The sequence below is a fragment of the Mucilaginibacter sp. genome (assembly GCF_041088075.1).
Lineage (GTDB): Bacteria > Bacteroidota > Bacteroidia > Sphingobacteriales > Sphingobacteriaceae > Mucilaginibacter_A.
This window is the reverse complement of the sequence record NZ_JBGCVY010000023.1, coordinates 1-57,671: the sequence shown is the minus strand read 5'-3', so window position 1 is coordinate 57,671 and position 57,671 is coordinate 1. Positions and strand designations below refer to the sequence as shown.

Genomic DNA, 57,671 nt, shown 5'->3' with positions numbered 1-57,671 from the left:
TAGCTTCCCCGGTAAAACTACCATTGGTGCCCGGGTCTGTTCCAAAAATATCTGCACGCATTTCGCCTAAAGTCTGGAAGGCAGAATTATTTGTCCTGAACTGTGCATGCACACCAGCAACAAAGGCATCAAATTGGTCTGCCGTTTGCCAGAAATTAGCATCTGATACACTGCTGACCGGTGCCAGGTCTAATTGCTTCCTGCATGAACTGGTCAATATCAGGATACATAATCCCGATAAAACTAAACTGATATATTTTTTCATGTAAATGCTTAATTTAATAGTTAAAAAGATGCCTGGATACCAAATACAAAGCTTTTTGGTGTTGGGTAAGTTCCCTGATAAATTCCGTTAATTAATCCTGTACTTTGGTCAATCGGGGCTTCTGGCGTTGGGCCACTGAATTTTTTTAGATAAAACAAATTCTCGCCGCTGGCATAGATCCTGGCACCTGACAGGAATTTGGTTTTGCTTAGCAGATTTTTTGGAAAATCATAAGACAAGGTAATTTCCCGGCAGGCCAGGTAATTGCCGCTTTCATAAAAATTAGAGTTATTACCGTTTAAAACAGCGGATCCGTTATTCCCTCGTGTATAATTTTGTTTGGAGCCCACTACCTGATCGGCATAATACACTTTTGGTATATTGGTAACGGTATTGGCAGGGGACCATGCCTGTTTAATCTGGTCAATATAATTAAAGGTTCCCTGATAGTTACCTAAAGTACGGGCCACCAAATCATTATAAATGGTATTACCGGTATTGTACTGGAAGCGGGTGTATAAAGAGAGGGCTTTGTAGGCAACATTGATATTGAAACCGCCCTGCCATCTCGGGTTGATATTGCCTAAGTAAACCTGGTCCCTGGAGTCAATGGTATCGTTTTTATCCACATCCTGCCAGTTTACATCGCCTGGCGTAATATGGCCGCCTTTTCCTGCTGCCAAGTTAGGTCCGGTAATCCCTGCCACATTATCAACCCGGTTGCCCGCTACTGCTGCCACATCTGCCGCATCTTTAAAAATAGACACTTGTTTATAGCCGTAGATATGGCCGGGCTCCTGGCCTTCCTGCAGGCCGCCTACCCAGATCACCTGTCCCGATTTAGGATCATAAACCTGCAGGCCGCCTTGCCTGTTATTTATGTTTCCGTTATAAGGCAGTTTTAAAACTTTGTTCCTTACATAAGATGCCGTTACACCTGCGCTTAAACGAAAGCCTTTAGGGTTATTGATGATATTGCCGTTCAGTGTAAATTCAACCCCTCGGTTTTGTAAAGTACCTAAGTTGGTTTTTAAGGTAGAAAAACCGGTATAACTTGGTAAAGACAGGTTGGTTAACAGGTCGCTGGTGATGCGGTTGTAATAATCAAAAATCAAACTGATCCTGTCTTTCAAAAACCCAATATCAGCACCAACATCGGTAGTCCTGCTTTTTTCCCAAACCAAATTATTGTTGGTTAAACCGGTATTTAAGAAAGTGCCTAAACTATTATACAATGTTTGAGAAGCATAAACGCCTTGTACATCATAATTGCCCAAACCAGCAATATTACCGTTTGTACCATAGCTTATGCGTGGTTTCAAGGTCGAAACAACTTTACTGATACCAGAATTTTCAAAGAAACCCTCTCTCACCACATCCCATCCGGCAGATATGCCCGGGAAGAAACCAAGCCTTTTCTGAAACGCCAGTTGAGATACGCCGTCTTCCCTTAATACAAAATTGAAAAGGTATTTCCGGTCATAATCGTACCCTACCCTGGTAAAAGAAGATATGATGCGGTTTTCTGACTGCGAACTGGTATTTACACCCGCATTAAATGTTGTTGATGCATTTGCTGTTGGAATTGCATCTATTGGTGCATTAATGCCATCAACCTGAATGGTTAATGCCTTCTGATCGTAGTATTCTGCGCCAAGTAACGCATTGATATGATGCTTCCCAAAATCTTTGGTATAGTTTAAAATTGCATCATACGTTTGCTGGAAGTTTCTGTTATACTGGCTGTACGATTCCCTGTTTGTATTAAATGTTGGTATTGCAGCAAAAAGCTGCGTATAAGTTTGTGTAGCCTGCTGAAAAGACTGGTTTACCGTTTGGTACAAATAGCCGCTGCCAGACACCCGTAAATATAAATCTGGGCGGATGTCCCATTTTATTGCCGCATTGGCTGCTATCCGGTCAACTTCATTGCTTCTTTTAAGCTTGTTCAGCCAATATAAAGGGTTACCATCAGTATTACTGTTGCCTGGGTTAGGTTGTGTTTGTGCAGCATCCAGCCAGGGGTTAAAGGTTGGCCATAAGGCTAAATTACGGTATAGTGTATTTATTTCTGAACCACTTGACACACCTAATTGGGATGAGGCGCTGAACGTAGCCCCGGACGATACTTCGATGTTCGGTTTTACTTTATAAGAGCCGTTCATTGTTCCCGAGTAACGGTTGTAATTGGAACCGATAATTACACCGTCCTCATTATAATAATTCAGGCTGCTGAAATACCTGCCTTTATCATTACCGCCGGTTGCGCTTAAATAATGGTCCTGCGTATGGGAGTTCCTGAACAATAAGTTTTGAATTTGCTGGCCATGGTCTTTAAAAATGATTTTATTCCCCGGATTTGCCGGGTCGTCGATATCCTGCCACCCCTGCTGCAAAAGCCCGATGTTTGATGGCGTTTCTGCACGGATATCAAAAGAAGCCGCGTTAGCAGCATCGGTCAACAAGCCGTAACCCCGGCTGGAGTTGATCTGTGCTAAAGTTCTGCTGGAATTGACGTTGCCCAGCCTGTTATAATAAATATAATCCGCTGCACTCAAGTAATGGTAATTATCCCTTTGCTTGTTGTAGCCTTCCGTAAATTTATAGGTGATCTGAGAAACGCCTGATTTGCCCTGCTTGGTAGTGATCAGGATAACGCCATTGTTTGCCCTTGCACCATAAATAGCCGTTGCAGCCGCATCCTTTAAAACATCTACAGAAGCAATATCTTCTGGCGGAATATCATTATATGCCCTGATCACACCATCAACCACCACCAATGGCGAAGTTGAACTGCTGATAGAAGCGCCGCCACGCAAAGTAATTAATGGTGTTGCGCCTGGCGCACCACTGTTATTAACCACCTGTACACCCGCAATAGTTCCCTGTAAAGCGCTGCCAATGTTTGCACGCGGTGCGGTGGCCAATACCTGGTTGTCCAGCTTTGCAACGGCACTGGTTACGGTACTGCGCGATTGCGTGCCGTAACCAACCACTACCACTTCGTTTAAAGTGTTGGAACTTTCTGCCAAAGCCACTTGAATAGTGGTGGAATTTCCTACCGTTACCTGTTTGGATACAAAACCGATCGAAGTAAAAAGCAACACGTCCCCTTTTGCGGCTTTGATTTTAAAGACACCATTTAAGTCTGTTTGTGTGCCCACGGTTGTCCCCTTTACCACCACAGAAACTGCCGGAAGGGTAATTTTGTCTTTTTCTGCGGTAACCGTTCCGGAAACAGTTCCGGTCTGGGCATGCAGAACGGTACAGAGCATTACCCCTATCACCGTTAGCAAGGGTTTAAAAAAAGTAAATTTAAGGTTCATAATATTATAGGTTATAATTTATTATGTCATACATAAAGCAATATTATTAAATTAAAATTATTAACTGCAAGTAATTAAGTTAATTTTTTTATGTTGATTATCAATTAGTTAAAATAACGCTTGCAAAATTTTATTAAAAATCCCGGAAAAAGGTTTTTAAATACGGATTACATGGAGATGGTAAATGCAAAAGCTATTTTAAATTATGGCCAACCTGCTTTAAATGCTTCTTTTATGGCATAAAAATCAGGGGCTTTTTTACAGGCACAACGGCATGGAAAAGTTAGGTGACACGCTGAAGAACCTAACGTCATAAATAAACAAACATTAAGGTTTCTAAATTTAGAAACTTTTTTTTATTTTTGGTGAAAATGATGTGAGTGAAGTATTTTGAAACAAGATTTTTAGAAAAAGCTAACGGATTTCTTGCCAAACTCGATAAAAAATTAGCACGCAAAGTATTTTACAACATTGATTTGGCAGAACAAACAAATGATCCCCAATTATTTAAAAAGCTAAAAAACGAAATCTGGGAATTTAGAAGTCAGTATTTTGGCAATCAAAACAGGCTTCTTGCTTTTTGGGACAAAACTGAACCTATTGAAACGTTGGTTTTGGCAATCTACGGGTTTGTGAAAAAAGACAATAAAGTCCCTCAAAAAGAAATTGATAAAGCCAAGCGAATCAGGGAAGAATATTTTAATAACAAAAAGAAAAAATAATTATGGCTAAGAAAGAAATGAAATCCTATTCGCTTGCCGAAATGAAAGACAGATACATCGGACAAGTTGGAACTCCCGATAGAGATGATTACGAGTATGAACTTCGGATGGACGTTTTGGGACGAATGATAAAAACAGCGCGACAAGAACGTAACCTGACCCAGGAACAGTTAGGCGAACTGATCGGTGTTCAAAAATCGCAAATCTCTAAATTAGAAAGTAGCGCAAACAGTGCAACTATTGATACAATTTTAAAAGTTTTCAAAGCTTTGAAAGCAGACATAAACTTTAACGTCAAGCTTGAAAACGAATATATTCAACTAACATAAAGAATGGCAATCGCCCAACATTGGTTTGGCAAAAAACTGGCTGGCGGATTAAACATCAATTTTTGTTTGCTATTTTGCTTCTGGTTTTTATTGCTGTTGTTTTTGGTTGATGAAAACGATGCCATGCTTCTTTTAGCACCTAAAAATTGGTGTTGCAGACTGAAGAAAAACGATGAGGTCCTAATGATTTTTAGGTGCTAAAAGAAGCATCAAAAACCACCGGTATCTACTCAATCTCCAGACAAACCAGCGCAATAAAATGAATCATAAATAAGGCTTATTTAATTTTACGCCAGAATTTACAATGCTTCTTTTATGCCTATAATTTTTATTTTCCAATAACGATACAAAAGCACATAAACCCCCTGTTTTTTTATGTGATAAAAGAAGCATGCTTAAACAGCAATAAGAATGCTTAATCGAACAAACGGGAAAAATGATTTTCAAGGTGGTTGCGCATTCCGTTCCGAAGCAATTCTGCAGAACCTTTTTCTATCAGTTCAACCAGCCCTTTATGAGAAACAAAATTCTTTAAGGCCAAATGCTTTTTAAGCAGCCCACTGTGATGGACATAATCAAAAACAGGCAACAACATTTTTTGGAAGTTTTTTAAGGTTTGGTTGCCGGTTATATCATATAATTTTCCGTGAAACTTGATCTCTTGTTCAATTTGGAACAAATAGTTCTGCGGTTTCTTCGGTTCTGATGCTACAATTGATTTTAATTCTGCAATGTCTTTAGGTGTTACACGTTGTATAATAAAGTCGGCCATTCCTATTTCCAACGAGAGGCGCATTTCAAATACTTCCTTCAGCGTACCCTCGTCCATGATCTGCGGTTTCAGGCTTTTTTGAAGAATGGAAGTAAGGTCAGGACTGGTGATGACAGAACCTTTGTGTTTTTTTGATTCGATTAAACCAATCATCCGCAGGCGCAAAAGTGCTTCGCGAATCACCGTTCGGCTAACGCCCATCGCTTCTGTAAGTTCAAGTTCTTTAGGAATAGAATCCCCTACTTTAAAATTTTTCTCGATAAAAAGTTCAATAAGGTTTTTCTCCACTTTATCTACAAGCGAACTGGTGTCAATATTTCTTAAGCTTTCTATCAGATCGTTATTTTTCATATACAAAACATACAACTTCAAATACTATATGATTATCATTGTTTTTTAAAAGAATTGTTATAAATAGTATAAACTATTACAGAATTTACAAAATAATAGATAATAAAATGAATTGAAGTAGTTTGCGTGTAAATAATACCAATCAGTTTTTACCCTTAAATCTAATGGCCTTAAGTAGTGGACTTGCCGCAAAAAACCGGAAAGGCTGCGATTTATCGCAGCTTTCCGGCAGGGTGGTCCCGACGAGAATCGAACCCATATCTAAAGTTTAGGAAACTTCTATTCTATCCGTTGAACTACGGGACCATTTATTATTTATCTTATCACGCTTCCGTTGGCAAACGCTTCCGATGGTGTTGCAAAACTAAGTTTTCCTTCGGGATTTTCGGCCATTAAAATCATCCCTTGTGATAAAATTCCTTTGATTTGGCGCGGCTCTAAGTTAACCAAAATGCTGACTTGTTTGCCGATGATCGCTTCCGGTTCAAAATATTCGGCAATTCCGGAAACGATCGTCCGCTGATCCAATCCGGTATCAATACTTAATTTAAGCAGCTTTTTTGTTTTGGCTACTTTTTCGGCAGCCAAAATCGTTCCGACACGGATATCCAACGCAGCAAACTGCTCGAATGTGATGTTTGGTTTCGCTTCAATTAAAGGCAGTTTTACCTGTTCGTTTTCCATTTTGGTGTTCAGTAATTTTTGGATTTGTGCTTCAATCTGCGCATCTTCTATCTTTTCAAAAAGCAGTTTTGCTTCACCTAAAACATGTCCTTCAGGCAATAGGTTTGCGTTTCCGGCTTTGTCCCAGTTTTGGGTTGATAGATTTAGCATGGTAAACAAAGCATCGGCACTGTTGGGCAAAAACGGCTGCGATAAAATGGCCAGGTTTGCTGCTAATTGCAAGCCAATATTTAAAACAGTTTGCACGCGTTCCGGATCGGTTTTGATGAGTTTCCACGGCTCTTCATCGGCGAGATATTTATTGCCCACGCGAGCCAGATTCATAAATTCTAACAAAGCTTCGCGGAAACGGTAATTCTCCAAAGCGTTGCCAATTTTATCCGGAAACTCTTTTAGCTGCTCGATCGCTTCCTGGTCTTGCTGCGACAAAGCACCAAGCGGCATCACTTTCCCGCCAAAATATTTGTGCGATAAAACAAGCACGCGGTTGATGAAATTGCCATAAATCGCAACCAGTTCGTTGTTGTTGCGCGCCTGAAAATCTTTCCAGGTAAAATCATTGTCTTTGGTTTCCGGCGCAGCCGAAGTCAACACATAACGCAGCACGTCCTGCTTCCCCGGAAAATCTTGTAAAAATTCTGGTAACCAAACCGCCCAATTGCGCGAAGTCGAGATTTTATCGCCTTCCAAATTCAAAAATTCGTTTGCCGGAACCTGATCTGCCAGGTGATATTCGCCGTGCGCCATCAACATCGCCGGAAAAATAATGCAATGGAAAACGATGTTGTCTTTCCCGATGAAATGCACCAGTTTGGTTTCTTCCGATTTCCAGTAATCTTCCCACGATGCTTCTTTTACCGGTATATTTTTGAGGTAGTATTCGGCTTTTTTTTCTTCGGAAAGATTAGCGTTGAGCAAATCTTTGGTTGCCGAAATATAACCGATCGGCGCATCAAACCAAACATAAAGCACTTTTCCGTCTGCGCCTTTTACCGGTACTTTTACGCCCCAGTCCAAATCGCGCGTCATGGCACGTGGCTGCAAACCGCCGTTCAGCCAGGATTTGCACTGCCCGTAAACCGTTGGCCGCCAAGCTTTCCGGCTTTCGATGTAACCTTCAATTTCGGGCTGCATTTTATCCAGCGGCAAAAACCAATTCGTCGTTTTGCGCAAAACCGGCGGCTGGCCGGACAAAGTAGAATGCGGGTTGATCAAATCCGTCGGGTTTAAAGAAGTGCCGCATTTTTCACACTGATCGCCATAAGCATTTTCGTTGCCGCAAACCGGACAAGTGCCTACAATGTAACGATCGGCCAGAAACTGCTGCGCGCTTTCATCAAAATATTGCTCGGTTAATTCTTCGGTAAAAATATTTTTATCGTACAGATTCCTGAAAAAACCCGCCGCCGTTTCGTGGTGTGTTTGCGAAGAAGTGCGGTGATATATGTTAAAAGAAATCCCAAAATCGCGGAAAGAATCGCCGATAATTTTATGATATTTATCCACCACTTCCTGCGGCGTAACGCCTTCTTTTCGCGCTTTTAGGGTGATCGGGACGCCATGCTCGTCAGATCCGCAAACAAAAATCACGTCTTTTTCTTTCAAGCGAAGGTAGCGTACATACGTATCGGCCGGAATATAAACGCCGGCCAAATGGCCAATGTGTACCGGGCCGTTGGTGTAAGGCAACGCGGCGGTTACGGTATATCTTTTTATCTGATGATCTTCCAAAGTATTTGCGGGGATATTTTTTAATTTGCAAAGATAAGCCAATTTGGCTGCCCTTAAAATTGCACACTCTGTTTTTATGAAGATTATCCAGCCACCATTCCTTAAAAAAGGAGATAAAGTTGCCCTCACTTGTCCGGCAAAAAAACTGCCGCACCCAATGACGGATGCGATTTCACTTTTAGAATCCTGGGGCTTGGAAGTTGTTTTGGGCGAAACGATAACGGCTTCTTACCACCAATTTGCCGGCAACGATGCTTTACGGGCTTCGGATTTAAGTCGATTTATAGCCGACACGAGCATCAAAGCCATTTTTGCGGCGCGCGGTGGTTACGGCACCATCCGGATTATTGACGAGGTTGATTTTATGCCGATAAAAGAAGCATCCAAATGGATCATCGGTTTTAGCGATATTACGGTTTTGCACACGCATGTTTTTTCGGTTTTCGGTTTGCAAAGTATCCACGGACAGATGCCGGTAACCATTCCGGACGGAACGGCAGCATCTCTGGAAACTTTGCGAAAAGCTTTGTTTGGAGAAGAATTGAGCTATCATTTCTCCGCAGAAAAACTAAACCGCCACGGCGAAGCACAAGGTATTTTAGTGGGCGGAAATTTATCTTTGTTGCTTGCGGTTTCCGGTTCTGTTTCTGATTTGGATTACGCCGAAAAAATTTTGTTTATAGAAGATGTTGGCGAATATTTGTACAACATTGACCGAATGATGCGGACATTAAAACGCGCCGGAAAATTGAAAAACCTGGCCGGGTTAATGGTTGGCAGCTTTACCGAACTGAAAGACAACGACATCCCGTTCGGACAAACAGCCGAAGAAATTGTTTTTGAAGCGGTTAAAGAATACAATTATCCGGTCTGCTTTAATTTTCCGGCCGGGCATATTGCTAATAACCAGGCTTTGATCTTCGGAAAAACACTAAATTTAGCTGTGCAAAAACAGCATACCACCGCAACCTATTTATAACATGGCAATTTTTGAGAACTTAGGGAAGTATAAAAATTTAGGCCTTTTGCTGATCCGCATTGGTTTAGGCATTATGTTTATTTATCATGGCGTGCCTAAATTAGCCGGCGAACCAGAACTTTGGGAGAAACTTGGCGGCGCGATGAAAGGCGTAGGCATTAGTTTTGCTCCTGCTTTTTGGGGCTTTATGGCTGCCGCTACCGAAACTTTTGGCGGTTTGCTGCTGATTATTGGCTTGGCGTTTCGCCCGGTTTGCATCCTTTTGGTTATTAATTTACTAATTGCTGCGCTGATGCATTTAGGAAAAGGCGACGGTTTGCAAGGCGCGGCGCACGCCATTGAGGATGCCATTATGTTTTTGGGCTTGCTGTTTATCGGCCCTGGCATTTACAGTGTGGATAAAAAATGAGTTGCAAATGGCTGCTTGCGGTGGTTTTTGGGTTGATCGGCTTAAAAGGGAGCAGTCAGAATATGCTGTTAAAAGGCGATTATGCTGAAGCGGTCAGCCTCAACGTAAACCAAAAGTACGTTTTTAAAACCCCAGCGGTTGGCTTTGGCCGGAAACAGGAATATCCCAAGAAAAAGAAAAACAATACCAGCTATTTGTTTGAAAAAGAGCGCAATACAAGCTGGTTTAGCTTAACGATTCCCGCCGATGGTTTTTTGACTTTTGAGATTGCGCCGCTTTCTGTGCAGGATGATTACGACTGGATGCTTTTTAAAGAGCAAACTTTTAATGCGACAGAAAGCACGATTGATTACAACCATCCGGTACGCACCAACAACAGCCGGAACGATTTTTCGGTGAGCGGGAAAACCGGTTTGAAAGATGGTTTTACCGAAAACTTTACTTCGCCCGGCCCGGGAAAAAGCTTTTCCAAACCGATTGAAGTGCACCAGGGCGAGGATTATATTTTGGTGGTTGATAATATTTATCCTGGCGGCAAAGGGTTTACGTTTACTTCCAAACTGCAAAAAGTATTGCCGTCGCAAATTCCGCCTTTGGTTGTTTCCGGAATTATTAGTGATAAAAGAAGCATGCAACCATTGCGCGCCACCATTACGGTGGAAGACACCTCCGGGAAAGTTGCGGCAATGGCAGTTTCAGATTCTTTGACCGGAAAATTCAGTTTAAAAATTCCTACGGGAAGCAATTATACCGTTGCCATTGATAAGCAAGGCTACGTTTTGCTCAATGATTTTTTGCCGGTAAAAACAGCATTGCAACCACAGAATTATCAACTGCAAAAACTGCAAACGGATGCACATATCACCTTTTACAACATCCGCTTTTTGCCGAACAGCGCCGTTATCCTCAACACGTCCGGCTCGGATTTAAACCGTTTGCTTCATTTTTTAGAGCAGGAAAAGGACTGGAAGATCCAAATCATCGGCCATACCAACGCCAATGTTTTTACCGACGAACGCTATTTGCAACGCCTGTCTGAAAGGCGCGCTTGGGCCATCAAAAACTTTTTGTTGAACCGTGGCATCGCCAGCGAACGGATGCGCTGTTTTGGTTTAGGCGGAAAACACCCGCTTTACGACAACAAAAAACCCGAAGAAGCCATAAGGAACCTTCGGGTTGAGATTGTGTTGGAAAGGTGAGTTAAGCAAAGCCTAACTTAAAAATTTAATATCCCGGATTTTGCTGCGCTTTCAACGTTGGGTTAGCTGTTATTTCCTATTTCTTGGGCCTGCCCTGTTCCTTCCGCTTTACAACATTAGCCTGCGTTTGCTTGTTTAATTATAAATCCTAAAATTTTTCTATGCTTCTTTTAGCACCTAAAAATTAGTGCTGCACCTGTTTCTGAAAAAAGCAAAACTCTAATACCAATTTTTAGGTGCTAAAAGAAGCATCAAAAACAAGTTTTCATAATTCGGCTAAGCCTGCCTTTTACACAAAAACATACTCAGGCCAAACATTAACCCTCCCCAAAAAATTATTTTCATTTATTTAGTACTATGTATTGCATATTACAATCTTAAACCTATATCTTTGCAATATGATATTGGAAAACACGCAAACCCAAATGAGGAAGGGCATACTGGAATACTGTATCCTCGCCATTATTTCCCGTGGGGAAATTTATGCCTCGGATATTATTGCCGAATTAAAAACCGCAAAACTGCTGGTGGTGGAAGGAACGCTGTACCCGCTGCTGACGCGGTTAAAAAACAACGGCCTGCTCAGTTACAACTGGGTCGAATCCACTTCCGGGCCACCACGAAAATATTACCAGCTCACAAATGAAGGCTCCGTCCTGCTTAAACAACTGGACGCAACCTGGCAAGAGCTTTCTTTCGCGGTAGAAGTATCCTTAAAAGCAAGAAACAATAACCGATAAACCATCAAACCTCATACCCCACACCATGAACAAAACAATTATCATCAATATAAACTGTATCATTTTTCATATCGAAGAAGATGCTTACGACATCCTGAAAAACTACATGACCGGCATTAAAAAGCATTTTGCCAGTTCGGACGACAGCTTAGAAATTACAACCGATATCGAAAACCGCATCGCCGAAATGTTCTCCGAACTTTTAAGGCGCGAAGGCAAACAGGTAATCGTTACCACAGACGTAACCGCGGTAATTTTACAAATGGGCACGATCGAAGATTTTTCGACCGGAGAACAAGAACCTGCTTTTACGCCCGGCGCAACAGACCAAACCAATGAACGCAGGTTGTTCCGCGACCCGGACGACCATTTGATTGGCGGCGTTGCAGCCGGTATGGCCAATTATTTTGGTATCGAAGCGCTTTGGGTACGCCTGATTTTTGTGGTTTCGCTTTTTGGTGCCGGCAGTGGTTTGCTGGTTTACATTATCCTTTGGGCCATTATCCCACGCGCCAACACCAGGGCAGAAAAAATGGCCATGAAAGGAGAACGTGCAGATTTACAAGGCTTTAAACGCAATTTTGATGAAGAGTTAAAAAACATTAAACAGTCTTTGTCCAACGCCAACCGCGAAGCCAAGCCTTTTGTTTACAAAATCAGGGATTTTATCGGCGAGTTTTTTTTGCTCTTGCAACGCTTTTTTAGGGGAAGCGGCAAAATCCTTTTAAAACTGATTGGTTTGGTTATCATCGTTGCATGTGCCTGTGCTTTAATTGGTTTACTGGTTTCCATCGTGGTTTTTTCTGCCAACCAATCCATGTTTGTGCATGGTTTTTCGCCTTTTAACATCGTTGACTACAAGTTTAGCAACATCTTATATGTGTGCGGTTTTCTGGTTTGCGCCATCCCATTGTTTGGTTTGATCCTTTTTACCATCCGTATCGTTTTTTCCAGGAATGTTTTGGGCAGGTCTATTGGTTTTATCCTGTTGATCGGCTGGATTGCCGCCGTAAGCACTTTGGCTTTTTATGCCACCAAAATAGCGGCCGATTTTAGGTACACGGCCAGTTTTAACCAGAACATGGATATTATGCAAACGCAAAGCCAGCATTATTTCCTCAAAATAAACACGGCCAAAATATTGACCAAAGAAGACAGCGCAACATTGGGCATCAAAAAAAATGATTTTGCCAACCGCATTATTGTAAACATGAACAATGAAAACGACAGCGACATCCAGCCAAACAATGTTTCTTTGTCTATTCAGAAAAGTGAAAATGAATTTCCTTCTCTGACAGAATCTTATCACGCAAAAGGCTCCAACTATCAGGAAGCTTTGCTGAATGCGCGCAACACGCAGTACAATTTTATGCAGGAAGATTCGGTCATTAAGTTCGACCGTAAATTAATACTGATAAAAAAAGCATCGTGGCGCGATCAAAAGATTAATTTAACGCTGAAGCTTCCTTTAAATTCCATCATTACCATTGATGAAAGTTTAGATATTATTTTGCGCGATGTGGATTTGTACAGTTGCTACAACCAGGACGACAAAAACTGGGGCAAACGCCTGGCCAAATTCAAGATGACGGAAACTGGCTTGGTTTGTTTAAAAGATTCTACCAAACACCAGGAAGAAGGGCAATAATTCCTGTCGCCTTGTCATTCCGATCTGAAGGGAGGAATCTTCTTCAAAGCAGGATTATGCCTTTTTGGTTTGAAGAAGATCCCTCCTAACATCGGGATGACAAAGCGCAGAAATGCAAAGCGCTATTTTCTAACTTTCTAACTTTCGGTCTTCCCAACTTCCTGACTTTTCGAATGCTTCTTTTATCGCCTAAAAAATATTTTTCAAAAGCTGTAACCAAACCGTTACTTCCTGCATCTTAACCACAAATACCGCGGATAAAATAAACACAACCCAGGTTCAAACGGCCACCAGAACCTGATTTTAATAAAACCCTGGTTTTTAAAATTTAAAAAAAGAAGGTTTCTTCTTACGGGGGATTGCTTTGCTAAAAAATTATTGACATGAACAAAACTTTAACTTTATCCATGCTTCTTTTATCACACCTTTTTTGGTTTGGGTTAAAAGCATCGGCACAAAACAAACCAGCCGGAACCATTGCCGGAATGGTGAAAGACAATCAGCAAAAACCGCTGGGCTACGCTACCATCAGTTTGCTGAAAGCCAAAGATTCTTCCTTGGTAAAAGGGGCATTGACCGATGACAACGGCGCTTACAAAATTACCGGCGCGGCAAATGGCAGCTATTTGGTTTCAGTAAGCATGATTGGCTATCAAAAGGTTTTTTCCAAACCTTTTGCCATCAGCGAAGGCAATGCTTCTTTTACGGTAGAAAAATTGGTATTGGAAGCCGGAGGCCAGCAATTGAAAGGCGTTTCTATCGTGGCGCAAAAGCCGCTGATCGAACATAAAATTGACCGGACGGTGCTGAATGTAGAAAACAGCGTGCTAGCTGCAGGCAATAACGCACTGGAAATTTTACAGAAAGCGCCCGGCGTTACTTTGGACAAAGACGACAACATCAGCCTGAAAGGCAAACAAGGCGTTACCGTGATGATTGACAATAAACTGACTTATCTTTCTTCGGCACAACTGGCTACTTTGCTGCGTTCTACGGATGGCAATTCGATCCAGTCTATCGAAATCATCACCAATCCTTCTGCCAAATACGATGCAGCCGGAAACTCGGGGATCATCAACATTAAAATGAAGAAAAACAAAAGTTCTGGCACCAACGGCAGCCTGATTTTGGGTGCCGGATATGGCGCTTATCCCAGGACCAGTGAATCCCTCACCCTAAACCACAAAGAAGGCAGGTTTAACTTTTTTGGTTCGTACAATCACGGCAACCGCGATTGGTATAACGAACTTGATATCGACCGTGTAGTTGGCAGCAGTAATAACACCACTTTTTTTAACCAGAAAACGTTTATTAAACAAATCAGTTATTCCAACAATTACCGTTTCGGAACGGATTACGATATTACCAAAAAACATACCATCGGATTTGTAGTAAATGGTTATTTTAATGGCGAAAATAATAACAACATCGCTAATACGCTGATTGGCGCACGTGAAGGCGTTACAGATTCGTTGCAAAAAACCTATTCAAACCTGCACCAAACGTATAAAAACTTCGCTTTTAACTTAAACGACCGCTTGCAATTGGATACTGCCGGGCAGGAACTGGCTATTGATTTGGATTATTCAAAATTCAACAACAACAACATTGCCCAATACAATACCGATTTCTTTTTGGCCGATGGCAATACCCAGCGTACGCCGTTATCGTTGCGCAATCAGGCACCGTCTGTCATCAACATCAAAACCGGCAAAGCAGATTATACCAAAAACATCAAGAAAATTGGCAAGCTGGAAGCCGGTATCAAACTAAGCGATGTACAAACAGATAATGATTTGCAGGCGCAAAAACTGGCTGGCAGCAGCGGTTATATCAACGATACAGCCCGCACCAACCGCTTTGTTTATACCGAAAAAATCAGCGCGGCTTATATCAATTTAAGCCATACTTTTAAAAAGCTTTCGGTACAAGTTGGTTTGCGTGCAGAAAATACGCACTCCAATGGAAACCTGGTTACCACAAACCAGGTGGTTGACCGGAATTATTTAAACTTTTTTCCAAGTCTGTTTTTGCAGGAAAGCATCAATGCCAAAAATGATGTCGGTTTTACTTACAGCCGCAGGATTGACCGGCCGAGTTATGATAACTTGAACCCGTTTGTTTATTATTTAGACCAATACACTTACAGCCAGGGCAACCCGTTTTTAAAGCCGCAGTACACGCAATCTTTCGAGCTGAATTATACTTACAATAAAGCCATTAACGTAAGTTTGAGCTACAGCCGAACCACGGATGTGATTACCGAAGTTATCAAAACGGTAAATAAAGCTTCGTTTGATACACAGTTAAACCTGCAAACCCAAAACGCTTACAGCCTTAACATCAATGCGCCTTTTACCTTTACCAAATGGTGGACGGGCAACTTAAACTTCAACGGTTTTTATCTGGGCTTTAAGTCTGATTCATTGCTTGGCAGCAGTTTAAGCAGAGGCAAGGCCGCTTTTCAGGCCAAAGTGTTGCAAACCTTCTTATTTGGCAAAGGCTTTAAAGCAGAACTTTCCGGTGATTATCAATCGCCGCTGGTTTATGGGGTGTTTAATATCAGGCCACAATATGCCATTGATGGCGGCTTGAGCAAATCCTTCGCCAATAAAAAAGCCAATGTTAAGCTTTCGGTAAGCGATATTTTTAATACGCGCACCAACAACCTCAGCAGCAATTACTCAAACACAAACATCTACATTTACCAAAAGCGCGACACGCGTGTGGCCTTGCTTACGCTGACCTACAACTTTGGCAACAGCAAACTGACACCAACCCGCCGCCACAACAGCGGTGCCGATGCCGAAAAAAACCGCGTAAAAAGCGGAGGCTAAATTTGAAGAAAAGGAAAAGAAACTTATAAATTTTAATGATGAAGAGTAATCGAACATGCAAATGCTTAGATGGACGGGTTTTAAGGGCCTGGTCATTAGGTATGAAACCTTGGTTAGGAACTGGATGGCGATGCACTGGATAGCCTTTTCTGTGTTTTTCCTTAGAAGAACAAAAAAAATAAAAGTTTAAACAACTTCAAAGAGTAGGGGCAATTTTACATCTAAAAAAAAATGAAAAAGATCAAACTTGATCCATCGGCATGGACAAACAAACCATTGCTAAACTGGACGAAAGACAGCTTCAAGAAATCTTAGGAGGAACTGTTGCTGATTTTGCAGCAACTTCTGGAGACTGTACCAATGGTAGTTCTAACTGTGGATTAACAGGCGGTTCAGGTGATTGCAACGCCGGAATCAGTAAATGCTAAATTCCATTTAAAGAATCGGGTATAGAAATCTGTACCTGATACTTATTTTAAAAGATTTAGTACGGTGTAACTTTTTTTATTGATAAATCTAATCTGCTTATATATGAATTTAGTGTTTAAAAGAGGAAGTATATTAAGCTTTCTTTTATTTTTCAGCATAATTTATCAAAGTGCAGCACAGGCTATTTCTGGTAGGGTAATAGAAACTGGGGGCAAGGGAATTGAAAATGCAAACATAACAGTTTTTAATGCTACAGATTCAAGTGCTGTAAAATATGGAGTAAGTGATAAAGAAGGTTATTTCGAGCTCACTAATTTAAGTAATGGCGTATTTATCATTAAAGTATCGTGCATAGGCCACCAAACTCAGTTATTAAATAATATTAAGTTTAACAGTGCTTCCGTTAAATTATCCGATATCATTCTTGGCGCACAGTTAAAAGAGTTACGTGGAGTCACTATTGTTCAAAAACCACCCGTTCTCCAACGAAAAGTTGACCGGTTAATATTTAACCTAAACAGCACCATAATGGCGAATGGTTCTTCCCTCTTTGAAGCTTTGCGCGTGGCACCTCTTTTAACGGTTTCCGACAACAGTGTTTCTATGGTGGGCAAAGGAAGTATGGGGGTTATGGTAAATGAGAAACTAATAAACTTAAGCGGAACAGACCTGACTAATTACCTGAAAACACTACGGTCTGAAAATGTGGAAAAAATCGAAATCATAACCGCCCCTCCGGCAAAATATGAGGCGCAGGGGAATGCTGGCTTGATTAACATTGTTTTAAAGAAAAACGAATCTTTAGGATGGCGTGGGTCATTAAGTTCGTCGTTTATGCAGCAAACCTACACCTCCTATAACAACAATCTGGCTCTTTTTTTTCGGTCAAAAAAAGTTAGCAGTTCTTTCACCTTTAACCAATCAAATAATCATGGCATTATTGTTGAATCAAACGATATAACCGGGCAGCCTAACCCAATCCTTAGCAATGGCCAACGTGTAACAACTACACCAAATCTGCAGGCCAGTTTAAGTATTGATTATGAGGTAAACAAACACAATAACATCGGCTTTATTTATAATATATCAGACAGCAAAGCCCACATTATTTCAAATAATAAGAGCAGCTTTAATACAAGTAATACTGTCGACTCGGTTTTGAACACTACAGCCGAAATTTCAAGACCCTTATTCACACAGACTTTAAATATATACCATGATTTAAAGATTGATTCCACCGGGAAGAAATTAAATAGTTCTGTAAATTTTTTTACGAACAAACCTGAAATAAGAAATAATTTTATTTCTGAATCCGAAAACACCTATGCTACAGTCCGAAATAATAGCTTTTCAAAATATAATATCTGGTCCATCCAATCAGATTTAACATTGCCTTATAAATGGGCAACAATAGAAACAGGTGTTAAATATGCCATTTTTAATAATAGTGCTGATGTGGAATACTTTAATTATGTTCACGAAAATTTTTTGTTAGATAACACGCGTAGTAACGAATTCAACTATACAGAAAATAACCTGGCCTCCTATTTCAGCATGGAATCTGAATTATCGAAAAAATGGACGGCCAAAGCAGGATTACGCTATGAGTATACTATGATGGATGGTTATTCTCCTACTTTAGACCAGCGTAATAAACGAAATTATGGCACCTTATTTCCCACAACCTATATTGTTTATAAAGCTAATGAGAATGATGTTTTTTCTTTAAATTATTCGAGGAGGATCAACCGCCCTGGCCTAAATTTCTTAAACCCTTTCGCATTTTATTCCAATATTTATAGTTATTCCATCGGAAATCCACTTCTGCTGCCTTCTTATAGTAACAATATGGAGCTCAGCTATCTATACAAAGGCATGTTCTCCTTTACTGTATCTACACAACACACTAGTGATCTATTTTCAGCAATTACAACGGTTAAAGGTCCCTCAGTGGTCTCAATGATAGAAAACTATTTATCTCAGGATAACCTGGGGGTCTATGCATCCTTTAACCGGGCATTATTTAAATGGTGGGACAATAGCAGCTCTGCCACTTTTTTCTTCGTATCCTCAAAATCTAAAATAAAAAACATTCCCACTCATAATGGAGCTTCTGCATCATTTAGTGTCAATAATAGTTTCAAGGCAACTCCCAAGTTGAGTTTTTATGTTAATTACCGTCAAACTCTTCCCTCAACCAATGGAAACGTTTACACATACAGCCAAAGTAATTTAACAACTGGAGCCAGACTAAGGTTACTCAGCAACAATTTGATAATAAGCTCATCCTTTTTTCTTGGTACAGTAAGCAAATATGATATATATTTTAGTGATTTTGTGCAGGCCATAAAAACGGACTATGATTATAAAACCTTCAATCTTGGTCTTACCTATTTATTCGGAAGATCGAAAGTCTCCGGAAACAACAAGAACATATCTTTTGATGAAAAAGGAAGAGTTCAAAAGTAACATGATTGAAGTTGTTTAAACTTTTTTCTGCCCCTCTTTTTTTAGGGTGATACTTCTTTTATCGCCTAAAAACCTTAACCGTTTGGTTTTTTTGATTGAATAAATGCAGGCAGGAACCAATTTTTACCTGGTAAAAGAAGCATGGCATTTTCTTTATGTACAAATTTAAACAGGGTGCTAAAAGTTTAAACAACTTCGTTTTTAATTATTGCACCATAAAAACAGCATTGGCAAAAAGCAGTTTGCCATTCTCCCAAAAGCTGCGGAACAATGGGTCGTCGGCCAGGTAAACCACCGCGCCGCGGCCCATATCCTGCACGCCAAGCAGCAACCCGTCCTGCAAATGTGCTTTCACTTTTTGTCCGGCAAAACCAGCCACGTAAGCGTTTTTTTGAATTGTGCCCACGTTCCAGCCATCTTCCAAAAACTGGTACAAATTATCATCCTGCTTTAAAGTGTAGTAATAATTGGGGAAACCGAAAGCCAGCGGATGCGTGTTGTCCAGATTGATTTTGTAAATAGCACCCGCAATATTTTCGCTGATGGAATTGCGTTCCCTACTGCCAAAGGCTTTGATTTGCTCGTAAGGTTTCTTTTTTGCGTTTGGTTTTGTATCGTCGTTGGCATCCGGTTTTTTGTCTTCTTTTAGTTTTAGGCCGAAGCTTTTTTTACCGGCAACTTTTGTAAGCGCGTTTTCCATCAAAATCAGTTTGCCGCCGCTGCTTACCCAGTTTTGCAAATCTTCTGCCAGAAAATCAGGATAGTTGCCATCGGGGAAAATCGCCACATCAAAATCGCCCCATTTTACACGGCCCAAATCGCGCTCGTTTACCAAATTTACCGGATAATGCAGTTCGTTTTCAAAATAAAACCAAACTTCGCCAAAAGCAGCAGCCGAAACACCTTCGCCGGTAACCAGCATCACTTTGGGTTTGGTGATGGCATGAACGGTAGAAAAACCTAAATCGTTGCCCTTCTCCACAAAACCAGAGCTTAAAGGCGTTAAATTTCGGTTGAAAGTTTTGGCTATGGATTGCACCGTTTCATCAAAAGTTTTTTCCAGTTCTTTGTTTCCCGCACGGGTAATGATAAGCGAACCGGGATCAAAACTTTTGCCGGCAGCCGTAAAAGCCTTTTCGGTAACGCGCACTTTTACGTTTTTCTGCATCAGCGCAGCCAGAAACTTTACGTCATCTGCCGATTTCCAATTGCATACATAAGCGTAACTGGCTTTGTTTTGATTATATGGCTCTGTTGTTTTCATCGAAGCCGACTGTGGACGCAATGCTTCTTTTATGCCATAAGTTTTGGTGCCGTAAACGTAAGGCAAACTCCAGGCGGTGATATCGTAGGTGTTAGAATCGGTCAAAAAAGTTTTTGGCTCCATCAGCACGTTCAACAAAACTGCTTTTGGCTGCGCCGAAGGGATTACCATATCGTTTGCTTCAACCTTAAATTTTTCTGTTTTCCCGCTGAAGTAATTGAAGCCACTTGCCGCACCTCCACCGCCAAAACCATATTGGATACTGTTTTTATCGAACAATTTTGCGAGTGCTTTCAGCTTGTCTGGGTTTTCATTTTTCACCACATAAGTTTTAAACTCGCCCGGCGGATTGCTTTTGGCACGGTCAAAAAACGCTTTAAACTCCGTCAGTAGTTTTTTGGTGTTTGCCGAAGCAACTTCCACCGTACTTAAGCTGGTGGTTAAGTGATGCGCAATACGGTCAGACAGTTTCAAGGTATCGCCTGCAGCCGTTCTGATGGCCAAACCAGCACCGATGCCGCCCTGCTCAAAAGTCATGCCGATGGAACCGCTATAAAGCGGGTAAGTATCGCCGTAAGATGGATACAGCAAATCGAACTCTTGTTTGGTAAAATACAGCCAGCCGTTTTGGTCGAAATATTTGGCGTTGTTTTTCCCGATGGTAGTTTGGAATTCGCGCTGCCAGGGCGTAATATTTTTATGAAAAGGCTCGGCAGCGGGCGCAAAATAATAAGGCGCGTTGTAGCCCTGCTCGTGGAAATCAACATGCACTTCTGGCAGCCATTTGTTGTACAAAGCCAGTTTTTCCTGCGATTCTTTTTGCGTTTGCCAGGCCCAGTCGCGGTTCATGTCAAAATCATAATGGTTGTAGCGGCCGCCCGGCCAGGGTTCGCGGTGTTCGCGCGCGGCCGGGTCGGCATCCGGCGGTGTGGCATGAATTGGGTTGTAAAAATTAACATAACGCTCGCGGCCATCCGGGTTTTGGCAAGGATCAATCACCACAACCGTATGTTGAAGCCAGTTTTTAGTTTTTGTGTTGGAAGGGTCAACCATTTCGTACAACATTTCCATCGCCGCTTCGCTGGAGCTGGGTTCGTTGCCGTGGATGTTATAATTTAGCCAAACAATGGCCGGAAAATCCGTACTTCCCTGACCGGAACCCAGTCCTGCCAACTTTAAATTATTCTGGCGGATGTCTTCCAAGCGGCCAATATTTTCTTCCGAAGCAATAAACGCAGCCAAAAGCGGCCGTCCTTCACTCGTGCTGCCGTACTGCACCAATTTTACATTTTTTGAAACCTGGGCGATGTACCTGAAATATTCGGCAATGCGGTAATGTTGCGTAAACCTATCGCCCAAAGCATAACCTAAAAATTCGGCCGGCGACTGGAGTTTTTGTGCTTGTAAAATTGCAGCCCAAAAAAGTATCGGTAAAAACAGTATCAGTTTTTTCATGGAAAGGGAAAATATTTCAAGAAGACTAAGCTATTGATTTTTGTGTAGGATTAGGATTTGTAAAGGGAAATTTGCAGAAAGGCTTATTTTAGAAAATCAGCTTAAACTAAAATAGCGGCAATCCTTATTTTAGTTTCCATAAGTAAACTTAAAAATTGTTAAGTTTACTTTTCGGGCTTAAAGTAAACTTAGAATGAATTAAAATTTTACTTTTAGCTTCTCCGGTTCCACTAAAACCGACCTACAATTTCACCAATCCAATCGTATTGTTATCGTATATTTTCGTATCATAGCGTATCAAAACTTTTAAGTTTATCGATTCTCCTTTTTAAATTACCTTCGGAATTAATAAAATTGCCATCATGACAACCGAAAACCTTTACCAAATCTTCCTGCAACATCCGCAAATCTCTACCGATACGCGTAAAATTGCTGCCGACAGTATTTTTTTCGCCTTAAAAGGGGCAAATTTTGATGCCAATACTTTTGCCGAAAAAGCACTGGAAATGGGTGCCGCATATGCCGTTATTGATGACGCCGCTTACTTTAAAAGCGACCGTTTTATTTTGGTTTATGATGTGCTTACCGCTTTGCAAGACCTTGCCCGTTATCACCGAAAACAATTAAACATTCCAGTGATTGGGCTGACTGGTTCTAACGGAAAAACGACCACGAAAGAGTTGATCAATTCGGTTTTGAGCCAGCAATTTAAAACTTATGCTACCAAAGGAAATTTGAATAACCACATCGGCGTTCCGCTTACGCTTTTGTCCATTTCACGTGAAGCAGAGGTTGCGATTATCGAAATGGGCGCCAACCACCAGCAGGAAATTGCATTTTTATGCAGCATTGCGCAGCCCACGCATGGTTTGATCACCAACATTGGCAAGGCGCATCTCGAAGGTTTTGGCGGACCCGAAGGCGTGCGGAAAGGAAAAGGCGAACTGTTTGATTTTTTGGAACAAACCAAAGGAACCGTTTTTGTAAACCACGACGATTTGATTTTGGAGGAAATGGCCTTTCACCGAAATTTTAAACACGTGGTTTATTATGGAAAAGATCAAACAAATTCGGTTTCAGGAGAAATACTGGAAAATGTGCCGCTGTTAAAAATCCGATGGTGGATTAATGATGAGCTTTCAGCAACACCAAAAAATAAAACGCAAACGCAGTTAACCGGAAGTTACAACTTCGATAATATTCTGGCTGCCATTTGTATCGGACATGAATTTAAACTTTCTGCGGAGCAAATTAATACAGGAATTGCTGGTTATCAGCCGGAAAACAGCCGCTCGCAAATTGTTCAAACCAAAACCAATACGCTGATTTGCGATTATTACAACGCCAACCCAAGCAGTATGGAAGTGGCCATCAAAAATTTGGAGGCCATTACTGCCGATAAAAAAGTATTGATCTTGGGCGATATGTTTGAACTGGGCGAGCACTCCTCCGCAGAACACGAACTCATCATCAAAAAAGCAAACGAAATTAAAGCCGATGAGCGGATTTTTATCGGTTCAGCTTTTTATCGGCACCATGCTTCTTTTACCGGTACTTTTTTTGAAACGACCGATGCTGCTTTTACCGCCCTAAAATCTTCGCCCATAACCAACGCAACCGTTTTGGTAAAAGGTTCGAGAAGTATGAAATTAGAAAGTTTACTGGAGCTTTTGTAGGAAGTTTTTGTTCCTTCTGCCCAATTGTCATGTTTTTACCCATGCTTCTTTTATCGGTATAAAATCCACCTTTCGGAATACTTTTTGAAATACAATTGTTAGTATTTAAAAAAGGAAACAACAAAATGGGTTTAGGATATTTATTGATGATTGCCATCGCGCTGCTGAGTTTTGGCGTGCAATGGCGTTTTAAAAGCAAGTTTAAACAGTATGCCGAGCTTCCGTTGCTATCTGGTTTATCCGGCAAAGAAGTGGCCGAACGAATGCTGCGCGATAACGGTATTGACGATGTAAAAGTAATTTCGGTGGATGGCCAATTGACCGACCATTACAATCCGGCCAATAAAACGGTTAATTTAAGCGCCGATGTTTACGAAAGCCGGAGCGTTGCTTCTGCGGCCATTGCCGCGCACGAATGCGGCCATGCCGTGCAACATGCCAAAGCTTATTCGTGGTTAACTTTCCGTTCGGCCATAGTTCCGATTGTGCAAACGGCTTCGACCATAACACAATGGACTTTGATGATCGGTATTATGCTGCTGGTTTTCAGCGGAAACCCGATAGTTTTAGGCGTTGGCGTTGTGGCTTTGGCTTTGGTTACCACTTTCAGTTTTATTACGTTGCCGGTCGAGTTTGATGCCAGCAACCGCGCTTTGGCCTGGCTGAACAACAATTATACGGTAATGCAAACCAGCGAAGAACACGCAGAAGCAAAAGATGCGTTGTGGTGGGCCGCCATGACTTACGTTGTTGCCGCTTTAAGCGCCCTGGCAACTTTGGTTTATTACGCTTCTTTTCTGTTTAATGGCAGAAGAAACTAAGTTAATTGCAAAAGCTTTTTAACAAGTATGGCCTCGATCAATGATCGAGGCCATACTGTTTTTATGCCGGTAAAAGAAGTATCTTAATTTAATTTATAAGGAGCAACCAATTGAAATTCCGGGATTTTAACATCAAAAGTATGGTTATCCAGCAAACGCAGCATTTGGTAATCGCCTTTCATGCTGCCCATTTCTGTTTTTAAATTACAGCCCGAAACGTATTCGTGCTGGTTGCCCGGTTCAATAACAGGTTGCAAACCAACCACGCCTTCGCCTTCCACTTCCCGGTGCGTACCGTTGGAATCAAAAATATTCCAATGGCGGCGCATCAATTGTACGGCGTAATCGGTCATATTTTCGATGGTAACTTTATAAGCAAACATGAAATGCTCGTTTGCCGGGTTAGAATATTCTTGTTGGTACAGTGTTTCTATGGAAACTTTCACACCGTCGGTAATTGTGTTCACCATAAAGCTTGTCAAATTTTAATGTGATAAAAGAAGCATTCTTCAACAATCACGCCATAACATAAACGTGTGCCGATTTGATTCCTTCCAGAATGTCATAAATTTCTTGCAAATTTTCCAAGGCGACCAATTTCATTCGGGTTTCTTTAAAATGCTCGATGCCTTTAAAGTAATTGGCATAATGGCGTCGCATTTCAAAAATCCCGGTTTTTGGCCCTTTCCAGGCAATTGATTTTTGCAGATGTGTTTTGCAAACTTCCACCCGTTCTTCTATCGTTGGTTTGGGCAAAAAGTTGCCTGTTTTGAGAAAGTTTTTTATTTCCCTGAAAATCCATGGGTTTCCGATCGAAGCGCGGCCAATCATCATGCCGTCCACACCAAACTCCTGTTTCCAAGCCAGTGCTTTTTCCGGCGAATCAATATCGCCATTTCCAAAAATCGGTATTTCGATGTTCGGGTTCTTTTTTACTTCGCTGATCAACCGCCAATCCGCCTCGCCTTTGTACATCTGCGCTCGCGTGCGGCCGTGGATGGTTAAGGCTTTGATGCCCACTTCCTGCAAACGCTCGGCAACGGTGTAGATATTTTTGGTATGATCGTCCCAGCCCAAACGCGTTTTTACAGTAACCGGCAAATGTGTCGCTTCTACCACGGCTTTCGTCATGGCTACCATTTTATCAATATCCTGCAACAAACTCGCGCCTGCACCTCTGCAAGCCACATTTTTAACCGGACAACCATAATTTATGTCAATCAAATCCGGGTTTGCTTTCGTTGCAATTTGTGTTGCTTCGCGCATCGTTTCGATACTGCTGCCAAAAATCTGGATGCCGATTGGCCGTTCATACTCAAAAATATCCAGCTTTTGCCTGCTTTTGGCTGCGTCACGGATCAATCCTTCCGAAGAAATAAATTCCGTGTACATCATATCCGCGCCGTTTTGCTTGCAAACGTAACGGAACGGCGGATCGCTCACATCTTCCATCGGTGCCAGCAACAACGGGAATTCTCCCAGATCAATATTTCCTATTTGAACAGACATGTTTATCTTTAAGCCCTGCAAATTTACGTAATTTATCAGCAGTTGATGGAAAAGCCTTATTACCAAATGTCGTACGCGTTGCAGTTTTTACTGCTGATTTTGCTTGCCGTGGCAGGTTTAGTTTTGGGCGGATTGATCTGCGGCGTAATCGTGGTAATTCTTTACGGCCCTTCTGCTTTTAGTGCGATGCTAAACATAAGTGCCAATATGCCTGAAAGCACGCTCAACAGTTTGAAGATTATGCAGATGGGTTCGTCCGTTTTTGGGTTTTTAATCCCAGCCATCTTTTTTGCGAAAGTAATTGTTCGTCAGCCTGTTCCTTATCTCAAAGCCAACTGGCGTTTCCCGCTGATACTTCTTTTACTGGTGTTTTTTATCATGCTGGTTTCTTCGCCGATGATGGAAATGCTCATCAACTTCAACCAAAAAATGGTTTTTCCGCAGTTTTTAAAAGGTTTGGAACGATGGATGCGCAACCTGGAAGACAACGCCGGCCAGCAAACCGAAATTTTATTGCAGATGAAAAGTTCGGCGAGCTTTATCGTTAACTTATTGATGATTGCCATTTTGCCGGCCGTTTCAGAAGAATTTATGTTCCGCGGATGCTTCCAGCAAATTTTTACCGGCTGGACAAAAAGTATGCACTGGGGCGTTTGGCTTTCGGCGGCCTTGTTCAGCGCCATCCATTTTCAGTTTTTCGGGTTTTTGCCGAGGATGATGCTGGGCGTTTTCTTTGGTTATTTTGCGGCCTGGAGCGGCAGTATCTGGCCGGGCGTTTTAGGCCATTTTTTAAACAACGGCACAGCTTTGGTAGTTAGCTATTTATACCAGTTGAAAATGATCAAAACCAACCCCGACGAGCAGCATTTATTTGAATGGAAAAGCTACGTTTTTAGCCTGCTCATCACGCTCGTGCTGTTTTTAGCCTATCAAAAATTGGCTGAACCCAAACGCAAAGATTTACAGGAAGCATAATGGAAGCAGACTGGGTTAAAATTTATACTTCCACCAATTTTTTTCAGGCCGAACTGGTTAAACAGCTTTTAACGCAGCACGAAATGGAAGTGGTGCTGATGAACAAGCAGGATTCGGCGCATAAAGTTTTCGGACAAATTGACGTTTACATCCATAAATCGTCTTTCAGCCAAGCGATAGAAATTTTGGTTTTAAACGATATCAACCCATGAATTTTAATGTGATAGCTTTGCTTCCGCTCTGTCATCCTGAACTTGTTTCAGGATCCCTCGTGAAAAGTTTTAACCTTTCTAATGAGATGCCGAACCAAGTTCTGCATGACAATAACCAACACATCAACCCATGAAAACCCGCGCCATAACTGGTTTCTTTTTTGTGGTGGTGATGCTGGCCGCTTTCTTTTTTGGCCCATACATTTTTGTGGGTTTCTTTTCGTTGCTGGCTTTACTTTCGCTGTTTGAATTTTATGGTTTGATAAAAACTACGGGCATTTTTCCGCAGCAAATTTTGGGCTTCATCCTCGGTTTGATGGTTTGCGCAGCCACAGCTTCCTTTTGGTTCGATACTTCTTTTACGAGGTATTTTTCAGCCTTCATTGTTCCAATTGGCGTAAGCATTTTTTTTGCCGAGTTGTACCGGAAATCAGAAAAACCTTTCCACCAGATTGCCTACACTTTTCTCGGCCTGATTTACACATTGCTGCCATTTGTATTTTTTATGGCGATGGCTTTTCTCCAAAAAAACTTCAACCCGCATTTTTCTTTAGGCTTCATCCTGTTACTGTGGACGAACGATACCTGTGCTTATTTAACGGGAAGAAAATTGGGCAAAACCAAACTCTTCGAACGCCATTCGCCCAAAAAAACCTGGGAAGGGTTTATCGGCGGCTTGCTTTTAACGGCTTTGGTTGCTTTCGTTATCAGTCGTTATTTTAAAGAAGTTTTTTGGTTGCATTGGATCGTTATTGGCCTGATCATTTCCGTTTTTGGTACAATGAGCGACCTGGTAGAAAGTATGCTTAAAAGAAGCATCAACGTAAAAGATTCGGGCAGTTTGTTGCCCGGCCACGGCGGTTTGCTGGACCGTTTCGACGGACTTTTAATGGCCGCTCCGTTAGTTTTTATTTACCTTTACCTTGTTTTGTAATTTACAACGCTATTTTTACGCATGACGATCCATAAAGAAGGCTACAATACCATCGCACTCAGTATCCTGTTCATTTTTGTGCTCAACGCACTCGTTCAATTTTATTTTCCCGATGCAAATACTTTTCATTGGGTGATTTACATTTTCTCGGCCATTCTTTTTCTGGTGGTGCTGCAATTCTTCAGGAACCCAAAAATCGCGGTTACGCAGGATGAAAAATTAGTGGTTTGCCCGGCGGATGGTAAAGTAGTGGTGATTGAAGAAGCACAGGAAACCGAATATTTGAAGGATAAACGCTTGCAGATTTCCATCTTCATGTCGCCCATCAATGTCCACGTTAACCGAAACCCGATTACTGGCGTGGTTAAATATTTTAAATATCACGCCGGGAAATACTTAGTGGCCTGGCATCCAAAATCATCCACCGATAACGAACGGACGACGGTTGTGGTAGAAACCCATCAGGGAATCCCGGTTTTGTTCAGGCAGATTGCCGGTGCCATGGCCCGACGTATTGTTTGGTACGTAAAAGAAGGCGACGAAGTGAAGCAAGGCGACCAGTTCGGTTTCATCAAATTTGGTTCGCGGGTAGATGTTTTTTTACCGCTGGGAACCAAAGTAAACGTAACCTTAGGCGAAACCGTAAAAGGCGGAAGAACGGTTTTGGCTGAGTTAGTAACGGATTAATGCTGTTCCATTGTCATCCAGGTTGATCTCTTTTTTATTTTGTGCCGATAAAAGAAGCATCAATAATTTAAAGAAGATCTCTCCCTATGGTCGAGATGACAAAGCGGCTCTTTTTCAGCGATAGAACGGTAACCACCATTAAGGTATGCGCCCAGGCGCGGTGGGCTGAATGCCGCCCGGAGGCGATCCGGCATTCTTGATTTTTGGTTCTTTTGATCAAGCAAAAGAACGCACAAAAGAAAAACGATTGAATGACGGAAATACAAATCCCAACACTAATTTTTACCTCATAAAAGAAGCCTTTCAGAAAAAATCTGAAAGGCTTCTTTTATTAACCAAATATCTTTAAAAAACTTAAACCCTTTTAGATTTAATACGTGCTGCTTTACCAGTCAGTTCGCGCAGGTAAAATAACTTTGCACGGCGTACTTTACCATGGCTGTTCACTTCTAATTTGTCGATGTTTGGAGAGTTAACCGGAAAAATCCGCTCAACACCAATACCGTTAGAAACTTTACGAACGGTAAATGTTTCATGTGCGCCTGTACTGTTGCGTTGGATAACAACGCCTTGGTAAAGCTGGATACGCTCTTTGGCGCCTTCCCTGATTTTGTAGTAAACACTAACAGTATCACCAGCTTTAAAGGAAGGCAACGTGCTTTTAACTATGTTTTGTTCTTCAACAAATTTTACTAAATCCATGATTTTAAGCTCTTAATAACGATTTTTATGCCCTAAAAATCGGATTGCAAGTATAGGAATTTAAAATTGATTTAAAAAGACGGATTTAAATTTTTCAACATTCCAATTTTTATGCACATAAAAACAGTATCAGGAAAGCAAATCAGGCCGGCGCTGCTTAGTTCGTTCCAAAGCTTGTTCGTGGCGCCATTTTTCTATTTCGCCGGCATTTCCGCTTAGCAAAACCGGCGGCACGGCTTGTCCGTTCCATTCTGCTGGCCGTGTGTACAAAGGCGCATCGAGCAATCCATCCTGAAAAGAATCCGACAAAGCCGAAGTTTCATCAGAAAGCACGCCCGGAATCAACCGCACCACCGCATCCACCAAAACGGCCGCCGGTAATTCGCCACCTGAAAGCACATAATCGCCCACAGAAATTTCGCGCGTAACAAACGTATCCCGGATGCGCTGATCAATCCCTTTGTAATGCCCGCACAAAATCAGGATGCTTCTTTTAAGGGATAAATTATTGGCAATTTGCTGGTTCAGCGTTTCCCCATCGGGCGACATAAAAATGATTTCGTCATATTCCCGCTCCGATTTTAACTGTTGTATACAATTGGCAAATGGCTCCACGCCCATCACCATGCCGCCGCCGCCGCCGTATGGATAATCATCCACACTTTTTTGCTTGTTGGTTGTATAATCACGTAAATTATGAACATGGATTTCAGCAATGCCTTTTTTCTGCGCCCGTTGTAAAATGGAATGGGCGAACGGGCTTTCCAGCAATCCGGGCAAAACGGTGATGATATCAAAACGCATTGGGCAAAGGTAAGGTGTTGAGGGGAAAGGATGAAAGGTGAAAAGGTTAAAGGCGAAAGGTTAATAGCGGGTTCAGAATTTTTATTCCTGTTTATAAAAATCTTATTTTTGATTTATGGGAACATTGATTGTACATCCTGAAAATGAAGAACAGTTAACCGCTGTTAAAGCTGTTTTAAATGCGTTGAAAGTTACTTTTGAGGAAGAAGAAAGTCCTTATGACCCAGCATTTGTTGCTGAAATTCTTCAAGCTAAAAAAGACATCGAAAATGGCAAAGGCGTAAAAATCCGTACCAAGGATTTATGGAAGTAGTTTTTAATCAACTTCGATTTAAAATCCATCACTCCAAATAAACATCCAGCAAACCTTCCGGCAAATCCACTATCACTACGCCTTTTACCACATCAATATTTTTGATGATGCTTTCGTTGAGCGGGAAAAGCACTTCCTGGTTTTTGTAAGAAACGGTAGCAATAAACTGCTGCGGATATTCGTGGATTTCAATGATCTCGCCCAGTTCGCCTTCGTTCTCGTCTATGGCGATGAAATTCAGCAAATCTTTTAAGCCAAACTCGTTCTTCTTCTTTTTCGGTTTGTTTTTGTTCGACAGAAAAACATTCTTCTTTACTAACAAAGCTGCCTTTTCAACCGTGTCCACATCTTCCAGCAAAACGTAAGCAATATTTTTTTGAGGAAGCTTAAAAAACGACACAAAATACGGAACTAATTTCCCGCCAAGTTCAATAAACAAACTGGTAAATTTTAGTTTTTCCGGTTCGTCATAAGCCACAAAAACCTGTAGTTCGCCTTTTAAACCGCGTGTTTTGGTAACGGTTCCTATCTGGAAATAATCTTCTGTAACCATCAATAAAAAGGTGCTAAAACAAGTATAGCGAAGCGCTTCTGTTGCAAGAAGCTGCTTCGCTATAAATTTAAATTTTATTTTTAATTACTCGGTCGGAGTTTCGGTTGCTTCATCAGCGGCAACAGGTTCTGGTGCCGGCGGTGTGTTTTTAGCAACAATTGCCGCGGCACGGTCGGCATTTTTCTTAGCTTCTGCAGTTAAAGCAGCTTTGCGCGCTTCGTCTTTTGCAGAACCTAAATCTGTTTTCTTACCGCTAATTTTGTTTTCTTTTTGCTCGGCCCAGGCTGCAAATTTTGCATCGGCCTGTTCTGCCGTTAAGGCACCTTTTTTAACTCCGCCTTGCAAATGTTTTTTGTACATCACGCCTTTGTAGGCCAAAATTGCACGGCAGGTATCGGTCGGCTGTGCGCCGGTGTTAACCCATTCCAGCGTTTTATCAAAATTGATGTTGATGGTTGCCGGGTTGGTGTTTGGGTTGTAAGAACCTAAACGCTCGATGAAACGGCCATCTCGTGGTGCGCGCTCATCGGCTACCACGATGTAATAAAAAGCTTTGCCTTTTTTACCGTGTCTTTGTAATCTGATTTTTGTTGCCATTGTTTGTTTTATGTATCCAACATATCCCCCGGAACTTTTTGGTGCGGGGGCTGCAAAAGTAGGAAAAATATTACTATTTTATCAATGTAATAATTATATATTTATGGCTCACGCTTTTTTAATCAAACAAATATAATTACTATGAAAAAATTTCAACTAAGCATTCTACTATTGTTAACTGTATGCATTTTTTGCTCAAGTTGCGCCACTGTTTTTGGCGGCCATGTTAATACCTATCAGCGTACCCGGCCAAAAGACGGCGAACCACAAAGAAGGGTACGTGTAGGTGCATTAATTGCTGATGTTATTCTTTTTTGGCCGGGAACTATTGTTGATTTTGCTACCGGCGCTATCTATAAACCCGCCCCAAACGAGGCTTCCAAACAAGAAAACTTTAAAACCTTATAAATACTTTAATAGCCAGTTTAATTAAACTGGCTATTTTTGTTTATGGAAAAACAACGCATTGCCATTGATATGGATGAAGTTTTGGCAGATGTAATTGCCAAGTTTCAATATTTATATAAACGAGACCACCCGAACGAGGTTTTACAGGAACTGAAAGACGGACAGGAATTTTACCACATTTTGCCCGATCCTATTGTCGGCGATTTCAGGAAACACATTTATGAAAAAGGTTTTTTCCGGGATTTGGAAGTGATTAAAGACAGCCAGCGCGTGGTAAAAGAGTTAAACCAGAAGTATGATGTGTTTATCGTTTCTGCCGCGATGGAATTCCGCAACTCGCTGGAAGATAAATTGGACTGGCTGGCAGATCATTTTCCGTTCATCCCCTGGCAGCGCACCATTTTTTGCGGCTTAAAAATAGTTAATGTGGATGTGATGATTGATGACCGCAGCCGAAATTTTACCGCGTTTAATGGTCGGCCGCTATTGTTCACTTCTCCCCACAACAAATTGATTACCGAGTTTGAAAGGGTAAATACTTGGGAAGAAGTTGCTGCCAAACTACTTTGATTTTATGCCGGTAAAAGAAGCATGCTTCTTTTACCGGCATAAAATTTATAAAGAAAGGATTTCTACAATCTTTAAAAAATTGGGGTTGATAATCGTGTTGTGTTTGATGGTTTGAGAAAAATTGGTACTGGTGATTGTATTGTGTATCAAACCAAACATTTCGTTGCGATGGCCGTCCAGCAAACCTTCTACGGCTGCAACACCAACCCGGCTGGCCAAAACCCGGTCCATGCAACTTGGGCTGCCGCCGCGCTGAATGTGGCCCAAGATAGAAACCCGGGTATCATAGTTCGGGTATTTTTCTTTGATCTGGTCGCCAATTTTAAACGCGCCGCCTTCTTCTTCTCCTTCGGCCACGATAATAATTTTTGATGCCTTATGTCTTCTGTCGCGCTCCAAACGCGAATAGATGGCTTCAATATCGGTTGTGGTTCCAGGTATCAAAATCGCTTCTGCCCCGGTTGCAATGCCTGTCCGCAACGCAATCAAACCACTATCACGCCCCATTACTTCTACAATAAACAACCGGTCGTGCGATTCTGCCGTGTCCCGGATCCGGTCAACCGCATTTACAACCGTATTAATGGCGGTATCATAACCAATGGTAAAATCTGTACCGAACAGATCATTGTCAATGGTTGCTGGCATGCCTACAATCGGAATATTAAATTCCTGCCCGAAAATATGGGCTGCGGCCAATGTACCATCGCCACCAATGGCCACCAAGGCATCAACCTTGTTTTTTTGCAGCTGCTGGTAAGCTTTTTTTCTACCTTCAGGCGTCCTGAACTGGTCGCTTCGGGCTGTTTTCAAAATCGTCCCTCCGCGTTGCACAATATTGGCAACCGAGCGGCGGTCCATGATAAACATATCGCCGTTGATCATCCCTTCGTAACCCCGGCGGATACCGGTAACCTGGATATTGTAATATAAAGCCGTACGCACAACGGCGCGGATAGCGGCATTCATTCCCGGCGAATCACCGCCCGAAGTAAATACGCCAATATTTTCTATAGATGTACTCATACTAAAATCAAATGTTGGGGCTAAATAACTCAGAACCTGTTTAAAATTTACTTATTAAGGTTTCTATGCTTTTTTTACCTATAAAAATTGGTGCTTGCACCAGCCTAAACAAACCAAAAACCGATTGCCCACTAACTTTTAGGTGATAAAAGAAGCATTAATATTTTTCTTCCATAAATTCATAGGCCCTCAGTCAATAGAATTATTTAACCGGGATACTAAAATCAATATCTTCTGGCGGCAGGCATTGTTTATCGTTGCAAACCATGTATTCAACTTTGCCTTTGATGTTGGTCTGGTCTTTTTTCAGTTTTATTTTTTGCTGAAAGATAACCGACTTTTCAAAATACAACACGTTCATTTTAAAAACCTGTTCCATTTTGGTAACCGGTTTTGGTTCGGCCAATGCGCCGTTTAAGGCATAATCTTTTGAAGGCGTAAAATCAATCGTGGTTTTTACCGGCCCGCCTTCTTTTTGCTGGGTCGAATAAATATGCCAGCCGTTATCAATGGTTGCCTTGATCAAAAGGACAGCCTCGGTTTTACTGGTTTTTTTTGCCGCATACGACCATTTTACCGGTTGCAAAATTTGAGCAGACAAGCCAAAACTTAAAAAAGATGCGGCTAAAAGAAGCATTAGTTTTTTCATGATGTTTTTAATTAAAAATAAATTTGATCTGTTTCAAATCAAAAAATACAGTTTCGTTTTCTTTTTTGACACCCAGCAGACCGGAAGGGTTTACGGCACAAATTTCGCCTTTAAATATTTCGTTGTTGGTTTGAAATTCTAATTCACGGCCAAAACCGTACAAGTTGTTTAAATATTCCTGTTTAATTTCTTCGGATTTCCCGGCCTTCAACTTTAAATAATAAAACTCGATGCCGGCACAAATTTGCAACAATACTTCTTTTATGGCATAATTTTCTGAAAGTATTTGTTTAACGGAAACAGGGTTTGGCAGATGGGCAGGAAAACTTTCCTGGTTGATGTTGATCCCAATCCCAACAACGGCGCTTTTAATGGCATTTCCAGTTATGGTATTTTCAATCAACATTCCGCCTAATTTTTGCTGCTTGTAATAAATATCATTTGGCCATTTTAACCTGACTTCATCTCCCAGTATTTCCCGAAGCGGTTTTATTACGCCTAAACTCATGGCCGCAGCCAGGTCAAAGGTATTTTGAGGCGATAAAAATTGAGGATATAAGAGCAAACTGAAAGTTAAATTTTTTCCGGCTTCGCTGTGCCAGCCATTTTGCTGCTGCCCTTTGCCAGCCGTTTGATATTCTGCCATAATGACTGTTCCTTCTGGCACTGGCTTGGAATTTGCCACTAACTGTTTCAGCAGGTCATTGGTAGAAGTTATCTCCTTATATGTCAGAATATTTTGTCCAACAAATGCACCTGAAATTATGTTATTTTGCAAAGTAGAATAAAACGTGTGTAAATTCGTTTTCAAAACTAAGTGTTTTTAATGGTAATAAACAAGAATAAATTAGAATCAACCTTAATTTCGGAAATCATCATCAATGGGATCCAGGAAAAAAAAGGTAATGACATTGTTAGATTAGACCTCAGAAATATCCGCAGTTCGGTGTCAGATTACTTTGTAATTTGCCATGCCGAATCTACCACTCAGGTAAAAGCGATTGCAGGAAGTGTGGAAGAAGAAGTTTATAAAGCTTTAAAACAAGACCCTTGGCGGAAAGAAGGCTTTGAATACGGCGAGTGGATTTTATTAGATTATATTGACGTTGTAGTGCACATATTTAAGACTGATAAACGCGAGTTTTACGGAATAGAAGAGTTGTGGGGCGATGCCGAGTTTAAATCCTATAAAAGTGCTTAAAGTAGTTTCAGGTCCTGTAGCGTAAGTTATAAAATATGTGTTTGTAAAAAATGGAAAAAAAACCCTCTGAAAATCAGAAAACTATCCGCAGGATACCCAATAAAAAATCAACACCAAAACCGCCTAAATTTAATTTTATGTGGATTTATGCAATCGCGATCATCGCGTTGCTGGTTGTACCTTATTTTTTTGGCGGCAGCGGCGGTTCGCTTATTAACTTTCAAACTTTTGAAAGTAATATGCTTAGAAAAGGCGATGTTGATAAAATTGTTGCCTACAAAAACGGTGATTTGGTGGTTGCCGAAGTTTACATCAAAAAAGACAGTCTCAGCAAATCGCAATATGCCAACGTGCGCGATAAGCGTTCGTTTAATATGGCTACTGATAATGCGCAATATTACTTTACCGATGCTTCCTATGAAAGCCTGAAAGCATCGGTGCAAAATGCGCAAAAAGACGTGCCGGATGCGCAAAAAGTGCCAATTAGCTTTGAGCAGCATGAAAGCTTTTTCTCCAGTTGGCTGGTACAAACCATCATTATGGTGGCTTTATTTGCCGGCATGTGGCTGTTGATTATGCGGCGTATGGGCGGCGGGGCAGGCGGCGGCCCGGGTGGCCAAATCTTTAACATCGGTAAATCAAAAGCCACTTTATTTGACAAAGAATCTCAGGTAAACGTTACTTTTAACGATGTTGCCGGTTTGGAAGAAGCCAAACAGGAAGTGATGGAAATTGTAGATTTCCTTAAAAATCCAAAAAAATATACCAATCTCGGTGGTAAAATACCAAAAGGCGCGCTGCTGATTGGTGCGCCGGGAACGGGTAAAACTCTGTTGGCAAAAGCAGTGGCCGGCGAAGCGCAGGTTCCTTTCTTCTCGCTTTCAGGTTCTGATTTTGTGGAAATGTTTGTTGGCGTTGGTGCTTCCCGCGTACGGGATTTGTTCCGCCAGGCAAAAGACAAAGCGCCTTGTATCATCTTTATTGATGAGATTGACGCGATTGGCCGCGCCCGTGGCAAAAACAACATCGTTGGCGGCAACGACGAACGTGAGAACACGTTGAACCAGTTGCTGGTAGAAATGGATGGTTTCGGTACAGATTCCGGGATCATTATTTTGGCTGCAACCAACCGTCCGGATGTTTTGGATTCTGCTTTGATGCGTCCGGGACGTTTTGACAGACAAGTTTCTATTGATAAACCGGATTTGAACGGCCGTGAACAAATTTTCAAAGTCCATTTACAACCGATAAAAACAGCAGCAGATGTTGATGCCAAGAAATTATCGGCACAAACACCTGGTTTTGCCGGTGCCGAAATTGCCAACGTTTGCAACGAAGCTGCCTTAATTGCCGCCCGTAAAAACAAGGAAGCGGTTGATATGCAGGATTTCCAGGATGCGGTTGACCGTGTAATTGGCGGTTTGGAAAAGAAAAACAAGATCATTTCTCCGGAGGAAAAACGAATTGTTGCTTTCCACGAAGCTGGCCACGCCATTGCAGGCTGGTTTTTGGAACATGCTGATCCTTTGGTTAAGGTTTCCATCGTTCCGCGTGGTGTTGCTGCTTTGGGTTATGCGCAGTACTTGCCAAAAGAACAATTTTTGTACACCACAGAGCAATTGTTGGATGGTTTGTGTATGACGATGGGTGGACGCGTTGCCGAAGATATTGTATTCAACAAAATCTCGACCGGTGCACAGAACGATTTGGAACGCATTACCAAATTAGCTTATGCCATGGTAAGCATTTATGGCATGAACGATAAAGTTGGAAATGTATCTTTTAACGATACGCAAGGCGAATACCAGTTTAACAAGCCTTACTCTGAAAAAACATCGGAATTGATTGATAATGAAGTGCGTAGTTTAATTAATAATGTTTATCAGCGTACCAAAGATTTATTGAATGAAAGACGGGAAGGTTTGGATAAACTGGCCAATAAATTGCTCGAAAAAGAAATTTTGTTTCAGTCGGATTTAGAGGAAATATTAGGCAAACGCCCTTTTGAGACCCGTACCACTTATGATGAGTTTGTAAATGGCGATGATCCTTCCGGAAATTTAGCCCCGGTAGAACAAAATTTAGTTCATGAAGGTGTTGGCGATCATTCAGGAACTTTTGAAAGAAACCCGGAAGAAACCGATGCCAAAACAAAAAAAGATTAAAAACTTTTAATCAATTTTGAGCCACTGCGTACCCACGCAGTGGCTTTTATTTTGCTTATGAAAGACAGCACCACGCCAAAAGAACAGTTGCTCAAAAAAATCCGAAAGGCTTTGCTGGATAAGCGCGACAACCCTTACCCGCAACTGGAGGATTTGCCTTTGTATGCGCCGCAGGATGAATTGCTGGAAGTCATGTTTGCCGAGCAATTTACCGCAGTTTCCGGCCAGTTTATTTTTTGTGAAGACGAGATTGACTTCATCGAAAACCTACTCACCCTGGCCGAACAGCGCAACTGGCACAAAATCTATTGCTGGGAAAAGTATCTGCAAAACATCTTAAAAACCTACGATTATCCTTATTTTGAAACCGATAAAGACTTTGAGCAAGCCGAAGTTGGTTTAACTTTATGTGATGCTTTGATCGCCCAAAACGGCAGCATTTTAATCACCAATGGCAATGCGGCAGGCAGAAGGTTGAGCATTTATCCGCACCAGCATATCGTTTTGGCTTACACCTCTCAATTGGTTTTGGATTTGAAAGACGGTTTTAAACTCCTCAAAGAAAAATACAAAAACACGCTGCCTTCCATGATCACAACCGTTACCGGCCCAAGCCGCACTGCCGATATCGAAAAAACGCTGGTATTAGGCGCACATGGGCCAAAAGAACTTTTTGTTTTTTTGCTGGATGATTTACAGGGATAAAAGAAGCATTCATAGCAAATAGATAATAGTTAATTGTTCATGGATAATAGCTTATAATCAGCCCAAATTTATAGTGGTAAAAGAAGCATTCATAGCAGATGATTAATTGTTCATAGTTAATGCTTAATAGCTTAAAACCAGCCCAAATTTATAGGGGTAAAAGAAGCATCACTTAATTTTCTTCATACTTCTTTTACCGATACTTTTTTGTTGTTTTATTATTGATTTTGCTATTTTTTTTAGCATTTTTGTTAAATGAATCAGCAGGAAAACGATGGTTATTTTAAAGGCCGCGGCGCACAATTAAACACGCACAACAAGTTTTTAAAGAACAAATACGTCCGCGATTTTGAAGAAGGTTTGGACGAGCCTTATCTGGAAAACAGCAAAACGCAGTTTTTTAACGAAACGCCTAAATCCATCGTCAGCGAATCCAACAGCCCCGATTTGTCTTTTATGCACTCCATCAACCCGTACCAGGGCTGCGAACACGGTTGCATTTATTGCTACGCCCGCAACTCACACGAATATTATGGTTTCAGTGCCGGATTGGATTTCGAACGAAAAATCATTGTAAAACACAATGCTGCCCAATTGCTGGAAACTTATCTCAACAAAAAGAACTACGAACCAGCCGTCATTGTGCTTTCCGGCAATACCGATTGCTACCAGCCCGTCGAAAAAAAGCTGAAAATTACACGCGGTTTGCTGGAGGTTTTTTTAAAGTACAAACATCCGGTCAGCATCATCACCAAAAACAATTTGATTTTGCGGGATTTGGATTTGCTTGCAGCTTTGGCAAAATCAGATCTCATCCATGTCAATATTTCGATCACTTCTTTGTCTGAAGCCCTTCGCCAAAAATTAGAACCACGAACGGTAACTGCCGCGGGAAGGTTAAACGTCATCAAAAAACTTTCGGAAGCTAGCGTGCCGGTGCGGGTAATGGTTTCGCCGATTATTCCGGGTTTAAATAGTCATGAAATTACCGATATTATTAAAGCTGCTGCCGATTGCGGCGCTGTTGATGCACGCTACACCATCGTCCGTTTAAACGGCGCCATTGCTTCGATTTTTACCGATTGGATTCACAAAGCTTTTCCCGGGCAGGCAGAAAAAGTGTTGCACCAGATTGAGAACTGCCATGGCGGAAAACTGAACGATTCGCGCTGGGGAACCCGAAAAACAGGCGATGGCCAGATTGCTGTTTCTATCCAGCAAATGTTTGCATTGGCTTGTAAAAAGTATTTAACGGGAAGGGAAATGCCGGATTATAACCTTAACCGTTTTGTAAACCAGTACGGCCGGCAAACAAATTTATTTTAATTTGTTTTGAAATTCTATATTAAAACGTAATTTTATACTATATACCATTTCAGTATTCAGTATAAATAATATGCAGACTAATATCCGTTCGGTAATTGCAGGTACCGGAAGTTACGTTCCCGATAAGATCATCACCAGCACGCATTTTATAAACCATCGTTTTTTTGAAAAAGATGGTCGGCCGGTAGCCAAAAGCAACCCGGTTATTTTAGAACAGTTTAAAAACATTACCGAAATAGAAGAACGCCGCTACGCACGGGAGGATCAAAACACTTCTGACTTAGGTTTTCTGGCTGCAAAAGATGCTTTAAAAAGTTCGGGAATTGATGCCGAAAGCCTTGATTATATTATCGTTGCCCACAATTTTGGCGATGTTGCAGAAGGCACAAACCGCGTTGATATGGTTCCTACTTTAGCAGCGCGCATCAAGCAATTGCTGCAAATTAAAAACCCGGATTGTGTGGCTTATGATTTGCCTTTTGGCTGCCCGGGCTGGGTGGAAGCCATGATCCAGGCAAATTATTTTATCAAGTCCGGTGATGCAAAAAGGTGTTTGGTGATTGGTGCCGAAACACTTTCGAGGATTATTGACCCGCACGACCGTGATAGTATGATTTATGCCGATGGTGCCGGAGCAGTTATTTTGGAAGCCGCAACAGGTACCGAAAAAGGGATTATTGCGCACAAAACACAATCTCATGCGGTTGATTATTCCAATTTGTTAACGATGGGTGCTTCTTATTCCAACGAACAGAGCGATCCGAATTTATACATCAAAATGAACGGACGTAAACTGTACGAATACGCGTTGATCCATGTGCCGCAAGTCATTAAAATGGCCTTGGATAAAGCCAGCATCAGTTTATACGATGTAAAAAAAGTATTGATCCATCAGGCAAACGGAAAAATGGATGACGCCATTATGCAGCGCGTGTTCGGGCTTTATGGCGAAAAAGAGTTTGACCCCAGCATTATGCCGATGAATATTGCACATTATGGCAACAGTTCTGTGGCCACCATTCCTACTTTGTTGGATTGTATTTTGAAGGGCCAAATGTCTGGTCAAACCATTAATGAAGGCGATAAAATTTTATTTGCTTCGGTTGGTGCCGGGATGAATATCAACGCCGTGGTTTATCAGAATTGATTTAGATGCTTCTTTTATGGCATAAAAAAAGGCGGCCAGTATTTGGCCGCCTTTATCTTTTAGAAGATTTTTATGCTACTTGTTGCGGTTCTGCAGTTTCCAAAACCATTTGCTCATCCACCAAAATTCGTCCGCAATGTTCGCAAACAATAATTTTTTTACGCTGACGGATATCTGCCTGGCGTTGCGGTGGAATCTCGTTAAAACATCCGGAGCAGGCATCACGCTCGATGGTAACTACAGCCAAGCCGTTTTTGGCATTGCCCCTTAAACGGTTGTAGGCAAACAGCAAACGCTCTTCGATATTCTTTTGCGCTTGTTCTGCCTGTACAGATAGTTCGTTTTCTTCTTTTTCGGTTTCGCTGGTAATCGTCCCTAATTCTGCTTTTTTCAGTTCGAAATCTTTACGACGGTCTTCCAAATCAGCCAAAGCCTTTTCATAAACCTGGGTTTTGGTGGCAATTTCGTAACCTAATTCTTTGATTTTTTTCTCGCTAACCTGAATATCTAACCCTTGGATTTCAATTTCCTTAGAAATGGCATCATACTCACGGTTGTTTTTAACCTCGTTTAGCTGGGCTTCGTATCTTTTGGTGTTGGCTTGTGCTTCTTTGATCAGGTTTTTTCTGGTAACTACAGCATCTTCCAAATCATCCAGTTCATTTTTTATTTTCTGAATCCGGGTTTCCAAACCTGCAACTTCATCTTCCAGGTCGTTCACTTCCATCGGAAGTTCGCCTCTTACCTGTCTGATGCGGTCAATTTTGGTGTGGATAGTTTGTAGTTCGTATAAAGCTTTTAGCTTTTGCTCTACTGTTTGTTCCATTAAAATATATATTTGACGGGGTTTGTATTAATTTTTGTTAAACGGACTGCAAAAGTAGGAAATTTTTCGCTGATAATTTCAGCTAATAATTCCTGTGTAAACTGCTCTGTTTCAAAATGTCCGATGTCGGCAACCACCAGTTTTCCTTCGGCATCAAAAAACTCGTGGTATTTAAAATCAGCGGTAACAAAAACATCGGCACCGGCAGCAATGGCCTGCTTCAGCAAAAAACTCCCCGAACCGCCGCAAACCGCAACTTTGCTCACTTTTTTGCCGGTAAAAACAGTATGCCGGATGACTTCCGCTTTCATCACTTTTTTAACAAAATGCAAAAAGTCAATTTCTTCCTGCGGAGAAGACAATTCGCCGATTAAACCCGCGCCAACTTCCTGGAAAGCGTTTGTAATCGGATACAGATCATAAGCCACTTCTTCATAAGGATGCGCCAAAATAAGCGCAGTTAGAATCTTATTTTCCAGATTTGTTGGATAAATTGTTTCGATACGCACTTCCGGCTCTCGGTGCTGCTTGCCCAATTCCCCAGTAAACGGATTGGCATTTTCGCCGGCCTTGTACGTTCCGGTTCCGTCGGTATTAAAACTTGCTTCGCTGTAATTGCCGATTTTTCCCGCACCGGCAGCAAATAAAGCGGCACGAACGGCTTCTGCCTGCGCAACCGGAACAAACGTAATTAGCTTTTTAAGGAGGTTGTTTTTGGGCGATAAAATGCGTGTATTGATCAAGCCCAAACGATCGGCAATGTGCTTGTTTACACCGGTAGCAACATGGTCTAAGTTGGTATGAATGGCATAAATAGCAATGCTGTTTTTAATGGCCTTTTCTACCACACGCTCCACATAAGTTTTGCCGTTAAACTTTTTTAAACCCTTAAAAACGATGGGGTGATGAGAGATAACCAACTGGCAGTTGTATGCAATGGCTTCATCTACAACGGCTTCGGTACAATCCAAAGAAATTAAGGCCTGCGAAATTTCCTGATCTGAATGGCCAATTAGCAACCCGGAATTGTCGTAATCTTCCTGGTAATTAAGCGGTGCCAAACTTTCCAGATAAGCCGTTAATGTGTTCAGTTTCATACGCTGAAATTAAACAACAATTTTTGCCAGTAAAAGAAGCATCAATGAAATTTTAGATTTTAAGGCTTTTGTGTTCTGGTAGAATCAACGCGTTTAGTTTCATAGGTTGAAATTAAACAACAATTTTTGTCCGGTAAAAGAAGTATTGATGAAATTTAAATTAGCGCTTCTGCGTTCTGGTAGAATCAACGCGTTTAGAATCTGTCATCAGTAATAAAGAAACGGCCAAAGCGCTGATAACACCAACCAACATTGCAGCGAAAATTTTTCCCGAAAAATCGCTGATGGAACCTTTTGAAACATAACTGATGTATAAAATAGCAAAGGCAACAGCTACAACGCCCCCTGCAAACAAAATTTTAAAGCCTTCCTGCAAGCCTTCAAAAAAAGTGATATTGCCGTTTTTTTCTACATCACGATATCTTCTTACACCAAAATACAAACCAATAATCGGGATCAATACGGAAGTATATTCTACCGGCGAAGTTGAGGTTAAAGTGGTGTAACCAAGCAAATGCATCATCAAAATCCACGCCCCGCTTAAAACACCAATAACTACACCGAATATAATTGCATTTTTCATAAGATCAATTTTTATGGGATAAAAGAAGTATCGGCAAAACGAGCCTGCTTGTATCAAACAAATGTGCTAAATTTTGTTTGCCTAAATTTAACTTTTAATAACACTTTTCGCCGTATTTTCTATTTGATATATTTGCAACGATTTGAATATCCGTGAAATTTTAGAACGATATAAAGAAGATGGCCGCGTTAAAAACTTGGCGCAGGCGTTAAATTCGGGCAAAAGTCCGCGCGTTCATCTTCGGGGCTTGGTTGGCTCAAGCGATGCCTTTCTGGCTATTGCTTTGTATTTTTTGCAGCATAAACATACCATTTTTGTTTTGCCCGATCAGGAAGAAGCTGGTTATTTTCAGGCCGATCTGGAGAATTTGCTGGACAAAGAAGTCCTGCATTTTCCTTCTTCTTTTCGAAAAGGTTTTGATTTTACACAGCCCGACAGCAGCCATGTTTTGGCGCGTGCCGAGGTTTTGAATGAATTGAACCATGCTTCAGAATTTGGAAACCTGATTGTTACTTATCCGGAAGCACTGGCCGAAAAAGTCATCAACCGTGCTTCGTTGGAAAAAAACACACTCGAAATTGCTGTGCAAAACAAGCTGAGTTTGGATTTTATCAACGAGTTTTTGATTGAATACGATTTTGAGCGCGTTGATTTTGTGTACAGTCCGGGCCAGTTTTCCATTCGCGGCGGCATTGTTGATATTTTTTCTTTCTCGCACGATGTGCCTTACCGGATCGAGTTTTTTGGTGATTTTGTAGAATCCATCCGAACGTTTGAAATTGAAAGCCAGCTTTCGGTAGAACATGTAAAAAGCATCACGATTGTGCCGAACGTGCAATCCAAATTCCTGATAGAAAGCAATATTTCTTTGCTGGAATATGTGGATGCCGATACCACAATTTGGATAAAAGACGTGCAATTAACGCTCGACGTGATTAAAGACGGCTACAAAAAAGCCAACGAATTGTGGAAAGCCTTGTCGGTGGCCGAGAAAAACCAAAACCCGGATTGGATTGACCCGGTTTATAATTTTACGGATGAAAAAATGCTGGCCGACCAACTGCGCGATTTCCGCATTGTAGAGTTTGGAAAACAGTTTTTTTATCAGGCTGATCAAACCATCACTTTTGATATCCGCCCGCAGCCTTCTTTCAATAAAGATTTTAACCTGCTCATCCACAACATCAAAAACAACGATGCGGAGAAGATTGAGAACCTGATTTTAACGGATTCGACCAAACAGATCGAACGTTTATACGCCATTTTTGATGACTTGGACAAAACGGCCAAATTTACGCCGATTCCCGTTTCCATCCGCGAAGGTTTTGTTGACCGCGAACAGAAACTGGCCTGCTATACCGATCACCAGATTTTTGACCGTTACTATAAATACAAGCTTAAAAAAGGCTACCAGAAATCGCAGGCCATCACTTTAAAAGAACTGCGCGAACTGAAACCGGGCGATTATGTAACGCACATTGACCACGGTATTGGAAAATACGCCGGCCTGGAAAAGGTGGAAGTGAACGGCAAATCGCAGGAAATGATCCGGTTGATTTATGCCGATAATGACTTGCTTTACGTCAACATCAACTCGCTGAACCGGATTTCCAAGTTCAGCGGAAAAGAAGGCACAATGCCTAAAATGAATAAACTGGGCACCGATACCTGGGAACGTCTCAAAAAAACCACAAAAAAAAAAGTTAAAGACATTGCCCGCGATTTGATTAAACTCTATGCCGTGCGCAAAACGCAAAACGGTACGGCGTTCTCGCCCGACAGTTATTTGCAAAACGAACTGGAAGCTTCTTTTATCTATGAAGATACGCCGGACCAGGAAAAAGCGACAAACGATTTGAAACGCGACATGGAATCACCGCACCCAATGGACCGTTTAATTTGCGGCGATGTTGGTTTCGGCAAAACTGAAGTTGCCATTCGCGCTGCTTTTAAAGCCGTTGCCGATAGTAAACAGGTTGCTGTTTTGGTTCCGACAACCATTTTGGCTGCCCAACATTATAAAACGTTTTCTGACCGTTTAAAAGGTTTTCCCTGCAATATTGATTACGTAAACCGCTTTAAATCGTCTAAACAAATCAAAGATACGCTGCAAAATGTAGCTGATGGAAAAGTGGATATTTTAATCGGCACGCACCGTTTGGTGAGCAAAGACGTCAAGTTTAAAGATTTGGGTTTGATGATCATTGATGAGGAACAAAAGTTCGGCGTATCAACCAAAGAAAAACTGAAAACGATGCGTGTAAATGTGGATACACTAACGTTAACAGCAACGCCAATTCCGCGTACATTGCATTTTTCGTTGATGGGTGCGCGCGATTTGTCCATCATTTCCACGCCTCCGCCAAACCGACAGCCTGTTGTTACCGAACTGCATGTTTTTAACGATAAACTGATCAAAGAAGCCGTTGAGTTTGAAGTGAACCGCGGCGGACAAGTTTTCTTTATCCACAACCGCGTGCAGGATTTGGCGCAATTGGGCGGCATGATTAAAAAATTGGTGCCAAAAGCAAGCGTTGGCATTGCGCATGGCCAATTGGAAGGCGACGCGCTGGAAGACGTAATGCTGAAATTTGTGAACGGCGAATTTGACGTGCTGGTTGCGACTACGATTATTGAAGCCGGACTGGATATTCCGAACGCCAACACGATCATCATCAATCACGCACACATGTTTGGGTTGAGCGATTTGCACCAGATGCGTGGGCGCGTTGGCCGGAGCAATAAAAAAGCGTTCTGTTATTTGCTAAGTCCGCCGCTATCAACCCTAACTTCGGAAGCAAGAAAAAGGTTAAGCGCGATTGAAGAATTTTCTGATCTCGGCAGCGGATTTAACGTAGCCATGCGCGATCTGGATATCCGCGGCAGCGGAAACCTGCTGGGTGCCGAACAAAGCGGTTTTATTGCCGAAATTGGTTTCGAGATGTATCACAAAATTTTGGATGAAGCGATCCAGGAACTGAAAGACGAAGAGTTTCAGGGCGTTTTCCAGGATGAGAAACCACGTCCGTTTGTTTCGTTTACGCAGATTGATACGGATTTGGAGATCATGATTCCGGATGAATATGTAACCAACATCGGCGAACGCTACAACTTGTACACCGAACTTTCCAAATTAGAAAACGAAACTGAATTGCAGGCGTTTGGCAAACAGTTGGAAGACCGTTTCGGGCCGATTCCACGCCAGGTCCGCGATATGCTGAACACCGTTCGGCTGCAATGGCTGGGCAAATCGCTTGGGTTTGAAAAAGTATCGCTTAAAAAGAATATTCTGCGCGGCTATTTTATTGCCAACCAGCAATCGCCTTATTTTGAAAGCGGCTCTTTCCACCGCATTTTGCAGTTTGTGCAGGACAACCCGCGCCGCTGCAACCTTAAAGAAGTAAAAAACAGTTTGCGCATCAGTTTTGAAGGCATCAGAACGATAGACCAGGCCGTAGAAATTTTGGAAGAAATGGCCGGGGAAACGGTTGGCGCTTAAAAAAGGGTGGTAAAAGAAGCATTGGGTTTTAATATTTTACGAGCAAAAGTTGTTACCTTTAAATACCAAACAGTAGAAAACATGTCGGTTGTAAAAGAAAAAATCATTCAGGAAATTGAAAGTATTCAAGATGAAGAAATGTTAAATAATATTCATCATGTTTTACAAAATATCTACTCCAAAAAATCAATCATTATTCTTAATGATGAGCAAAAAGTTAAAATTGCTCAAGCAGAAAAAGATTATTTAGAAGGAAGATTCTATACAACAGACACTCTTTTTGAGGAAATAATCAATGGCTAAACCTGTTGTTTGGTCTGAAGTTGCTAAAATCGACCTAATTTCAATAAAAGCATTTTATGACAAAAGAAATAAGTCATCCACCTATAGCACGAAACTGTTAAGAACGATTAAAAGTTCGGTGCATTTAATTGAAAAATATCCTGGTGCAGGGATTGATACAAGTATAGTTGGCGTACAAGGCTTGGTAACCGGCCATTACATTTTATTCTTCAAACATCAAGATAACCACATTTTGATCCTAACTGTTTGGGATTCCCGCAGATATCCGAAACAATTAGAAAACTTGCTAAAACAATAATGCTTTTTTTAATAAACCAAATTAAGTGCATTAAAAGAAGCATTGGTTTGTAATAAAGCTTACTGCACCACCTGATAAATCGCATTAAAATTCCTGCCAAAACCCTTATAATCCAACCCATAACCAACTACAAACTTGTTTTCGATCTCGAAAGCAATGTAATTTATTTCTTCAATCTGATATTCCATGGCAGTTGGTTTGTGTAAAAGTGTACAAATACTTACAGAAACCGGGTTTCTCGCTTTCAGTTTATCCACAATAAAACGCATGGTGTGGCCGGTATCTACAATATCTTCTATGATTATAATATGGCGATTGCCGATATCCATCTTCAAATCATAATCTTCCGTAACCACACGTTTGCTTTCCATGCCGCCGTGGTAAGAAGAAACTTTCATAAAAGCAATTTCGCAAGCCACATCAATTTGCTTCACCAAATCAGCCATAAACAAAAAACAGCCGTTTAAAATCCCCAGTAAAACGGGTTTTTTGCCTTCGTACTGCTGGTTGATTTGTATGCCGATCTCTACAATCCTGGCCTGGATCGTTTCAGCATCAATCATGATCTTAAACGTTTTATCTTCAATTGTTACAGTTTCCGGCTTCATGTTGATGCTGTTTTTATCGCCCCAAAACTAACCAATCCGACTGGCTTTCTTCAAACGCATTCGTGCAGTTAATGCTTATCTTTGCGGCCATTTATGATGATTTACCACATGCACCAGTTGCCCAACGGCATCCGGATTTTATACTACCCAACCGATTCTACCATTTCGCATTGCTGTTTGATGATCAACGCCGGCTCGCGCGATGAAGAAAAAGCCAAAGACGGACTGGCGCATTTTATAGAACATTTGCTTTTTAAAGCCACCGAACGAAGAAATACGAACCAGATTTTAAATTATTTGGAAGTGGTTGGTGCCGACTTGAACGCTTACACCACCAAAGAATATACGTGTATCCATGCTTCGTTTTTGAAAGAATATTTAGAGCGGGCGATGGATTTGATGGAAGATATTTTTTTCCATTCTACTTTCCCGCAAGAAGATTTGGAGAAAGAAAAAGGTGTTATTTTAGATGAAATTACCTCGTACCAAGACCAGCCGGAAGAAGCCATTCAGGATGATTTTGAAGATTTGCTGTTTAAAAACCATGCTTTGGGCCGAAATATTTTGGGCACGGCCGCTTCGGTCAGCGCTTTAACGCGGGCCGATATTGCTTCTTTTATCGCACAAAATTACAACACGCACCAAGCCGTTTTTGCCGTAACCGGGAAATACGATTTTACCAAAGTAATAAAACTGGCCGAACGTTATTTCGGACAAGTGCCGGAAAATAACCAGTCAAAAAAACGAATAAAACCAATTGCATCTTCTGCTGAAATCATTCGGGTTGAGAAGCCAATTGCGCAAACGCATTGCGTTTTGGGCACCACCGCTTATGCTTCTTTTGACGATAAAAAACCGATGCTTCTTTTACTCAACAATATTTTGGGCGGAAACGGCATGAGTTCGCGGTTGAACTTGGAAATCCGCGAGAAACATGGCATTGCTTACACCATCGAATCCAATTATTCGCCTTTAACAGATACCGGTTTATTTTCGATTTATTTTGGAACCGACACCGAAAAAGCGCCAAAAGCCATGCGTTTGGTGCAAAAAGAATTGCAGAAACTGCGCGACAAAAAGCTGGGAACGGTACAGTTACAACAAGCCAAACAAAAATTTATCGGGCAAATTGCTTTGGCCGAAGAAAACCGTTTGGGCTTGATTTTATCAATGGCAAAAAGCCTGATGGATTTTGGCCGGATTGATACGCTGGAAGAAGTTTTTGCGAAAATAAACGCGGTTTCTGCCGATGATTTATTGGAAGTTAGCAACGAGGTTTTTGATCCTGCTCAAATGCTGACGTTGCTGTTTGAGCCGGAAAATTAAATTTCTATCGTATCAAATTTTTTGATTAAAGAAAGTTTTGCTGAAGCATTTAAAACTTCGATGCCAATGATCGTACCGTTTTGTGCATAATCAATGATCATTTCCCCGCTTTTATCTTCATCGCTTTCTACAATAGTTTCTGTTTTAAATTGGATGTATAATGTGTCTGTTCCTTGATCAAAAGTTACTTTCATGGTAAAGCTTTTATTGTCTCTTCAACACTAATTTTTATGCGATAAAAGAAGCATCAAGTGAGAAAAAATTAAACGATTGCAACCATCAGAAAAAATAAATTCCACTCCTAAAGCTACCTAAAATTTTATTACGCTAAAACCCTTATTTTTGCAGCAATGAAATTACCCATTGTAGCATACGGCGACCCCATTTTAAAACGTGTTTCCGTAGATATCGGCCCGGATTATCCTAATTTAAAAGAACTGATTGCAGATATGTTTGAAACGATGTATGCTGCACGCGGCGTTGGTTTGGCGGCACCGCAAGTTGGGCATTCCATCCGTTTGTTTATCATTGACGCTACGCCTTTTAATGATGACGAACCAGATCTAAAGGACTTTAAAAAGGTTTTTATCAACGCGCACATGATTGATGAAACTGGCGAAAAGTGGCCTTTTAACGAAGGTTGTTTAAGTATTCCGGACATCCGCGAAGACATTTACCGTTGCAGCAATATCCGGCTATCTTATTTGGATGAAAACTTTGTGCACCATGAAGAATCTTTTAAAGGATTGGCCGCACGTGTTATCCAGCATGAATACGACCACACCGACGGCAAGTTGTTTACCGACTATTTAAGTCCGCTGCGTAAACGGTTGATCCAGAAAAAGCTGAACGATATTTCGAGAGGGATTGTAAAAGCAGAATATAAAATGAAATTTCCGGCGGTAAAAAAAGGCCGTTAATTGCTGTTGTCGCTTTGGCGGCTTTTATCGCCACGGATGATCGAACGGATCAAACTTCCCCAGGCTATCGGGTTAAGCAGCGGATTGGTTGGCCCGGAACCTGTATGAACCAAATTATCGTGCATGGACTGCAAATTCATAATCTGATTGGTCTGACCGTCGTGTGGCAAAGTGCGCGCCATAGCAATAACAGAACCGCGGTTCAAGTTTTTTTCGGCCAAAGCCAAATCGTCATCAGCAAATTTTTTGGCCAAAAAATCCCGTTTAAATTCATCTGTACTTGCCCATGGAAATACCCGAACCATTGGCAGGTTGATCGCTTCTGCTTTCAGTTTGATTTTCAGCACAAAACTTTTATTCTGGATATTTTCAGGAATGACAATAATTTGGCTGAGATAACCAACCGAAGAAACACGGATGCTGTCTTTCTCGTGCGCTACAAACGAAAAATAGCCTTCGTAATTGGAAGAAACGACCTGTTTTTTATAAGAAAGATTGGTTAAGTTGGTGTAAGGTACAACCGTATTGCTGTCCGCATTGATGATAATTCCGGAAAATTGCACCAAAGGCCGCTCTGCTTTTTGTGCAAAAGCAGAAAAGGAAATCAACAAACCGAAAGCTAAAAGCAGCTTCTTCATCAATTATAAAAGGTTGTGAAGTTTAAAATTAAAGTATTAAACCGATATAAAAAAACAGGCACAAAAGAAGTAATAATTATTTTACGGACGTTGATGTAAAACGTTATTTAACAATCGTTAACAACAATCTATTGCAGATTTTGCGGCAATACGGCGTGAGGGTCGTCAATATCGGTCAGGTTTACGGCTTCTACGCCTTTTATTTGCGGCACGGCGCGCATAATGGCTTGTTCAATGCCGGCTTTCATTGTCATGATGCTCATCGGGCAAGAGCCGCAGGCGCCCAGCAAACGCAAACGCACAATGTTATCTTCGGTGATCTCTTCTATCGAAACATTGCCGCCATCTGTTTCCAAATATGGCCTGATCGTGTTTAATGCTTCTTCAACCTGTTCTGATAGGTTCATGTTGATACTTCTTTTATCGGGTAAAAATAAGGATTTTATCTCACACCAACTGTCTCTGTTGTTTGCGCGTTTCGGATGGCAACCTGCTGGGCAACACGTTCTGCCATATCAAAAAAAGCAACAGCCATTGGGTTGTTTTCCTGCAATATGATCGGTTCGCCCGCATCGCCAGAATCGCTGATACTTTTAACCAACGGAATTTCGCCCAAAAACGGTATGTTCAAATCGGCAGCTAATTTTTGTCCGCCGCCTTGTCCAAAAATATGATACTTGTTTTCGGGCAGTTCGGCCGGTGTAAAATAAGCCATATTTTCGATGATACCGAGCAAAGGCACGTTGATGGCGTCCATCATAAACATACCAATCCCTTTCTTCGCATCAGCCAAAGCCACGTTTTGCGGCGTGGTTACAATAACCGCCCCTGCAATCGGGAAAGTTTGGGTTAAAGTGATGTGGATATCGCCGGTCCCGGGAGGAAGATCAACGATTAGATAATCCAAATCGCCCCATTCTGCATCGTTAAACAATTGTTTTACAGCGGTCGAAACCATTGGCCCGCGCCATGGAACCGGTTGGTTCGGGTCGGTAAAAAAACCAATAGAAAGCAGTTTGATGCCAAATTTTTCAATCGGTTCTATGCGGGTTTTGCCGTTTACTTCGGATGACCTTGGCCGCGCGCCTTCCAAACCAAACATAATCGGGATGGACGGGCCGTAAATATCCGCATCAATCAAACCAACTTTTGCACCTGTTTTGGCCAGACCAAGCGCCAGATTAACGGCAACGGTAGATTTACCAACGCCGCCTTTACCGGAAGCCACGGGAATGATATTTTTTACGCCCGGAACGCCTACATTTTTCGGCGTGGTAACGCGGGAAGTCATGTTGATATGCAGATCCGCTTCTTTACTTACAAAATGCAAAATAGCATTGCGGCAGGCATTTTCGATCATGGTTTTTAACGGACAGGCAGGCGTAGTCAGCACCACCGAAAAACTCACACGGTTGCCTTCAACCACCACATCTTCGATCATGTTTAAGGTAACCAAATCTTTTTTCAGGTCCGGGTCTTCCACATAACTTAATGCCTTTAAAACTTCTTCCCGTGTAATACTCATTATTTTGTTTGATTTTTGTATGATAAAAACAGCATTTCGTCCGTTCTCGATAAAAATAAAAAACTGCTGCAGAACAATTGACAGCAAAAAAGATTAATTAGTTTTAGCCAAAATTTACAGATGCGCCGTTTAAACCGTAAATATCTTAAAATCGGTCTTATTGTTCTTGTTTCTTTGCTGGTACTTCTCTCGATAGCAGGATTAATTGCTTATTCTAAACGGCAGGTTTTGCTTGAAAAAGCCTTGAACAAAGCTAAATTAAAAGCCAGGACCGAGTATAATTTAGATGTAAAAATAGGTTCGGCCAGCTTTACCGGCCTTACAACGGTCAACCTAAAAGACATTACCATTGTGCCTTTTGATCGCGACAGTTTATTGAAAATCAGCCATTTTCAGGTCAGCGTAAAAGTTTGGCCATTGTTGGTTGGAAATGTTAAGCTTTCGACCATCATTATGGAAGATGGCAAACTCAATTTAAGCAGCATAAAAGGAGTACGCAATTACGAGTTTTTGTTTCGGAAGAAAAGGGACAGCACCAAAAAAGCAAGTGGAAACCTGGCCGATTTTGCGCATAATTTGATGACGCAGTTTTTGTACAAAATCCCGGACGACCTCAACTTAACTAATTTTAATATTGCTTTTCACGACGATACCAACCGACTGAACCTGCAAATCCCAAAAGCGGTGATTGAGCGAGGAAAATTGTTTTCCACTATTTTTGTGAACAACGGTTATGCCACCTGGCACATTGCCGGCAACGTAAATACTTCAGATAAAAACGTTGCTTTGAAACTGTATGCCGATAACAAGAAGGTAGAACTTCCTTTTATCCAAAAAAAGTACGGGTTGAAACTGAACTTTGACACCATCGGCACCGAATTGAAAAAAGAAGAGCAAAGCGGCGATGAAACGCAAATTTACAGTTCGTGCTTTGTGCGAAACCTGCTCATCAACCACCCAAAAATAGCTTCCAATGATATTGTTGTGCCCAGCGCTTCTATTGATGCCAATGTTTTTGTGGGCGAAAATTATGTTTCGGTGGATAGTTCTTCGGTCATCCACCTTAAAAACGTTTCGGCCAGTCCGTTTATCAAAATCACGCTTAAACCAACTAAAATTTATGAGTTGAAATTGCGTACGGACTGGCTGGATGCGCAATCGCTGTTTAACTCTTTTCCGAGTGGTTTATTTGAATCTTTGGCCGGCATCCGTGTTTCCGGAAAGTTGAAATATGGCTTGAATTTCTACCTCAACACAAAAGACCCGGACAACGTAAAGTTTGATTCGGGTTTGCAAAAAGAGAACTTTAAAGTGCTGCAATACGGCGAAACCGATCTGACCAAACTGAACCAGGTTTTTGTGTACACGCCTTACGAAAAAGGCAAACCGATGCCGCCAAGAACAGTTGGTCCTACAAACCCTAATTTTACGCCTTTAAACCAGATTTCGCCAAACCTGCGCTACGCGGTGATGACGGCGGAAGACCCTTCGTTTTACCGCCACCACGGCTTTGTGGAAGAATCCATCCGAAAATCCATCGCCACAGATTTTAAAGAAAAACAGTTTAAACGCGGTGGAAGCACCATTTCGATGCAATTGGTGAAAAACGTTTTTTTAAGCCGGCAAAAAACGCTTGCCCGCAAAATCGAAGAAATATTAATCGTTTGGATCATCGAAAATAACGGTGTAAGCACTAAAAACCGGATGCTGGAGGTTTACTTCAACATTATTGAATGGGGACGAAATGTATACGGCATTGGCGAAGCTTCGCGCTATTATTTTGGTAAATCGCCTTCGCAACTCACTATTGGCGAGAGTATTTATTTGGCCAGCATTGTTCCGAAACCAAAATCCGGTTTGTATTCTTTTTTGCCTGATGGAAGTTTGCGGCCGTCCATCCATGGTTATTTTAATTTGATTGGCCGGTTGATGGCTTCCAAAGGTTATACGCCGCCTGATACCTCTGCTTATGGTTTTTACACGGTCCGCCTTCGGGAAGCTTTGCGGCCAAAAATGGCACCGGTTGATACGATGGCGGTGGATAGTTTGAACCAGGAAGGCGATGCCGATGCAGGCGTTGGGCCGATGCAGCATTTGAACTTTTTACAGCGTTTGTTTGGCAAAAAAGATACGGTAAAAGAAGCATCTGAGAAAAAAACGGTAAGCAAACCTGCCGCCGATACCACGGCCAAAACGCCAAAAGAACTCCGCATGGAGAAACGCGAACAACGCCGCCGCGAAAAAGAAAAACAGCGGGAGTTGAAAGATAAAGGGTTGATCTGAATTTTTAGGTGGTAAAAGAAGTATTGCTAAAAACCCATGCTTCTTTTACCGGCATAAATTTGTTGTAAGTCGTTTTTAGCAGCAAGCTTTTTTTTATGTTATGCTGCATTGGTTTTTACCGGACGAATGTTTTCAAACTCTGGTTTCTTTATGTTTTTTTCTTCTTCCAAATCATAATCGTCTTGCAGGCCAAGCCAAAATTTTGCGGATGTTCCTAAATATTTCGCTAACCGTAATGCTGTATCCGCTGTAATCCTACGATTGCCTTTAAGGATTTCGCCAACTCTTGTCTGCGGAATAAATGTTTCCTTTGACAACCTGTAAGCTGTAATGCCTAACGGGTCCAAAAATTCTTCTTTTAAGATTTCTCCGGGATGTATATTTTTTAGCGTTTCCATAATTCGGCTTGTTAATGGTAATCTATGATTTCAACCTCAAATGCATTGTCGTTTTCCCAATTGAAAATAACCCGCCATTGTTTGTTAATCCTAATGCTATAAAATTTTGATAAGTTACCGCTAAGTTTTTCCAAATGATTGGCTGGCGGCACCCTTAAATCATTTAAGTTTTGAGCGTTGTTGATCATTCTCAATTTTCTTCTTGCAACGTTTTGGATATCGGTTGGGAGTTTTTTTGATTGGATTCCTTCCCAAACCTTTTCCGTTTCTTTACTGCCGAAACTTTCAATCAAAATCTAAAATTAATACTAACGTTAAAGGTAAGTAAATTATTTGCCAAAAGAACTCCGTATTGAAAAACGCGAACAACGCCGCCGCGAAAAAGAAAAACAGCGGGAACTGCGGGACAAAGGTTTGACCTGAATTTTTAGGCGGTAAAAGAAGCATTGGTTTTTGGTGATGCTTCTTTTACCGGCATAAATTTGTTGTTTTCGGTTTTGTGCGGTTAAAGTTTTTGCTCCATTTTTCAATACAAGTTTTCTGTTTTTTTTCTGACAATTCCTTCTCCGGCAATTTTTATTTGCTGTTGCCTGCGCGTTTTCGCGTAGCAAAACCTGCGTAAAACCACGCAGCAAACCCACGAAAAAACCTGCTTCAAAATCCGTAACGGCAACGTTTCCTACGCTTGTAACTGCCTGTAATTTAGCATTATCATCAGCAACCAAATAAAAGTTGTGTGGATGAAAAAAGCTTCGGTATTAAGCTGAAGTTTTTGCTAAAGATTTAAAAGGTGGAATCCGAAAAACCTGGGACAGAGTAGGAAAAAACAATCAAACAAAAACCAAAATGTTAGCTACAAAAATTGAAAACCCGATGACGCTGGAGGAAGTAAAAAAACTTCCGCCGGTTAAAGCAACACAGCAGGAAAATTTCCTCAATGCCGATCAGCAATCAAGCAAAGGGCCGGAAATGGAAGTTATTGACGGCTTGTCTTATCCAAAAGGGACGGAAGCTGTGGGCGTTGCGTATTTGGCAAAAGCAGCCGATGAAGGCGCAACAGAAACCGACCATTTTTATCCGCCTTTCAGCGATTTGGACTACACGCCGCGCTTAGAACCTAAGAAATTCCGTCGGCCAAAGTTTATTGATCGGGACAGCATTCCAAGTATTGGTTTGAAAACGATTTTTGGCACCGACGACCGAAAAGTTTTCTATTCTACCGCTTATCCGTGGCGATGCGTAGGCAGGGTAGAAACACCGCTGGGCACTGGCAGCGGCGTGATGATTGGGCCGCGACATGTGCTTACCTGTTCGCACATCATTGATTGGCAGCCAAACAACACTACTGGCTGGTTTAAATTTACGCCGATGTACTACAACGGCAGTGCGCCTTACGGAGCTGCTTTCGGCATCAAAACTTATTACAAATATAAAGTAAACGGGCCAACGATTGACGGAACTGAAGCGCAATACGATTACACCGTAGTTGTTTTAGACCGGCCGATTGGCAACAGTACGGGCTGGATGGGCTCAAAATCATACACCGATTCTTGGGACGGCAGCGCGGTTTGGACACATGCCGGTTACCCTTTTGATTTGACCGGGACCCAAAGGCCAACCTACCAAACCGGCATTGCTTTGGACGGCGATTTTTGGACTACCGACGACCATGAAAGCATGACACACCAGGCAGATGTTTATCCCGGACAAAGCGGCGGCCCGTTTTGGGGTTATTGGGGCGGCCAGCCTTTTGCCGTAGCCACGCAAAGTGCGCAAAACGCGAGCAACAATACGGCCAGCGGCGGTGCCAATTTAGTTGATTTGGTAAACCGGGCGCGGACGGAATTTCCTTAAAAAGTACAATTAAGTTGATACTGAATTTAGGCCGGTAAAAGAAGCATTCAATTTAGGCTGGTGCTTCTTTTACCGGCTTATTTTTTTGTGATTGAAATCACTGATTGTGATTTCAAGTTATGGCAGACGAAGATTATTTCCATACTTTAACTTTTTTAGCATTCTTGCCTCGATAACACGACCGTTTTCTGCATCGTTTAATGATTGATCAATTTCTGCATGAAATTGCTCCAGGCTCATCGGTTTTAAATTACTTTCTAATAACTCCGCTTTTTGGTTGCGTAGAAATTTTTCTAAACCCTCAATAATTTCCTCGTTTTGAAGTTTAAGAAATTCTTGAACAAATGATATTTTACGCGCTTCTAAATTCATGTTTTGAGGTTATGTTAATGAAAAACAAAAGGATAGCCATAAAGTAAAGATTTGCTATAACATTAGTGATAATAGAAGAATTGAGAAGAATGTCTAAATCCTTACTTTATTAGTCCAAGTTTTTTAAACTTTCTTTGGAGATCATAAAAAGTTTGTTCAATCTTATCATTAGAGAATGGAATATATTGTAACCCTGCGATATTTGTAAATTCCTCGACCCCTTCTTGTTTTAAAATTATTACTTTATCGAACCCTAGTCTTCCTTGAAATAGACCTGCTTCATGAATTACATTCTGCCTTGCTCTTGTTTTGCCATCGGATGTTTCATCTTCTGCTGTCATTATTAAAACTGCAAAAGATGTTTTATTAAGAAACTCTTCAAGAACATTTATTATGGTTTCCCCTGTTCTGGATTCATCTTCAAATGTTAAAGTCTTTAAGTTTAAATCATCTTTTAAATAAATTTGGACTACTGCCCATAATTTGCTTCTTCCGTGTCCAACAAATACAAATCCTTTACCTTCTGATTTAGTTTCTTCCTTTGGTTTAAAC

The 57,671-nt window shown here is 41.5% G+C and carries 57 protein-coding genes and 1 tRNA gene (1 of these 58 running past the window's edge); 31 read left to right on the top strand and 27 right to left on the bottom strand.

What is annotated here, in order from left to right; genetic code table 11:
* Together nanU and V5804_RS04775 are read right to left on the bottom strand one after the other, a co-directional pair.
* A protein-coding gene (gene nanU / locus V5804_RS04780; RefSeq protein ID WP_369590236.1) for a SusD family outer membrane lipoprotein NanU crosses the window boundary here: on the bottom strand, positions 1-265 show its 5' portion. It extends 1,280 nt beyond the left edge of the window; only the first 265 of its 1,545 coding nucleotides appear in the window; the start codon lies at positions 263-265; its stop codon lies beyond the left edge, outside the window.
* A gap of 20 nt (positions 266-285) precedes the next feature.
* Complete coding sequence (locus V5804_RS04775; RefSeq protein WP_369590235.1) at positions 286-3,591, bottom strand: SusC/RagA family TonB-linked outer membrane protein; 3,306 nt, start codon at positions 3,589-3,591, stop codon at positions 286-288.
* Positions 3,592-3,971: 380 nt separating this feature from the next.
* Between V5804_RS04775 and V5804_RS04770 the strand changes: the two genes are divergently transcribed.
* Together V5804_RS04770 and V5804_RS04765 are read left to right on the top strand one after the other, a co-directional pair.
* The gene (locus V5804_RS04770) at positions 3,972-4,313 is read left to right on the top strand and encodes a type II toxin-antitoxin system RelE/ParE family toxin (protein WP_369590234.1); all 342 of its coding nucleotides are present in this window, start codon (positions 3,972-3,974) and stop codon (positions 4,311-4,313) included.
* A gap of 2 nt (positions 4,314-4,315) precedes the next feature.
* Positions 4,316-4,642, top strand: a complete 327-nt coding sequence (locus tag V5804_RS04765) for a helix-turn-helix domain-containing protein (RefSeq protein ID WP_369590233.1) — start codon at positions 4,316-4,318, stop codon at positions 4,640-4,642.
* 415 nt (positions 4,643-5,057) lie between these two features.
* On the opposite strand, the gene V5804_RS04760 is transcribed toward V5804_RS04765, so the two are convergent.
* The 3 genes from V5804_RS04760 to metG form a co-directional block, all read right to left on the bottom strand.
* Positions 5,058-5,765 (bottom strand): FadR/GntR family transcriptional regulator, encoded by a 708-nt coding sequence (locus tag V5804_RS04760; RefSeq protein ID WP_369590232.1) that lies wholly within the window; start codon positions 5,763-5,765, stop codon positions 5,058-5,060.
* A 234-nt stretch (positions 5,766-5,999) separates the two neighbouring features.
* Positions 6,000-6,071: transfer RNA gene (locus tag V5804_RS04755), tRNA-Arg, on the bottom strand.
* Between the two features lie 9 nt (positions 6,072-6,080).
* Complete coding sequence (gene metG / locus V5804_RS04750; RefSeq protein WP_369590231.1) at positions 6,081-8,180, bottom strand: methionine--tRNA ligase; 2,100 nt, start codon at positions 8,178-8,180, stop codon at positions 6,081-6,083.
* A 76-nt stretch (positions 8,181-8,256) separates the two neighbouring features.
* On the opposite strand from metG, the gene V5804_RS04745 reads away from it, so the two are divergent.
* The 8 genes from V5804_RS04745 (at position 8,257) to V5804_RS04710 (ending at position 18,890) form a co-directional block, all read left to right on the top strand.
* Positions 8,257-9,159 (top strand): LD-carboxypeptidase, encoded by a 903-nt coding sequence (locus V5804_RS04745; protein ID WP_369590230.1) that lies wholly within the window; start codon positions 8,257-8,259, stop codon positions 9,157-9,159.
* A gap of 1 nt (position 9,160) precedes the next feature.
* Positions 9,161-9,568, top strand: coding sequence for a DoxX family protein (locus V5804_RS04740; RefSeq protein ID WP_369590229.1), 408 nt, complete (start codon positions 9,161-9,163; stop codon positions 9,566-9,568).
* Positions 9,565-10,767 (top strand): OmpA family protein, encoded by a 1,203-nt coding sequence (locus V5804_RS04735; protein ID WP_369590228.1) that lies wholly within the window; start codon positions 9,565-9,567, stop codon positions 10,765-10,767. Before V5804_RS04740 ends, V5804_RS04735 begins: the two co-directional genes overlap by 4 nt.
* Positions 10,768-11,165: 398 nt before the next feature.
* The gene (locus V5804_RS04730) at positions 11,166-11,507 is read left to right on the top strand and encodes a PadR family transcriptional regulator (protein WP_369590227.1); all 342 of its coding nucleotides are present in this window, start codon (positions 11,166-11,168) and stop codon (positions 11,505-11,507) included.
* A gap of 25 nt (positions 11,508-11,532) precedes the next feature.
* Positions 11,533-13,155 (top strand): PspC domain-containing protein, encoded by a 1,623-nt coding sequence (locus tag V5804_RS04725; protein ID WP_369590226.1) that lies wholly within the window; start codon positions 11,533-11,535, stop codon positions 13,153-13,155.
* A gap of 383 nt (positions 13,156-13,538) precedes the next feature.
* A complete protein-coding gene (locus tag V5804_RS04720) occupies positions 13,539-15,992 on the top strand; it encodes an outer membrane beta-barrel protein (RefSeq protein WP_369590225.1) in 2,454 nt (817 codons plus the stop codon).
* A gap of 260 nt (positions 15,993-16,252) precedes the next feature.
* The gene (locus V5804_RS04715; protein ID WP_369590224.1) at positions 16,253-16,420 is read left to right on the top strand and encodes a class I lanthipeptide; all 168 of its coding nucleotides are present in this window, start codon (positions 16,253-16,255) and stop codon (positions 16,418-16,420) included.
* A gap of 103 nt (positions 16,421-16,523) precedes the next feature.
* On the top strand, positions 16,524-18,890 hold the full coding sequence (locus tag V5804_RS04710; RefSeq protein ID WP_369590223.1) for a TonB-dependent receptor: 2,367 nt from the start codon (positions 16,524-16,526) through the stop codon (positions 18,888-18,890).
* Positions 18,891-19,095: 205 nt separating this feature from the next.
* Here the strand turns inward: V5804_RS04710 and V5804_RS04705 are convergent, their stop codons facing one another.
* Positions 19,096-21,609 carry a M14 family metallopeptidase gene (locus V5804_RS04705; protein WP_369590222.1) on the bottom strand — a complete coding sequence of 838 codons (2,514 nt, stop codon included), beginning with the start codon at positions 21,607-21,609 and terminating at the stop codon, positions 19,096-19,098.
* Between the two features lie 362 nt (positions 21,610-21,971).
* Here V5804_RS04705 and murF point away from each other — a divergent pair, with 362 nt between their 5' ends.
* Both murF and V5804_RS04695 read left to right on the top strand, forming a co-directional pair.
* The gene (gene murF, locus V5804_RS04700) at positions 21,972-23,285 is read left to right on the top strand and encodes a UDP-N-acetylmuramoyl-tripeptide--D-alanyl-D-alanine ligase (RefSeq protein WP_369590221.1); all 1,314 of its coding nucleotides are present in this window, start codon (positions 21,972-21,974) and stop codon (positions 23,283-23,285) included.
* Positions 23,286-23,410: 125 nt separating this feature from the next.
* A complete protein-coding gene (locus V5804_RS04695) occupies positions 23,411-24,106 on the top strand; it encodes a zinc metallopeptidase (protein ID WP_369590220.1) in 696 nt (231 codons plus the stop codon).
* 83 nt (positions 24,107-24,189) lie between these two features.
* On the opposite strand, the gene apaG is transcribed toward V5804_RS04695, so the two are convergent.
* Both apaG and dusB read right to left on the bottom strand, forming a co-directional pair.
* On the bottom strand, positions 24,190-24,576 hold the full coding sequence (gene apaG, locus V5804_RS04690) for a Co2+/Mg2+ efflux protein ApaG (protein WP_369590219.1): 387 nt from the start codon (positions 24,574-24,576) through the stop codon (positions 24,190-24,192).
* A gap of 46 nt (positions 24,577-24,622) precedes the next feature.
* Positions 24,623-25,615 carry a tRNA dihydrouridine synthase DusB gene (gene dusB / locus V5804_RS04685; protein ID WP_369590218.1) on the bottom strand — a complete coding sequence of 331 codons (993 nt, stop codon included), beginning with the start codon at positions 25,613-25,615 and terminating at the stop codon, positions 24,623-24,625.
* Between the two features lie 45 nt (positions 25,616-25,660).
* Between dusB and V5804_RS04680 the strand changes: the two genes are divergently transcribed.
* The 4 genes from V5804_RS04680 to V5804_RS04665 all read left to right on the top strand — a co-directional run bounded on the left by V5804_RS04680 (position 25,661) and on the right by V5804_RS04665 (position 28,423).
* Complete coding sequence (locus V5804_RS04680) at positions 25,661-26,590, top strand: lysostaphin resistance A-like protein (protein ID WP_369590217.1); 930 nt, start codon at positions 25,661-25,663, stop codon at positions 26,588-26,590.
* Positions 26,590-26,802: a DUF2007 domain-containing protein gene (locus V5804_RS04675; RefSeq protein ID WP_369590216.1), complete on the top strand. Its 213-nt coding sequence runs from the start codon at positions 26,590-26,592 to the stop codon at positions 26,800-26,802. Before V5804_RS04680 ends, V5804_RS04675 begins: the two co-directional genes overlap by 1 nt.
* A 130-nt stretch (positions 26,803-26,932) precedes the next feature.
* On the top strand, positions 26,933-27,736 hold the full coding sequence (locus V5804_RS04670; protein WP_369590215.1) for a phosphatidate cytidylyltransferase: 804 nt from the start codon (positions 26,933-26,935) through the stop codon (positions 27,734-27,736).
* Between the two features lie 21 nt (positions 27,737-27,757).
* Positions 27,758-28,423: a phosphatidylserine decarboxylase family protein gene (locus tag V5804_RS04665; RefSeq protein WP_369590214.1), complete on the top strand. Its 666-nt coding sequence runs from the start codon at positions 27,758-27,760 to the stop codon at positions 28,421-28,423.
* Positions 28,424-28,777: 354 nt separating this feature from the next.
* On the opposite strand, the gene rplS is transcribed toward V5804_RS04665, so the two are convergent.
* Positions 28,778-29,125: a 50S ribosomal protein L19 gene (gene rplS / locus V5804_RS04660; RefSeq protein ID WP_369590213.1), complete on the bottom strand. Its 348-nt coding sequence runs from the start codon at positions 29,123-29,125 to the stop codon at positions 28,778-28,780.
* Positions 29,126-29,254: 129 nt separating this feature from the next.
* Positions 29,255-29,929, bottom strand: a complete 675-nt coding sequence (gene trmD / locus V5804_RS04655) for a tRNA (guanosine(37)-N1)-methyltransferase TrmD (protein WP_369590212.1) — start codon at positions 29,927-29,929, stop codon at positions 29,255-29,257.
* 115 nt (positions 29,930-30,044) lie between these two features.
* Here trmD and V5804_RS04650 point away from each other — a divergent pair, with 115 nt between their 5' ends.
* Positions 30,045-30,242, top strand: a complete 198-nt coding sequence (locus tag V5804_RS04650; protein ID WP_369590211.1) for a DUF2683 family protein — start codon at positions 30,045-30,047, stop codon at positions 30,240-30,242.
* 28 nt (positions 30,243-30,270) lie between these two features.
* On the opposite strand, the gene rimM is transcribed toward V5804_RS04650, so the two are convergent.
* Positions 30,271-30,795 carry a ribosome maturation factor RimM gene (gene rimM / locus V5804_RS04645; protein WP_369590210.1) on the bottom strand — a complete coding sequence of 175 codons (525 nt, stop codon included), beginning with the start codon at positions 30,793-30,795 and terminating at the stop codon, positions 30,271-30,273.
* 84 nt (positions 30,796-30,879) lie between these two features.
* Complete coding sequence (locus V5804_RS04640; protein ID WP_369590209.1) at positions 30,880-31,392, bottom strand: 30S ribosomal protein S16; 513 nt, start codon at positions 31,390-31,392, stop codon at positions 30,880-30,882.
* 171 nt (positions 31,393-31,563) lie between these two features.
* Between V5804_RS04640 and V5804_RS04635 the strand changes: the two genes are divergently transcribed.
* Both V5804_RS04635 and V5804_RS04630 read left to right on the top strand, forming a co-directional pair.
* The gene (locus V5804_RS04635) at positions 31,564-31,800 is read left to right on the top strand and encodes a hypothetical protein (protein WP_369590208.1); all 237 of its coding nucleotides are present in this window, start codon (positions 31,564-31,566) and stop codon (positions 31,798-31,800) included.
* 42 nt (positions 31,801-31,842) lie between these two features.
* A complete protein-coding gene (locus V5804_RS04630; RefSeq protein WP_369590207.1) occupies positions 31,843-32,370 on the top strand; it encodes a 5'(3')-deoxyribonucleotidase in 528 nt (175 codons plus the stop codon).
* A 45-nt stretch (positions 32,371-32,415) separates the two neighbouring features.
* Here the strand turns inward: V5804_RS04630 and pfkA are convergent, their stop codons facing one another.
* From pfkA to V5804_RS04615, 3 genes are all read right to left on the bottom strand, one after another.
* On the bottom strand, positions 32,416-33,396 hold the full coding sequence (gene pfkA / locus V5804_RS04625) for a 6-phosphofructokinase (RefSeq protein WP_369590206.1): 981 nt from the start codon (positions 33,394-33,396) through the stop codon (positions 32,416-32,418).
* Between the two features lie 202 nt (positions 33,397-33,598).
* Complete coding sequence (locus V5804_RS04620) at positions 33,599-34,045, bottom strand: protein-disulfide reductase DsbD domain-containing protein (protein ID WP_369590205.1); 447 nt, start codon at positions 34,043-34,045, stop codon at positions 33,599-33,601.
* Between the two features lie 7 nt (positions 34,046-34,052).
* Positions 34,053-34,856 (bottom strand): biotin--[acetyl-CoA-carboxylase] ligase, encoded by an 804-nt coding sequence (locus V5804_RS04615; protein ID WP_369590204.1) that lies wholly within the window; start codon positions 34,854-34,856, stop codon positions 34,053-34,055.
* 15 nt (positions 34,857-34,871) lie between these two features.
* Here V5804_RS04615 and rsfS point away from each other — a divergent pair, with 15 nt between their 5' ends.
* The 5 genes from rsfS (at position 34,872) to V5804_RS04590 (ending at position 40,589) form a co-directional block, all read left to right on the top strand.
* Complete coding sequence (rsfS, locus tag V5804_RS04610; protein ID WP_299288972.1) at positions 34,872-35,246, top strand: ribosome silencing factor; 375 nt, start codon at positions 34,872-34,874, stop codon at positions 35,244-35,246.
* Between the two features lie 50 nt (positions 35,247-35,296).
* Positions 35,297-37,411, top strand: a complete 2,115-nt coding sequence (ftsH, locus tag V5804_RS04605) for an ATP-dependent zinc metalloprotease FtsH (protein ID WP_369590203.1) — start codon at positions 35,297-35,299, stop codon at positions 37,409-37,411.
* 57 nt (positions 37,412-37,468) lie between these two features.
* On the top strand, positions 37,469-38,116 hold the full coding sequence (locus V5804_RS04600) for a lactate utilization protein C (protein ID WP_369590202.1): 648 nt from the start codon (positions 37,469-37,471) through the stop codon (positions 38,114-38,116).
* 255 nt (positions 38,117-38,371) lie between these two features.
* A complete protein-coding gene (locus V5804_RS04595) occupies positions 38,372-39,442 on the top strand; it encodes a PA0069 family radical SAM protein (RefSeq protein ID WP_369590201.1) in 1,071 nt (356 codons plus the stop codon).
* A 70-nt stretch (positions 39,443-39,512) separates the two neighbouring features.
* A complete protein-coding gene (locus V5804_RS04590) occupies positions 39,513-40,589 on the top strand; it encodes a 3-oxoacyl-ACP synthase III family protein (protein WP_369590200.1) in 1,077 nt (358 codons plus the stop codon).
* A 70-nt stretch (positions 40,590-40,659) separates the two neighbouring features.
* Here the strand turns inward: V5804_RS04590 and V5804_RS04585 are convergent, their stop codons facing one another.
* From V5804_RS04585 to V5804_RS04575, 3 genes are all read right to left on the bottom strand, one after another.
* Complete coding sequence (locus V5804_RS04585) at positions 40,660-41,415, bottom strand: zinc ribbon domain-containing protein (RefSeq protein WP_369590199.1); 756 nt, start codon at positions 41,413-41,415, stop codon at positions 40,660-40,662.
* Positions 41,415-42,512 (bottom strand): Nif3-like dinuclear metal center hexameric protein, encoded by a 1,098-nt coding sequence (locus tag V5804_RS04580; RefSeq protein WP_369590198.1) that lies wholly within the window; start codon positions 42,510-42,512, stop codon positions 41,415-41,417. The genes V5804_RS04585 and V5804_RS04580 overlap by 1 nt, the downstream gene beginning before the upstream one ends.
* Positions 42,513-42,672: 160 nt before the next feature.
* Positions 42,673-43,095, bottom strand: a complete 423-nt coding sequence (locus V5804_RS04575; protein WP_369590197.1) for a DUF4199 domain-containing protein — start codon at positions 43,093-43,095, stop codon at positions 42,673-42,675.
* Positions 43,096-43,237: 142 nt separating this feature from the next.
* Between V5804_RS04575 and mfd the strand changes: the two genes are divergently transcribed.
* The 3 genes from mfd to V5804_RS04560 are packed head-to-tail and all read left to right on the top strand — an operon-like array spanning position 43,238 to position 47,195.
* The gene (mfd, locus tag V5804_RS04570; protein ID WP_369590196.1) at positions 43,238-46,594 is read left to right on the top strand and encodes a transcription-repair coupling factor; all 3,357 of its coding nucleotides are present in this window, start codon (positions 43,238-43,240) and stop codon (positions 46,592-46,594) included.
* Positions 46,595-46,600: 6 nt separating this feature from the next.
* Positions 46,601-46,897: a hypothetical protein gene (locus tag V5804_RS04565; RefSeq protein ID WP_369590195.1), complete on the top strand. Its 297-nt coding sequence runs from the start codon at positions 46,601-46,603 to the stop codon at positions 46,895-46,897.
* The gene (locus V5804_RS04560) at positions 46,890-47,195 is read left to right on the top strand and encodes a type II toxin-antitoxin system RelE/ParE family toxin (RefSeq protein ID WP_369590194.1); all 306 of its coding nucleotides are present in this window, start codon (positions 46,890-46,892) and stop codon (positions 47,193-47,195) included. Before V5804_RS04565 ends, V5804_RS04560 begins: the two co-directional genes overlap by 8 nt.
* 59 nt (positions 47,196-47,254) lie before the next feature.
* Here V5804_RS04560 and hpt read toward each other — a convergent pair whose 3' ends face one another.
* Positions 47,255-47,803, bottom strand: a complete 549-nt coding sequence (gene hpt, locus V5804_RS04555; RefSeq protein WP_369590193.1) for a hypoxanthine phosphoribosyltransferase — start codon at positions 47,801-47,803, stop codon at positions 47,255-47,257.
* A 96-nt stretch (positions 47,804-47,899) separates the two neighbouring features.
* On the opposite strand from hpt, the gene V5804_RS04550 reads away from it, so the two are divergent.
* Positions 47,900-49,129: a M16 family metallopeptidase gene (locus V5804_RS04550; RefSeq protein ID WP_369590238.1), complete on the top strand. Its 1,230-nt coding sequence runs from the start codon at positions 47,900-47,902 to the stop codon at positions 49,127-49,129.
* Here the strand turns inward: V5804_RS04550 and V5804_RS04545 are convergent.
* Positions 49,126-49,323, bottom strand: coding sequence for a DUF2283 domain-containing protein (locus tag V5804_RS04545; protein ID WP_369590192.1), 198 nt, complete (start codon positions 49,321-49,323; stop codon positions 49,126-49,128). The genes V5804_RS04550 and V5804_RS04545 overlap by 4 nt on opposite strands.
* Before the next feature lie 156 nt (positions 49,324-49,479).
* On the opposite strand from V5804_RS04545, the gene def reads away from it, so the two are divergent.
* Positions 49,480-50,049 (top strand): peptide deformylase, encoded by a 570-nt coding sequence (gene def, locus V5804_RS04540; protein WP_369590191.1) that lies wholly within the window; start codon positions 49,480-49,482, stop codon positions 50,047-50,049.
* On the opposite strand, the gene V5804_RS04535 is transcribed toward def, so the two are convergent.
* From V5804_RS04535 to V5804_RS04525, 3 genes are all read right to left on the bottom strand, one after another.
* Entirely contained in the window at positions 50,046-50,687 is a 642-nt protein-coding gene (locus tag V5804_RS04535; RefSeq protein ID WP_369590190.1) for a hypothetical protein, read from the bottom strand. The genes def and V5804_RS04535 overlap by 4 nt on opposite strands.
* Positions 50,688-50,815: 128 nt before the next feature.
* Positions 50,816-51,094: a NifU family protein gene (locus tag V5804_RS04530; RefSeq protein ID WP_369590189.1), complete on the bottom strand. Its 279-nt coding sequence runs from the start codon at positions 51,092-51,094 to the stop codon at positions 50,816-50,818.
* 35 nt (positions 51,095-51,129) lie between these two features.
* Positions 51,130-52,212, bottom strand: a complete 1,083-nt coding sequence (locus V5804_RS04525; protein ID WP_369590188.1) for an Mrp/NBP35 family ATP-binding protein — start codon at positions 52,210-52,212, stop codon at positions 51,130-51,132.
* A 228-nt stretch (positions 52,213-52,440) separates the two neighbouring features.
* On the opposite strand from V5804_RS04525, the gene V5804_RS04520 reads away from it, so the two are divergent.
* Positions 52,441-54,495: a transglycosylase domain-containing protein gene (locus V5804_RS04520; RefSeq protein WP_369590187.1), complete on the top strand. Its 2,055-nt coding sequence runs from the start codon at positions 52,441-52,443 to the stop codon at positions 54,493-54,495.
* Between the two features lie 98 nt (positions 54,496-54,593).
* On the opposite strand, the gene V5804_RS04515 is transcribed toward V5804_RS04520, so the two are convergent.
* Complete coding sequence (locus tag V5804_RS04515) at positions 54,594-54,893, bottom strand: HigA family addiction module antitoxin (RefSeq protein ID WP_369590186.1); 300 nt, start codon at positions 54,891-54,893, stop codon at positions 54,594-54,596.
* 11 nt (positions 54,894-54,904) lie between these two features.
* Entirely contained in the window at positions 54,905-55,186 is a 282-nt protein-coding gene (locus tag V5804_RS04510; protein WP_369590185.1) for a type II toxin-antitoxin system RelE/ParE family toxin, read from the bottom strand.
* Between the two features lie 553 nt (positions 55,187-55,739).
* Between V5804_RS04510 and V5804_RS04505 the strand changes: the two genes are divergently transcribed.
* Complete coding sequence (locus V5804_RS04505) at positions 55,740-56,747, top strand: serine protease (RefSeq protein ID WP_369590184.1); 1,008 nt, start codon at positions 55,740-55,742, stop codon at positions 56,745-56,747.
* Between the two features lie 117 nt (positions 56,748-56,864).
* Here the strand turns inward: V5804_RS04505 and V5804_RS04500 are convergent, their stop codons facing one another.
* Both V5804_RS04500 and V5804_RS04495 read right to left on the bottom strand, forming a co-directional pair.
* The gene (locus V5804_RS04500) at positions 56,865-57,119 is read right to left on the bottom strand and encodes a hypothetical protein (RefSeq protein ID WP_369590183.1); all 255 of its coding nucleotides are present in this window, start codon (positions 57,117-57,119) and stop codon (positions 56,865-56,867) included.
* Positions 57,120-57,220: 101 nt separating this feature from the next.
* Positions 57,221-57,671 (bottom strand): TIR domain-containing protein (locus V5804_RS04495; RefSeq protein ID WP_369590182.1); only part of this gene is annotated, 451 nt, incomplete at its 5' end.

Excerpts from the sequence above, each read along its gene's own strand:
- V5804_RS04725 (WP_369590226.1), top strand. The coding sequence starts at position 11,533 with ATGAACAAAACAATTATCATCAATATAAACTGTATCATTTTTCATATC.
- trmD (WP_369590212.1), bottom strand. The coding sequence starts at position 29,929 with ATGCGTTTTGATATCATCACCGTTTTGCCCGGATTGCTGGAAAGCCCG.
- V5804_RS04670 (WP_369590215.1), top strand. The coding sequence starts at position 26,933 with ATGAAAACCCGCGCCATAACTGGTTTCTTTTTTGTGGTGGTGATGCTG.
- V5804_RS04585 (WP_369590199.1), bottom strand. The coding sequence starts at position 41,415 with ATGGAACAAACAGTAGAGCAAAAGCTAAAAGCTTTATACGAACTACAA.
- rimM (WP_369590210.1), bottom strand. The coding sequence starts at position 30,795 with ATGGTTACAGAAGATTATTTCCAGATAGGAACCGTTACCAAAACACGC.
- V5804_RS04535 (WP_369590190.1), bottom strand. The coding sequence starts at position 50,687 with ATGAAGAAGCTGCTTTTAGCTTTCGGTTTGTTGATTTCCTTTTCTGCT.
- V5804_RS04745 (WP_369590230.1), top strand. The coding sequence starts at position 8,257 with ATGAAGATTATCCAGCCACCATTCCTTAAAAAAGGAGATAAAGTTGCC.
- V5804_RS04545 (WP_369590192.1), bottom strand. The coding sequence starts at position 49,323 with ATGAAAGTAACTTTTGATCAAGGAACAGACACATTATACATCCAATTT.
- pfkA (WP_369590206.1), bottom strand. The coding sequence starts at position 33,396 with ATGAGTACATCTATAGAAAATATTGGCGTATTTACTTCGGGCGGTGAT.
- murF (WP_369590221.1), top strand. The coding sequence starts at position 21,972 with ATGACAACCGAAAACCTTTACCAAATCTTCCTGCAACATCCGCAAATC.
- V5804_RS04500 (WP_369590183.1), bottom strand. The coding sequence starts at position 57,119 with ATGAATTTAGAAGCGCGTAAAATATCATTTGTTCAAGAATTTCTTAAA.
- V5804_RS04715 (WP_369590224.1), top strand. The coding sequence starts at position 16,253 with ATGGACAAACAAACCATTGCTAAACTGGACGAAAGACAGCTTCAAGAA.
- V5804_RS04695 (WP_369590220.1), top strand. The coding sequence starts at position 23,411 with ATGGGTTTAGGATATTTATTGATGATTGCCATCGCGCTGCTGAGTTTT.
- V5804_RS04775 (WP_369590235.1), bottom strand. The coding sequence starts at position 3,591 with ATGAACCTTAAATTTACTTTTTTTAAACCCTTGCTAACGGTGATAGGG.
- V5804_RS04600 (WP_369590202.1), top strand. The coding sequence starts at position 37,469 with ATGAAAGACAGCACCACGCCAAAAGAACAGTTGCTCAAAAAAATCCGA.
- def (WP_369590191.1), top strand. The coding sequence starts at position 49,480 with ATGAAATTACCCATTGTAGCATACGGCGACCCCATTTTAAAACGTGTT.
- V5804_RS04550 (WP_369590238.1), top strand. The coding sequence starts at position 47,900 with ATGATTTACCACATGCACCAGTTGCCCAACGGCATCCGGATTTTATAC.
- V5804_RS04680 (WP_369590217.1), top strand. The coding sequence starts at position 25,661 with ATGGAAAAGCCTTATTACCAAATGTCGTACGCGTTGCAGTTTTTACTG.
- rplS (WP_369590213.1), bottom strand. The coding sequence starts at position 29,125 with ATGGATTTAGTAAAATTTGTTGAAGAACAAAACATAGTTAAAAGCACG.
- ftsH (WP_369590203.1), top strand. The coding sequence starts at position 35,297 with ATGGAAAAAAAACCCTCTGAAAATCAGAAAACTATCCGCAGGATACCC.
- V5804_RS04675 (WP_369590216.1), top strand. The coding sequence starts at position 26,590 with ATGGAAGCAGACTGGGTTAAAATTTATACTTCCACCAATTTTTTTCAG.
- V5804_RS04740 (WP_369590229.1), top strand. The coding sequence starts at position 9,161 with ATGGCAATTTTTGAGAACTTAGGGAAGTATAAAAATTTAGGCCTTTTG.
- V5804_RS04665 (WP_369590214.1), top strand. The coding sequence starts at position 27,758 with ATGACGATCCATAAAGAAGGCTACAATACCATCGCACTCAGTATCCTG.
- V5804_RS04640 (WP_369590209.1), bottom strand. The coding sequence starts at position 31,392 with ATGGCAACAAAAATCAGATTACAAAGACACGGTAAAAAAGGCAAAGCT.
- V5804_RS04760 (WP_369590232.1), bottom strand. The coding sequence starts at position 5,765 with ATGAAAAATAACGATCTGATAGAAAGCTTAAGAAATATTGACACCAGT.
- V5804_RS04705 (WP_369590222.1), bottom strand. The coding sequence starts at position 21,609 with ATGAAAAAACTGATACTGTTTTTACCGATACTTTTTTGGGCTGCAATT.
- V5804_RS04560 (WP_369590194.1), top strand. The coding sequence starts at position 46,890 with ATGGCTAAACCTGTTGTTTGGTCTGAAGTTGCTAAAATCGACCTAATT.
- V5804_RS04630 (WP_369590207.1), top strand. The coding sequence starts at position 31,843 with ATGGAAAAACAACGCATTGCCATTGATATGGATGAAGTTTTGGCAGAT.
- V5804_RS04650 (WP_369590211.1), top strand. The coding sequence starts at position 30,045 with ATGGGAACATTGATTGTACATCCTGAAAATGAAGAACAGTTAACCGCT.
- rsfS (WP_299288972.1), top strand. The coding sequence starts at position 34,872 with ATGGTAATAAACAAGAATAAATTAGAATCAACCTTAATTTCGGAAATC.
- V5804_RS04765 (WP_369590233.1), top strand. The coding sequence starts at position 4,316 with ATGGCTAAGAAAGAAATGAAATCCTATTCGCTTGCCGAAATGAAAGAC.
- hpt (WP_369590193.1), bottom strand. The coding sequence starts at position 47,803 with ATGAAGCCGGAAACTGTAACAATTGAAGATAAAACGTTTAAGATCATG.
- V5804_RS04505 (WP_369590184.1), top strand. The coding sequence starts at position 55,740 with ATGTTAGCTACAAAAATTGAAAACCCGATGACGCTGGAGGAAGTAAAA.
- V5804_RS04710 (WP_369590223.1), top strand. The coding sequence starts at position 16,524 with ATGAATTTAGTGTTTAAAAGAGGAAGTATATTAAGCTTTCTTTTATTT.
- V5804_RS04590 (WP_369590200.1), top strand. The coding sequence starts at position 39,513 with ATGCAGACTAATATCCGTTCGGTAATTGCAGGTACCGGAAGTTACGTT.
- V5804_RS04730 (WP_369590227.1), top strand. The coding sequence starts at position 11,166 with ATGATATTGGAAAACACGCAAACCCAAATGAGGAAGGGCATACTGGAA.
- V5804_RS04575 (WP_369590197.1), bottom strand. The coding sequence starts at position 43,095 with ATGAAAAATGCAATTATATTCGGTGTAGTTATTGGTGTTTTAAGCGGG.
- V5804_RS04530 (WP_369590189.1), bottom strand. The coding sequence starts at position 51,094 with ATGAACCTATCAGAACAGGTTGAAGAAGCATTAAACACGATCAGGCCA.
- V5804_RS04580 (WP_369590198.1), bottom strand. The coding sequence starts at position 42,512 with ATGAAACTGAACACATTAACGGCTTATCTGGAAAGTTTGGCACCGCTT.
- V5804_RS04595 (WP_369590201.1), top strand. The coding sequence starts at position 38,372 with ATGAATCAGCAGGAAAACGATGGTTATTTTAAAGGCCGCGGCGCACAA.
- dusB (WP_369590218.1), bottom strand. The coding sequence starts at position 25,615 with ATGTCTGTTCAAATAGGAAATATTGATCTGGGAGAATTCCCGTTGTTG.
- V5804_RS04735 (WP_369590228.1), top strand. The coding sequence starts at position 9,565 with ATGAGTTGCAAATGGCTGCTTGCGGTGGTTTTTGGGTTGATCGGCTTA.
- V5804_RS04720 (WP_369590225.1), top strand. The coding sequence starts at position 13,539 with ATGAACAAAACTTTAACTTTATCCATGCTTCTTTTATCACACCTTTTT.
- apaG (WP_369590219.1), bottom strand. The coding sequence starts at position 24,576 with ATGGTGAACACAATTACCGACGGTGTGAAAGTTTCCATAGAAACACTG.
- V5804_RS04515 (WP_369590186.1), bottom strand. The coding sequence starts at position 54,893 with ATGGAAACGCTAAAAAATATACATCCCGGAGAAATCTTAAAAGAAGAA.
- V5804_RS04620 (WP_369590205.1), bottom strand. The coding sequence starts at position 34,045 with ATGAAAAAACTAATGCTTCTTTTAGCCGCATCTTTTTTAAGTTTTGGC.
- V5804_RS04525 (WP_369590188.1), bottom strand. The coding sequence starts at position 52,212 with ATGAGTATTACACGGGAAGAAGTTTTAAAGGCATTAAGTTATGTGGAA.